Source organism: Sphingobium sp., assembly GCF_041987595.1.
Lineage (GTDB): Bacteria > Pseudomonadota > Alphaproteobacteria > Sphingomonadales > Sphingomonadaceae > Sphingobium.
Map to the genome: position 1 here is coordinate 1 of NZ_JBHIWJ010000025.1, position 50,685 is coordinate 50,685.

Annotated in this window: 34 protein-coding genes; 24 read left to right on the top strand and 10 right to left on the bottom strand. The window is 62.1% G+C overall.

Annotated features, from left to right (window positions below; genetic code table 11):
* Together ACFC3J_RS08845 and ACFC3J_RS08850 are read right to left on the bottom strand one after the other, a co-directional pair.
* Positions 1-915: carboxylesterase/lipase family protein (locus tag ACFC3J_RS08845; protein ID WP_375195812.1), on the bottom strand; the 915-nt coding region annotated here is incomplete at its 3' end.
* 171 nt (positions 916-1,086) lie between these two features.
* Positions 1,087-4,062, bottom strand: coding sequence for a TonB-dependent receptor domain-containing protein (locus tag ACFC3J_RS08850; protein ID WP_375195813.1), 2,976 nt, complete (start codon positions 4,060-4,062; stop codon positions 1,087-1,089).
* Positions 4,063-4,320: 258 nt separating this feature from the next.
* On the opposite strand from ACFC3J_RS08850, the gene ACFC3J_RS08855 reads away from it, so the two are divergent.
* The 6 genes from ACFC3J_RS08855 to ACFC3J_RS08880 all read left to right on the top strand — a co-directional run bounded on the left by ACFC3J_RS08855 (position 4,321) and on the right by ACFC3J_RS08880 (position 11,113).
* Positions 4,321-6,531 carry a TonB-dependent receptor gene (locus ACFC3J_RS08855; RefSeq protein ID WP_375195814.1) on the top strand — a complete coding sequence of 737 codons (2,211 nt, stop codon included), beginning with the start codon at positions 4,321-4,323 and terminating at the stop codon, positions 6,529-6,531.
* Entirely contained in the window at positions 6,528-7,613 is a 1,086-nt protein-coding gene (locus ACFC3J_RS08860; protein WP_375195815.1) for a PepSY-associated TM helix domain-containing protein, read from the top strand. Before ACFC3J_RS08855 ends, ACFC3J_RS08860 begins: the two co-directional genes overlap by 4 nt.
* A gap of 536 nt (positions 7,614-8,149) precedes the next feature.
* Positions 8,150-8,725, top strand: a complete 576-nt coding sequence (locus ACFC3J_RS08865; protein WP_375195816.1) for a TetR/AcrR family transcriptional regulator — start codon at positions 8,150-8,152, stop codon at positions 8,723-8,725.
* 64 nt (positions 8,726-8,789) lie between these two features.
* Entirely contained in the window at positions 8,790-9,749 is a 960-nt protein-coding gene (locus tag ACFC3J_RS08870; protein WP_375195817.1) for a quinone oxidoreductase, read from the top strand.
* Positions 9,750-10,012: 263 nt separating this feature from the next.
* Positions 10,013-10,738: an SDR family NAD(P)-dependent oxidoreductase gene (locus ACFC3J_RS08875; RefSeq protein ID WP_375195818.1), complete on the top strand. Its 726-nt coding sequence runs from the start codon at positions 10,013-10,015 to the stop codon at positions 10,736-10,738.
* 204 nt (positions 10,739-10,942) lie between these two features.
* Positions 10,943-11,113: a hypothetical protein gene (locus ACFC3J_RS08880; protein WP_375195843.1), complete on the top strand. Its 171-nt coding sequence runs from the start codon at positions 10,943-10,945 to the stop codon at positions 11,111-11,113.
* A 31-nt stretch (positions 11,114-11,144) separates the two neighbouring features.
* On the opposite strand, the gene ACFC3J_RS08885 is transcribed toward ACFC3J_RS08880, so the two are convergent.
* From ACFC3J_RS08885 to ACFC3J_RS08895, 3 genes are read right to left on the bottom strand one after another with little or no spacing between them, the layout of a single operon-like run.
* Positions 11,145-12,974 (bottom strand): response regulator, encoded by a 1,830-nt coding sequence (locus ACFC3J_RS08885; RefSeq protein ID WP_375195819.1) that lies wholly within the window; start codon positions 12,972-12,974, stop codon positions 11,145-11,147.
* Positions 12,964-13,839, bottom strand: coding sequence for a CheR family methyltransferase (locus tag ACFC3J_RS08890; protein ID WP_375195820.1), 876 nt, complete (start codon positions 13,837-13,839; stop codon positions 12,964-12,966). The genes ACFC3J_RS08885 and ACFC3J_RS08890 overlap by 11 nt, the downstream gene beginning before the upstream one ends.
* On the bottom strand, positions 13,824-16,925 hold the full coding sequence (locus ACFC3J_RS08895) for a response regulator (protein WP_375195821.1): 3,102 nt from the start codon (positions 16,923-16,925) through the stop codon (positions 13,824-13,826). Before ACFC3J_RS08895 ends, ACFC3J_RS08890 begins: the two co-directional genes overlap by 16 nt.
* A 226-nt stretch (positions 16,926-17,151) precedes the next feature.
* Here ACFC3J_RS08895 and ACFC3J_RS08900 point away from each other — a divergent pair, with 226 nt between their 5' ends.
* Positions 17,152-17,736 (top strand): TetR/AcrR family transcriptional regulator, encoded by a 585-nt coding sequence (locus tag ACFC3J_RS08900; protein WP_375195822.1) that lies wholly within the window; start codon positions 17,152-17,154, stop codon positions 17,734-17,736.
* A gap of 301 nt (positions 17,737-18,037) precedes the next feature.
* Positions 18,038-19,216: an acetyl-CoA C-acyltransferase family protein gene (locus ACFC3J_RS08905; protein WP_375195823.1), complete on the top strand. Its 1,179-nt coding sequence runs from the start codon at positions 18,038-18,040 to the stop codon at positions 19,214-19,216.
* Positions 19,217-19,271: 55 nt separating this feature from the next.
* Here ACFC3J_RS08905 and ACFC3J_RS08910 read toward each other — a convergent pair whose 3' ends face one another.
* Together ACFC3J_RS08910 and ACFC3J_RS08915 are read right to left on the bottom strand one after the other, a co-directional pair.
* Positions 19,272-20,318 (bottom strand): LacI family DNA-binding transcriptional regulator, encoded by a 1,047-nt coding sequence (locus ACFC3J_RS08910; protein ID WP_375195824.1) that lies wholly within the window; start codon positions 20,316-20,318, stop codon positions 19,272-19,274.
* Between the two features lie 52 nt (positions 20,319-20,370).
* Positions 20,371-22,512 carry an alpha-glucuronidase family glycosyl hydrolase gene (locus tag ACFC3J_RS08915; protein ID WP_375195825.1) on the bottom strand — a complete coding sequence of 714 codons (2,142 nt, stop codon included), beginning with the start codon at positions 22,510-22,512 and terminating at the stop codon, positions 20,371-20,373.
* 136 nt (positions 22,513-22,648) lie between these two features.
* Here ACFC3J_RS08915 and ACFC3J_RS08920 point away from each other — a divergent pair, with 136 nt between their 5' ends.
* The 9 genes from ACFC3J_RS08920 to ACFC3J_RS08960 all read left to right on the top strand — a co-directional run bounded on the left by ACFC3J_RS08920 (position 22,649) and on the right by ACFC3J_RS08960 (position 38,747).
* Positions 22,649-25,024, top strand: coding sequence for a glycoside hydrolase family 3 N-terminal domain-containing protein (locus ACFC3J_RS08920; RefSeq protein WP_375195826.1), 2,376 nt, complete (start codon positions 22,649-22,651; stop codon positions 25,022-25,024).
* A complete protein-coding gene (locus tag ACFC3J_RS08925; protein ID WP_375195827.1) occupies positions 25,021-27,393 on the top strand; it encodes a glycoside hydrolase family 3 N-terminal domain-containing protein in 2,373 nt (790 codons plus the stop codon). The genes ACFC3J_RS08920 and ACFC3J_RS08925 overlap by 4 nt, the downstream gene beginning before the upstream one ends.
* A 13-nt stretch (positions 27,394-27,406) precedes the next feature.
* Positions 27,407-28,618: a D-mannonate dehydratase ManD gene (gene manD / locus ACFC3J_RS08930; RefSeq protein ID WP_375195828.1), complete on the top strand. Its 1,212-nt coding sequence runs from the start codon at positions 27,407-27,409 to the stop codon at positions 28,616-28,618.
* A 5-nt stretch (positions 28,619-28,623) separates the two neighbouring features.
* Complete coding sequence (locus ACFC3J_RS08935; RefSeq protein ID WP_375195844.1) at positions 28,624-29,907, top strand: MFS transporter; 1,284 nt, start codon at positions 28,624-28,626, stop codon at positions 29,905-29,907.
* On the top strand, positions 29,904-31,319 hold the full coding sequence (gene uxaC / locus ACFC3J_RS08940) for a glucuronate isomerase (RefSeq protein ID WP_375195829.1): 1,416 nt from the start codon (positions 29,904-29,906) through the stop codon (positions 31,317-31,319). The genes ACFC3J_RS08935 and uxaC overlap by 4 nt, the downstream gene beginning before the upstream one ends.
* Positions 31,316-32,788: a mannitol dehydrogenase family protein gene (locus ACFC3J_RS08945; protein WP_375195830.1), complete on the top strand. Its 1,473-nt coding sequence runs from the start codon at positions 31,316-31,318 to the stop codon at positions 32,786-32,788. Before uxaC ends, ACFC3J_RS08945 begins: the two co-directional genes overlap by 4 nt.
* Positions 32,788-34,428 (top strand): DUF5597 domain-containing protein, encoded by a 1,641-nt coding sequence (locus ACFC3J_RS08950; protein WP_375195831.1) that lies wholly within the window; start codon positions 32,788-32,790, stop codon positions 34,426-34,428. The genes ACFC3J_RS08945 and ACFC3J_RS08950 overlap by 1 nt, the downstream gene beginning before the upstream one ends.
* Positions 34,429-34,544: 116 nt before the next feature.
* Complete coding sequence (locus ACFC3J_RS08955; protein WP_375195832.1) at positions 34,545-37,442, top strand: TonB-dependent receptor; 2,898 nt, start codon at positions 34,545-34,547, stop codon at positions 37,440-37,442.
* 69 nt (positions 37,443-37,511) lie between these two features.
* Complete coding sequence (locus ACFC3J_RS08960) at positions 37,512-38,747, top strand: SGNH/GDSL hydrolase family protein (protein ID WP_375195845.1); 1,236 nt, start codon at positions 37,512-37,514, stop codon at positions 38,745-38,747.
* A 101-nt stretch (positions 38,748-38,848) separates the two neighbouring features.
* Here ACFC3J_RS08960 and ACFC3J_RS08965 read toward each other — a convergent pair whose 3' ends face one another.
* Positions 38,849-40,873, bottom strand: coding sequence for an elongation factor G (locus ACFC3J_RS08965; protein ID WP_375195833.1), 2,025 nt, complete (start codon positions 40,871-40,873; stop codon positions 38,849-38,851).
* Positions 40,874-41,335: 462 nt separating this feature from the next.
* Here ACFC3J_RS08965 and ACFC3J_RS08970 point away from each other — a divergent pair, with 462 nt between their 5' ends.
* The 4 genes from ACFC3J_RS08970 to ACFC3J_RS08985 all read left to right on the top strand — a co-directional run bounded on the left by ACFC3J_RS08970 (position 41,336) and on the right by ACFC3J_RS08985 (position 46,584).
* Entirely contained in the window at positions 41,336-41,971 is a 636-nt protein-coding gene (locus ACFC3J_RS08970) for a PilZ domain-containing protein (RefSeq protein ID WP_375195834.1), read from the top strand.
* 190 nt (positions 41,972-42,161) lie between these two features.
* On the top strand, positions 42,162-42,911 hold the full coding sequence (locus tag ACFC3J_RS08975; RefSeq protein ID WP_375195835.1) for a helix-turn-helix transcriptional regulator: 750 nt from the start codon (positions 42,162-42,164) through the stop codon (positions 42,909-42,911).
* 297 nt (positions 42,912-43,208) lie between these two features.
* Positions 43,209-45,674: a TonB-dependent receptor gene (locus tag ACFC3J_RS08980; RefSeq protein ID WP_375195836.1), complete on the top strand. Its 2,466-nt coding sequence runs from the start codon at positions 43,209-43,211 to the stop codon at positions 45,672-45,674.
* 22 nt (positions 45,675-45,696) lie between these two features.
* On the top strand, positions 45,697-46,584 hold the full coding sequence (locus tag ACFC3J_RS08985; protein WP_375195837.1) for a hypothetical protein: 888 nt from the start codon (positions 45,697-45,699) through the stop codon (positions 46,582-46,584).
* Between the two features lie 39 nt (positions 46,585-46,623).
* Here the strand turns inward: ACFC3J_RS08985 and ACFC3J_RS08990 are convergent, their stop codons facing one another.
* A complete protein-coding gene (locus ACFC3J_RS08990) occupies positions 46,624-47,151 on the bottom strand; it encodes a VOC family protein (RefSeq protein WP_375195838.1) in 528 nt (175 codons plus the stop codon).
* Between the two features lie 58 nt (positions 47,152-47,209).
* Entirely contained in the window at positions 47,210-48,958 is a 1,749-nt protein-coding gene (locus tag ACFC3J_RS08995) for an amidohydrolase family protein (protein WP_375195839.1), read from the bottom strand.
* Positions 48,959-49,248: 290 nt separating this feature from the next.
* Here ACFC3J_RS08995 and ACFC3J_RS09000 point away from each other — a divergent pair, with 290 nt between their 5' ends.
* The 3 genes from ACFC3J_RS09000 to ACFC3J_RS09010 form a co-directional block, all read left to right on the top strand.
* Positions 49,249-50,037: an SDR family NAD(P)-dependent oxidoreductase gene (locus ACFC3J_RS09000; protein ID WP_375195840.1), complete on the top strand. Its 789-nt coding sequence runs from the start codon at positions 49,249-49,251 to the stop codon at positions 50,035-50,037.
* Positions 50,034-50,465: a nuclear transport factor 2 family protein gene (locus ACFC3J_RS09005; protein WP_375195841.1), complete on the top strand. Its 432-nt coding sequence runs from the start codon at positions 50,034-50,036 to the stop codon at positions 50,463-50,465. The genes ACFC3J_RS09000 and ACFC3J_RS09005 overlap by 4 nt, the downstream gene beginning before the upstream one ends.
* On the top strand, positions 50,462-50,685 hold a 224-nt coding region (locus ACFC3J_RS09010), incomplete at its 3' end, for an SDR family NAD(P)-dependent oxidoreductase (RefSeq protein WP_375195842.1). The genes ACFC3J_RS09005 and ACFC3J_RS09010, both read left to right, overlap by 4 nt.

Below are 50,685 nucleotides of genomic sequence, written 5' to 3' on the forward strand. Positions count from 1 at the left end.
AGTGAAGCCCAGCAGTAGCGGCACGTCGTTCTGCGCGGATCGTGCGAAAACCTGCTTGACGCTCTGGGGGAAGAAATAGCCGTCCTGAACCGGACCGATCTTGGGACCATCGGTGATACGCGGCACCACGATCCGGTCTGCGGGCAAGGCGCGCAGCTCCGCGATCGACTTGGCGCGCAGATAGGTTTGAAGCTTGACGCCCTCCTTCTCCGCGTCCGGCAACGGCGCCATCGCGCTCGGGCCATCAAGGACCGCGCCGCTCATGCCGACGGCACGGTGGAACAGCCCGCGCGCCAAGGGAGAAGCCTGCAACGCACCCACCGACATGGAGCCGGCGGACTGGCCTGCGATCGTCACATTGTCCGGATCGCCGCCGAACCGGGCGATATTGCGCCGGACCCATTGCAGCGCCGCGATCTGGTCGAGAAAAGCGTAGTTACCCGATGACTTGTGCCCAGATTCCGCCGATAGTTCGGGGTGCGCGAGGAAACCCAGCGCGCCCAGGCGATAGTTGAAATTGACGAAGACCGCGCCTTCGCGGCTGACCGCTTCACCCCCATAGAGCGCCATGCTGGACGATCCGACATAGAAGCCGCCGCCATGGATGTAGACGATGACCGGCGCCTTCTTGCGTGCGGCCGCCGTCCAGACGTTGAGATAGAGGCAATCTTCGCTGGTGACTTCCGCGCCTGAATATTGGTTGGTCATTAACCCGCGCTGCGGCTGCATGCATTGCGGGGCATAATGGTCCGCATGATAGGTGCCGTTCCAGCGCGCGGCCGGTTGCGGGTCGCGCCAGCGCAGGTCACGCACCGGCGGCGCGGCGTAGGGAATGCCGAGATAAGCCTGTCCGCCCGACGACAGGGCTATCCCTTCGATCGTGCCCTGATCGAGGGTGACGTGCGGGTTCTGCATGACGGTCGGCGCGGCGCTGGCGGATGCAGCCAAACTGATGCCGATGGCTATCAAAGAGGTGAGAATGCGGATGATTTCCTCCTATCGACATTGACCCTGCAGAGCGCCGGACCCGACGGGTGCGACGCCCGGCTTCAGCGCCTGAAATGCTCCGACGCCGGGCGCGAACGTCTAGAATTTGAACCGCACGCCGCCCTTGTAGGTCCGGCCCATCAGATCATAGTAAGCGCTGCCGTTGGCGGGTAATGGCGGGTCTTTGTCGAACACATTGTCGATATTGAAATAGACCGTAAACTGCTCGTTCGCGCCGAAGCTGTACCGCGTCCCAAGGTCGAGATAGGCGACCGCAGGAATATTATTGTTGCTGATGCTGGTGGTCAGCGCCGGATTATATTCCGGTTCGTCCGGCCCGAACAACCCGTTATTCTGGCTCGAAGGCGACACATAGCGGACATTGGCGTTCAGGCCGAGCCGGCCCAGTTCATAATCCAGCGTCAGGTTGAACAGCCATTTCGGCAATCCCGCCGGGCCACCGAATTGCGCGCCGGTCTGACCGGCGCGGTCGATACCGTTGGGGAACAATGTCGACACGTCGATGGATGACTTGAACGACATGACGTGCGTGGCGAGCAGGTTGGTCGTCAGCATACCCGCCAGACCGATATCGTCCAGGTTCTGGCTATAGGTCGCCTGGAAATCCAGACCGCGCGTCTTGAATTGCGCGACGTTGGCCGTGATGCCGCGCACGCCGGTCAACTGGCCCGCGACAGGGTCGTTATTGGCGAAACTGATCAGCGAGCACCAGCTGTTGCCCGAATAGACGCCGCCGATGAAGCAGTTGTTGACGACACCCTGTGTGCCGGTGGAGGTGATCGCGTCCTTGATCTCGATATTATAATAATCGACCGACAGACGCAACGCCCGGAGGAAGGATGGCTGCAAGGTCACACCGACCGTCTGGGTGATCGATTTTTCCGGCTTCAAGTCGGCATTGCCGCCGACGATGAATCCCGCACTGTTGGTCGGCGGCGCGATGCCGGGGCGCGGATCGGCGGGCAGGGGCAGCGACTGGGTCTGCGGCGTGAACAGGTCAATCAGGTTGGGCGCCCGGATGTCGCGCGACCGCGTGGTGCGGAACATCAGCCCATCGATCACTTCCCAGGTCAGGCCGGCCTTCCAGGTGGTGACGCTGCCCGATGTGCTGTAGTCAGTCAGGCGTGCGGCACCATTAAACTCGATCTTGCGCGCGAAGGACAGATCCTGCGCCAGTGGAACGATGGTTTCGACATAGACTTCTTTGACGTTCTGGCTGACTTGCGGAAGAGTCAGCCCGGTGCCCGACAGCCAGCTGTTGGATCGCGACAAAGCGTCGGTGGTCAGTTCCACCGATTCCCGCCGATATTCCGCGCCGATGCCGACCGACACCGGCCCGGCCCAGGTGGAGAAAGGCTCCCCCTGGATGTTCGCGGCAAGATCATGCAACCTCGTCCGCCCTCTGCCCGTTGCGGTACCCATGATATAGGACCTGGCGGCGTCCGAAACATTGGGTGTGCCAAGAATGTTGATGGGCACGCACCCTGCGGCGCGCGCCGCAGCGTTGCGGCAAACGATCTGGCCGTTCACCGAAACGGCATCGAGCGCGTTGCGGAAATTGACGTTGTTGAAATTGTTGCTGATGCGGACATCGGACGTATTCTGACCGAAAAGATAGGATGCGTCCCATTTCCACGATCCGCCCAGGTCGCCCTTGACGCCGCTCTGGACCCGGATCACCTCATTTTCGATGCGGCGGACGTTGGGTCCGAAAGCCTGCCCCGAATAACCGATTGCCAGACCTGTCGTCGGCACCTGCGCCAGTTGATCCGCGGTCAGCGCCTGCGCGAGATAGGGGTTGTCCCTTGCGATGTTGAGCGCAGGGCCGGCGCCTGCACCGTCGCGACGCACCAGGATGATGCCCCTCGTGGTGACGTTGGAATAAAGCGGTTCGACATAGACGGTCAGGCTGTCATTGACGTCGAACGACACGCGGCCCATCGCGCTGTAGCGCGTCTGTTCGGGCCGAAGCTGCTGAGTGTTGAGGTGGTTGATGCCGGCGGCGGCATTCGCCGCGAGCGCCTGAGGCGTAAAGAAGTCGAGGCTGGCCGTCATATTGCTGAGGCCCCGGTTGAAGGTTGCCGTGGTGACCCCGCCATTCGCCGTCGGCACGAACGCCAGCCCGCGAAGCGCGCCGGCGGTCTGGATCACGCCACCGCTGCTCGCTGCACCATAATAGTTGCCGTTCGGGCCCAGGACCGTGTTGGGCGTGCCTGCAGGCCGGTTGGCGATGACCGCGCTGTTCCATGCCTGGCGGCCCCATCCCCGCGCCGTGTTGTAAGCGCTCGTTCCGCCATCATCATTATATTCGAAGCCCGCGACGATATGGCCGCGTCCGTCAGCGAAGCTGGTGCCGCCGGCCAGGGTGGCGAACTTGCTCTTCGCGTCCTTATAGCGGGTCTGGCTATACTGGACGGACCCTTTGATGCCTTCGAACTTGTCGTCGATCTGGAAGTTGATGACGCCTGCCACCGCATCGGACCCGTAAGCGGCCGACGCGCCCCCGGTCACGACGTCGGAATTGCGGATCAAGACTGTCGGAATGACGTTCAGGTCGGTCGATCCCGCCGTGGTGGTGACGCCCGGCACGATTGTCTGCGGCAAGCGCCCCCGGTCCAGCAGCACAAGCGTCCGGGTTGGTCCCAATCCGCGTAGATCCGCCAGGAACGCACCAGTATTCCCAAGGCCCCCGGCGTTGGGCGAAACCGCCGCGCGGAAGGCGGGAACCCGGTTGATCGCATCGCCGACATTGGTGATGGCACGCGATTCCAGGAATTCCTGACCGATGACGGTCGTGGGCGTGGGGGCCGTATAGCCGCTGCGCGACAGGCGCGACGCAGTGACGACGATGTCCTGTTGTGCGGCATCGTCGCTGCCTTCCATGCTGCTTTGCGGGGCAGGCGCCACCGTTCCGCTTTCGGCGGTCTGTTGAGCCGACGCCGTGCCGGCCATGAAAAGGAGCGAGGCTCCGCCCAGCAGCGCGGCGCGCAGCGGTGCGGCGCGGATGTCTTCAGAATGACTATGCGATTGGGCGACATCGTTACGATAGCGCATTTGGTATCCCCTCTAGACGACCGCTTCTGCAGACGGATTTGGTTTGTCCAATTTTCTAAGGCGGTCAGGCTAATTGATATAGTGATTTTTATCACTGCCAACCGATCAATGTAATTTGTGAATGGGCCGTATCGGTCTCCGGGGAAGACGCTCGTCGGTGCCCGCAATTGTCAGACAATATTCCGCGCATCAATTGCAACTGACTTGCATTAGTATATTTCATTCGCTAGCGAGCGTCGGCAAACAGGGGATCCGTTCATGCATTTCGTCTTTCCGACGCTGCTTTCCACGACAGCACTTTTCCTTGCTGCCACAGCCCACGCGCAACCCGCTCCAGATGACGCGGCGGCCGAAGGGCCGATCATCGTCACCGCCGCGCGCAGCACCCTCCCCGCCAACGCGTTGCCGTTGACGATCGACGTGGTCGACAAGGAAACGCTTGACCAGCAGATCGCCATTTCCGGCTCGGTCACCGATGCAATCGCGACGTTGACCCCTTCCTTTTCGCCCACCCGACAGAAGCTGTCGGGCGCGGGCGAGACGCTGCGCGGCCGCTCGCCGCTCTACGCAATCAACGGCATTCCTCAGTCGACCCCGCTCCGCGACGGCGCCCGCGACGGCTTCACCATTGACGGCTTCTTCGTCGACCGGGTCGAGTTGATCTACGGCTCCAACGCGTTGCAAGGCATCGGCGGCACCGGCGGCATCGTCAACCAGGTCACTGTCGGCGCCCCTAAGGAAGAAGGGTTCAGCGGCCGCGCGCTGCTCCAGGGCACGGCCGATAACAGTTTCCACTCCGATGGCCTTGGCTGGAAGAGCGGCGCGCTATTGCAATATAAGGCGGGCGATTTCGACGCGACGATCGGTGCCACCTACGAAAAGCGCGGCGTGTTCTACGACGGGCAGGACCGTCGTGTCGGCCTTAACCTGACACAGGGCGAAACCCAGGATTCGCGCACGACCAATTTCTTTGCGCGCCTTGGCTATGCCGTCTCCGGCACCGGCCGGCTCGACCTGATCGCCAGCCGTTTCGAACTGAAGGGTGAAGGCGACTTCATCGCCGTCGCGGGCAACCGCAACACCGGCCTGCCCACAAGTGCGGTCCATGGCAATCCTCCCGGTGACCCTGCTGCCAGCCGCACCGAAAGCGTGGCCCTGTCCTACACCGACAGCAACCTTTGGGGCGGCAATTTCATCAGCCAGATTTTCTTCAATCGGTCGCGCGACACCTTCGGCGGCGAGGTAGCGCCAATCGCGACCTTCCAGGACCCGGCAATCGCGACCGTGAACACGCTGTTCGACCAGTCGCAGAACCGCTCGCGCAAGGTCGGTGCCAAGGTCAGCTATGAGCGGGCGATGCCCGGCTTTGAGGCACTCACCGCCACGCTCGGCTTCGACGCAATGCTGGATAAGACCGAACAGCGGCTAATCGCCACCAATCGCGTCTGGGTGCCGCCGGCGGAGTTCCGCAGCCTCGCCCCTTTCGCACAAGCCAATCTCAAGCTGTTCGGCGGCCTTGTTCGGGTCGCTGGCGGGGCGCGCTGGGAAAATGTCCAGATCAAGATCGACGATTATCATACGTTAGCATCGACGACTTTTGTCGCATGCTCGGCCACCCTGCCGGTCAGCACGCCATGCGGCGTTTCGACCTATGGCGGCGTCGCCGTCGCGGGCGGCAAACCCAGATTCAACGATCTGCTGCTGAATGGCGGCATCATCGTCGAGCCTTGGAAAGGAATCCGCGCCTATGCCAGCTATGCCGAGGGCTATACCGCGCCCGACGTCGGCCGAATCGCCCGGTCGGTCAACCTGTCGGGCGTCGACATCGACACCTATCTCGCCATCGAACCCATCATCTCGAACAACCGCGAGATTGGCGTGGAAGTGAAGCGTGGACCGATCGACGCCTCGGCCACCTATTTCTGGTCGTCGAGCAACAAGGGCCAACTACTCGTGCCGGGCCTGGGGCGCAATTTCGACGTCCAACGCCAGCGCCTCGAGATTGAAGGCGTTGAAGTCAATCTGCGCACTGAAACGCCGATCGACGGACTGAAGCTGGCCATCGGCTATGCGCATCTCAACGGGCGTTACGACAATAATGCGGACGGAAAGGTCGACACCGATCTCGATGGCGTGAACATCTCGCCCGATCGCGTCAACCTGTCGGCCGCCTATAATCGCGGACCGGTTTCTGCGATCGTGCAAACACAATTTTTCCTCTCGCGGACCTTCCACGCCGAATCCGGCGTGACGCAGCCTGACCAGCGCAACAATTTCGGCGGCTACAATGTCACCGACGCCAGCATCCGTTACCAGACCGGCTTCGGCGGGATGAGGATAAGCGTGCAGAACCTGTTCGACAAATTCTACATCGACTATAGCAGCGACACGCGCCTGCCGAACGACCCTCTCGCCTATTTCGCGGGACGCGGCCGGACCTTCACGCTGAGCTGGGATTATAGTTTTTGAAGACGCTCGACCTCCTGCACCGCTGGATCGGCGGGCTGATCGGCCTCATCCTTGCGGTGCTGGGTTTTTCGGGCGCCTTGCTGGTGCATAAGGATATTTGGGTGCTGCTGCCCCACGCATCCGACGCTCAGCTGCAGGACACAGCCGCGGTTGCGGCGACCGTTGAAAGGATCATGGCCGATCCCGCTACGCGGCCCGATATGATCACGTTCGCTGGTCCGGATTTTGGTCTCAACCGTCTGAAGTTTCCAGACGGAAGCGGAGCCTATACCGATCAGGCGGGCAATCTGGTTACGCGCTGGAGCAGCCAGTGGGAGCGGCCGGAACTCTGGCTGTTCGACCTGCACCATCATCTGTTCGCGGGCGACACGGGTGAAACCGCGAACGGTATCGCCGCGATTGCGGGGCTGTTCTTGACCATCTCCGGCATCATCTTATGGGCGCGCACGCGCAAGACTTTCGAGTTCCGGCTGATCCCCAGACGGATCAGCCGGCCGGCGGTCCTGCGCCATCATCGCGATCTGGGCGTGGTTGCCGCGCCGTTCCTGATCCTGGCGCTGTTGACGGGCGGCATCTTGGTATTCCGGCCCATGGCCGCGCTGATCCTTGGACCGACCGCCCCAGCGCAAATCGACGCCAGCCTGAAGACGCCTGCCTATCCTTCCGTGCGGCTCGCGCAAAAGCACGACTGGCGCGCCATTGTCGAGAAGGCGCGGACGCGTTTTCGCGATGCCGAAATACGCAGCCTGTCGCTACCGCGGCAAGGCAGCGGGCTTATCACTGTGCGGATGAAAAGGCCGGACGAGTGGCTGCCGAACGGGCGCACGACCCTGTGGTTTGCGGCGGACGATGGGCGCTTGGTCAAGGCCCGCGATGCGGCGCACCTGCCTGAAGCCGTGAAGATCTACAATATGTTCTACCCTCTGCATGCCGCGAAGGTAGGAGGCCTGGGCTACCGGCTGGTAATGACTTTCACCGGCCTGGCATTGGGCCTGCTGGGGAGCTTGACCGCCTGGTCCTTCTGGTTCGCCAGGAAACGCATCCGCCGCCCGGCGCCTCGATTGGTCCAGGCGCAACGGTGAGAAGGGATGCAGGCACCGCGACGTCTTTCGCAATTTCCTTTCCGGCAAGCCGTCTGCCCTTATTTTGGGAAAATGCAGTTGCGTTCGCGATCACGACCACCGGCGGTCACAGTATCAACCAGCGACTCTGGCGAAATGCGGCGCAGCAAGAATGCTTGTCAATCCAAGTGCCACGCTCGATTTCTCTTGCGCGATGAGCCTTCACGAAAGGCAGGTCTAAGAACGGCACTTTGTCCAGTCAGTGACAGGGTTGGCACGGCGCAATGGATTGCGCCGTCGACCTGGAGCCTTTTTCAAGCAGGTGGAATCATCTGCTAGCTCGGGAAAGGCCGAAAACAAGGGCCTGGAGGAGCCGAACCGATGCAATCGGGTCGGAAGCCGCTCTAGTCCTTGCGCCTGCTGCGACCACCGACAAGCCTTAGCCGCAGCGGAGTTGAAGGCATGATGTCTGCGATCGACCAGATCGCACCGTTCAGAGAAAGCGGATCGATCAAAACATCAAAAAGTTTCTTGAACGATCATTCCATAACGTTTATATGATCGGCATGGCCCGACCTAAAGAATTTGATGCTGATCTCGCGCTTGAGGCTGCGGTCACCGTGTTCCGGGACCATGGGTTCGAAGGGACTTCGGCGCAGATGCTGGTCGATGCGATGGGCATCGGCCGTCAAAGTCTTTACGACACTTTCGGTGACAAGTGGCAGCTCTATCAAGCTGCAGTCCGGCGATACGCTCTCTCCGAAGTCAACGCCCATCGCGATGCGATGCAGAGCGGGGCACGGGCGATCGACGGCATCCGGTCGATGGTCGCGCGTGTGGTTGCGGAAGCGACGACGCCGTGTCTGGGGATCGGGTCGATCGCAGAATTTGGGTGCACACGCCCCGACCTCTCCGAAATCCGGGCCAAGGCAGATCGCGCATTGCGTGAGGGCGTTATCTCGCAAGTCAAGGCTGCACAGGCGGAGGGGGATGTCGGCTCCGATATAGATCCCGACACGGTCGCGACCTTCATGGTTGCCAGCTTTGCCGGCATCCGTATTGCCGCGAGGGGAGGAGCCGATCGGGCGCAACTCGATGCCCTGGGTGAGATGACGTTGCGAGCACTGCGCTGACCAGAGCCGTTTTTTTTGAGTAATTATGGAACGATCATTCAAGATGGAGGCGATAATGCAAGCAATGGCGATACACCGGAACGGGCGGCCCGAGGTGATCGAGGCAATCGAAGCACCCGCGCGATCCCCCGGCGAGGGCGAAGTGCTCGTCGAGGTCGCCGCAGCCGGGGTCAATTTCATGGACACCGGGGTACGCCGCGGGCAGTCCTGGACTGAGATGGCCTTTCCCAGGACATTGGGGGTCGAGGGAGCCGGCCGGGTCCTGGCGGTGGGAGAGAGCGTAGCCGACTTTCGCCCCGGAGACCGCGTGGCTTGGGTCTATGTGCCCGGCAGTTATGCCCAGCGCGTCGTCGCACCCGCGGATGCCCTGGTCCATCTTCCCGATGGGATCGAAGACCGCACAGCCGCCGCCGTCATGATGCAGGGTTTGACCGCGAGCCATTTCGCGACCGACTTCCATCATACTCAGGCGGGCGAGACCGCCTTGGTGCATGCCGCCGCCGGTGGTCTTGGGTTGCTGCTGACCCAGATCATCAAGCTGAAGGGAGGAACCGTCATCGGGCGGGTGTCGAGCGCGGACAAGATCGATGTCGCCCGCCGTGCCGGCGCGGATCATGTCGTCGTGGCAAAGGACGGCGACTTTTCCGACCAGGTGTTGGAACTCACCGGTGGCGAGGGTGTCGATGTTGTCTATGACGGGTCGGGTCCTGCGACCTTCGCCGGCTCGCTTGCCTCGCTCCGCCGGTCGGGGACCTTCTGCTGGTTCGGCCCGGTACTCGGACCGCCTGATCCGATCGAGATCATGTCACTGCCGCGCAGCATTAAGCTTGGTTATGCGGTTTTCTTCGACCATATTCCGACGCCGGCCTTACTCCGGGAGCGCAGTGCCCGCCTGTTCGACTGGATCGTCAGCGGCAAGATCAACGTTGAGATCGGCGCCACCTATCCTTTGTCCGATGCCGCCCAGGCGCATCGCGACATAGAGGGTCGCCGTACCGTCGGCAAGCTGCTGCTGATCCCCTGACATCAACCTACATAGCGGACCCGTTCCGCGCTCGATGATTTCATCCTCCACCGCAGCAGCCTGCTCAACCGTGTCTTCGCGACCGAGCGCGGCCGCTTCGTCGGAGGACGCCCCGTCGACCAGTCCGCGCATCGCAGTGCCTGCCTGCCGCGCGTGGCTTCGCAATCGCAGCCGGGTGTTCATCAACTGCGCCCCATGAATCTTGCCACCTGGGCAGCCCATTGCCCAATTCTGGAACAAACGATCAAGAAAGGACGATCGCCATGACCCAAATCAAGCATGCCATCATATTCGGCGGCTCGCGTGGAATCGGAGCCGCCATTGTTGCTCGGCTTGCCCGCGAAGGGCACAGGGTGAGCTTCACCTTCATCTCGAGCGAAGAAAAGGCCGCGGCCCTTGCCGACAAAATCGAGAGGCGGGGAGGGAGCGCCTTTCCGATCAATGCCGATAGCTCGGATGTTGCGCAGATCCGCCGCGCGGTCGAACAGGCGGTCGAGCGGCATGGTCCGATCGATATACTGGTGGTTAATGCCGGACTGTTCCGGATGGCGACGATCGATGCCGTCACCGTCGATGACCTCGATCAGATGCTTGCCGTCAATGTGCGTGGAGTCTTCCTCGCGATCCAGGCTGGAGCAGCGCAGCTCAGAGATGGCGGACGCGTCGTCACCATTGGCAGCAATGTCGCAATCCGCACCGGCATGGCTGGTGCCAGCGTCTATCAGTTCACCAAGGCGGCGGTCGCAGCGATGGTGAAAGGCCTCGCGCTCGATCTGGCGCCGCGGGGCATTACGGTGAACAACATCCAACCCGGACCTACCGACACCGATATTAATGCAGGGGCACTCGACGCCCTGGCAGGCATGAGTCCTCTCAAACGGGTAGCTAGTCCCGATGAGATTGCAGCGTTGGTCGCCTATATCACTGGCGCCGAGGCGGGCTACATGACGGGGAGCAGCGTTACAATCGATGGCGGCTTCACCCTCTAGCGGCGCTTCGTGCGCCTTCCAGCCCCAAAGCGGCCGGTCTCATCGGAGACCAGCTATCTCTCAGGTTGCGAAAGCCTGATTTGAAAGCGCGGCGTTCCCGACCGTCCTGTTGGACGGAGCCAATATCCTCAGCTAGACGGCCCTGATGCGGGGGCGGCCATAGGCCTTGCCGAAACGCTGTGGCTGAAGGGTAGGGAAGGCCGAATTTTCGACGCAGTCGTTACAGAAACCGACGAGCGCGCCGCCAAGGTTCAGATTTGCGATCAGCCCGTGCTTACCCGCCTGACCCGTCAGGGACTGACGCCAGGAAATCTCGTCAGGATTCGGTTGACCGGCATGGATGGGGAGCGCCCCACGCTTTCCTTTGATATCTGACGCAAAAGCCCGATCCGCCGGCATCAACCCTTCAACATGAAAGGACTTCGCGCGTCCCTTTAGTCCGGACAAAAAGTGCTGATACGCCGTCCAGCAAGCCATTCCGATCGAATGGCTTGCCGATCACCGCATGATTATCAAATCCAACCGGCAGATTTTCCCGGCCATATCCCGTCACGAAGGCGAAGGGCGTTTCCTCCGCAGCCAGCGCCGCCGCTATGCCATCGACCGACTCCCCTTGCAGATTGCCGTCCAGCAGAGCGGCATCGAACCCGCCCATGGCAATCATCGTCAGGGCTTCGTCTGTCGAGGCAGCCGTGGCCAGCACGGTGGCTCCCTCGTCTTCCAGCAATCCGGCGATCTCCATGGCGATCAGCGGTTCGTCCTCTATGATCAGAAAAATCTTGCCCGCGATGCCTGCTTGCCTGCTGCCCGTTTCGCCGCCGGACAGGTCGCGCTCGCATTCGGTGGGTGAGACCTTTCCGATCCGGGGGCTGGCGGGCAGGGTCAGCGTCCAGCGCACGCCTTCCGGCACATAGTCGGCCATGGCGCTGCCGCCCTCTGCGCGCAGGCTGCGTTCGATCAGTGCCGTTCCAAAGCCTTTGCGTGCCGGGGGATTTGCCGTTGGACCGCCCGTCTCGACCCAGCGCAGCGTCAGTTGCCCGTCCTCAATGGCCCAGGCCAGCGACACCCTGCCATCCGGAACGGACAGCGCGCCATATTTATGAGCGTTGGTGACGAGCTCGTGCAGGATCAGCGCCAGATGCAAAGCCAGTTCCGGCGCGAGTTCCAGTTCCGGCCCATCAATGTCGAGCTGGGTCAAATCGACAGCGCCGATGTCGATCTGGCCATTGATCAGCTCGCGCAGGGCTGCGCCCTGCCATGTCGAGCTGCTTAGCAGCGAATGGGCGCGGGCCAACGCATGGATGCGTCCAGTGAAGGTGGGCGCAAAATCTGATGGGCCGGAGGAGTGACGGAGCGTTTGCACCGCGATCGCCTGCACCGAAGCAAGCGTATTCTTGACGCGATGGTTCAGCTCTCCGATCAGCAGCCGCTGGGTTTCCTCCGCCCGCTTGCGTTCGGTCACGTCCAGAATCTGGATGTTGACGGAGACCAGCCGCCCCCGGCCATCGAGCAGGGCCGAACAATAGCATTCGCAGTTCAGCGTCACGCCTTCCGCCGTGCGCATCCGCAGCGGCTGCATATCCCGCAGACGCTCGCCCGCAATCATCTGGTCGATCAGCGTGCCGAATGTCCTGGCATCATCGGGGTCGAGCCAGTCCAGTTCCAGCGCCCGGAACCCTGCTACTTCCGGCGCTCGCCATCCGAACAGTCGTTCCGCCCCGTGGGACCAGAGGATGATATGCTGGCCTGCATCCAGTTCGACGATGGCGAGCGGCGAATTGTCGCCATGCGCCTGGAGGCGGGCAAGCGCGGCGGCGTGCCGGTCGCGTTCAAGCGCCAATTCCTGCCGCTGGCGGAACAGCTCCACGAAAATTTCCACCTTGTGGCGGAGTATGTGGGGATCGACGGGCTTGAACAGATAGTCGATCGCTCCGCTTTCATAGCCGCGGAAGCGGCGCTGCTCGTCCGTGCCCACGGCAGTCAGGAAAACGATCGGCACCCGCCGGGTCCGTTCCGTGCCGCGCATCAGTTCGGCCAGTTCAAATCCATCCATGCCGGGCATCTGCACGTCCAGCAGGGCCAGCGCGATGTCATGGACCAACAGCAGTTCAAGGGCCTGCACGCCGGATCGCGCCTTGATGATCTCGACCCTTTCGGTCTTAAGCAGGGCTTCCAGAGCCGTCAGATTTTCCTCGACATCATCGACAGCCAGGATGCGGGCCGGTTCAAGCTGCATGGTCGACCACCTTCATGTCGCGCAGGTTGCGGCGGTAGATTTTCTCATGCTCGTCAAAATCGTCGAACCCCTCCGAATGGCGGGAGAATCGCAGCGTTTCCTTCGATCCCAAACCCAGAAAACCGCCCCGGACAAGCGAGTCACCAAAAAGGCCCAGCGCCCGATCCTGAAGGGCGCGGTCGAAATAGATGAGCACATTGCGGCTGGAAACGAGCTGCGCTTCGGCAAACACCTGATCGCTGGCCAGATTATGTTCGGCAAATACCGCGCGGCGGCGAAGGCTCTTGTCGAACACCGCTGCGCCATAGGCGGCAGTATAATAATCGGAAAGCGAGGTCTTGCCGCCCGCCAGGCGATGATTTTCCGTAAATTGCCGGATGCGGTCGAGGTCGTAGATGCCTGCCTCCGCCTTTTTGAGCGCGGCGGGGCTGATGTCGGTGCAGTAGAAGATGGTCCGGTCCTCCAGCCCCTCTTCCCGGAACAGGATGGCCAGCGAATAAAATTCCTCGCCATTGGCGCAGCCCGCGATCCAGACCTTCAGTGAGGGATAGGTGCGCAGATGCGGGACCACCTGTTCTCGCAGCGCCCGGAAATAGGCCGGATCACGAAACATCTCGCTCACCTGGATGGTGAGGAAGCCCATGAGGTCGGCAAAGACCGCTGGATCGCGCAGCAGCAGATGCTGCAGCTGCGACAGGCTGGCGCAGCCGTGCCGCTGCTGGGCACGGGACAGGCGGCGTTGCAGCGAGCCGCGCGAATAGCCGCGAAAGTCATAATGATGATGCCGGAAAATCGCTTCCAGCAGCAGGTCGAGTTCCAGTTCCTCATGGGGAGCGAACATCTCCTCGCTCATCGCGGCATCCATACGCGGGCGAGGCTCAGCAGCTTGTCGACGTCGAGCGGCTTGGCAAGATAATCGTTGGCGCCCGCGTCGAGGCAATCCTGCTGGTCGCGCGCCATCGCCTTGGCGGTCAGGGTGATGATGGGCAACTGCTTGCCCCACGGCTTCAACCGTATCTCCCGCGTGGCGGTAAGCCCGTCCATTTCCGGCATCATAACGTCCATCAGCACCAGATCGACCGGCGCGGCGAGGCCACGCGCCGCTTCGTCCAGTGCATGAAGCGCTTCCCTGCCGTTGCGCGCGATGCGGACATTGGTGCCGTGCGGCTCGAAGATGCTCGTCAGCGCGTAGACATTGCGAATGTCATCCTCGACCACCAGGATGTTGCGTCCGTCGAGGGTCGCGTCGCGGCCGAGCGACTTGGCGATCAGCGCCTGTTGCGGTTCGGGAAGGTCCGAAACGACCTGATGCAGGAACAAGGTCACTTCATCGAGCAGTCGCTCGGGTGACTTGGCGCCTTTGACGATGATCGACTTGGAATAGCGCCGCAGGCGCATTTCCTCATCCTGCGCCAGATCGCGGCCGGTATAGACGATGACCGGAGGGAAGCCGACGGCCTCGTCCGCACCAAGGCGATCGAGCAGGTCGAGGCCGGACGCATCGGGCAGGTTGATGTCCAGCACCATGCAGTCGAACGTTTCCCGCCCCAGCAGCTCGAAACATTGCGCCGCCGAATGGGCCGTGACCGTCTCCACATCGCGCGATCCAAGCAGCAGCTTCACGCTGTCGGCCTGCTGGGCGTCATCCTCCACCACCAGCACGCGGCGCATGCGTTGGGACATGCGCGCCTCCAGCCCCTCCAGCATGCCGATCAGCGCTTCCCGCTTGACGGGTTTGAACAGATAGCCGATGGCGCCGCTGGACAACGCAGCCTGACTGTCATCATCCACCGACACGACATGAACCGGGATATGGCGGGTGCGTACATCGCGCTTGATCCGGTCAAGCACGGACAGGCCGGTATGATCGGGCAGGTTCATGTCCAGAATGACGGCATTGGGCACATATTGCCGCGCCATCAGCGCACCCTCATCGGCGGTACTCGCGATCAGGCACTGAAAATTCAACTCATGCGCGATGTCGCACAGGATACGCGCAAAGACCGGATCGTCTTCCACGATCAGGATGACCCGAGCGTCGCCGGAGAGATGTTCGCGGTCGTCCTGCGCCGCGGGTGCGGTGCGCGGGCGGACCGGGGTGGCGGGCTGGGTGCGCACGGGCGCCGGACTGACCGCCGTGATCGTCGCGGCGATCAGCGCGGGATCGTGCCGTTCGGGCAGAATTAGAGTGAAAGCGCTGCCTTCACCCGGCTGGCTCGCCACTTCGACCTCTCCCCCCAGCAGGCGGGCCAGTTCGCGGGATATGGAAAGACCAAGACCGGTTCCGCCATATTTGCGGCTGATGGTCCCATCGGCCTGGCGGAAGGCTTCGAAAATCAGCTGCTGCTGGTCAGGCGCGATGCCGACGCCAGTGTCGCGCACGGTAAAGGCGATGTGCCCGTCGCCGCGATGTCCAACTTCCAGCGACACGCTGCCTCGTTCAGTGAACTTGATGGCGTTGGACAGGAAGTTCTTGAGTATCTGTTCAATGCGCTGCTGGTCGCTCTCCATTTCTCCGGGCGCGCCGGGTTGCAACTTTGTCTCAAGGACCAGTCCTTTCGCCTTGGCAGAAGGGCCGAATATGGCCGTGAGCTTGTCCAGCAACGCCCCGATCCGGATGCGTCGGGGCTGCAACTCCAGCTTGCCTGCCTCGATCTTCGATATGTCCAGAATGTCGTTGATCAGGTTCAGCAGGTCGTTGCCGGACGTTTCGATCGTTTCGGCATGGCGCACCTGTTCGGCACTGAGGTTGCCGCCGCGATTTTCGGCCAGCAGGCGGGCCATGATGAGCAGCGAGTTGAGCGGCGTGCGCAATTCATGACTCATATTGGCCAGGAATTCGGACTTATAGCGGCTCGCCTGCTCCAACTCGCCCGCCTGATTTTGGAGCGATGCTTGCGCGCGCGTCAGATCATCGCGCTGGATTTCCAGCTGGCGGGTCTGTTCCTCCAACTGCGCGTTGCTCTGCTCCAGTTCGCTCTGCTGGGCTTCCAGCCGAACGGCGGATTCCTGCAGCTGGCGGCTTTGCTGTTCCAGTTCCTCATTGTTCGCGCGCAGTTCTTCGCTCTGCGCCTGAAGCTCTTCGGCCTGTTGCTGCGTCTCTTCCAGCAACTCGCGCAGGCGGGCGCGATACTTGCCAGACCGGATTGCGACGCCAAGCTGATCCCTGGTGCGGTCAAGCAGGGCAAGCGCGTCTTCACCGTGACCTTTGGCAAGGCCGAACTCCATCACCGCATTTATCACGCCGTCTGCCTGGGTTGGTGCGATGATCAGCATGTCCGGGGCGGCAGCGCCCAATGCCGATCCGTAGGAAATATAACCATCTGGTACTGGATCCAGCACAAAGGTTCGCTGATCTGCAACGGCCTGTCCCAATAGTCCGTCGCCTGCATGGAAACGTTCGGGCAGGTCGGCATTTGCGGGCACCGCATAGGTCGCATAACGGCGAAACCCCTCGCCGTTGGCGATGTAGATGGCCCCGGCCTGCACATTCAGATATTCTGAGAGAAAGGTGAGGGCGCTCTTGGCCAGATCGTCCAGCGCCTGCTCTCCGCTGACCGCCTTGGCGAGTCCGACCTGGCCCCCTTGCAACCATTCCGCGCGGGCAATCGCCAGCCTGTTCCTGATGAAGAAGAGGCCAATGATCGCCAATATCCAGCAGAGACTGATGGCAAGCGCGCGATTGGTCATGGCGATTCCGGGATCGACACCGGCCGGTGCCAGAAAGAAACCGACCACAGTCAGCCCGGATGCGGAAGCGGCGACCAGCAGGGGCGTGTGCACGCTGCGTGTCAGATAGGAAAGGACGATGGGCAGCAGGTAGGCGACCCAGACGGCCGTTCCCAATGGGAAGACAAGGTCTGCCGCAAAGGGCACGGCAAGCAAAATCAGCAGTCCTGCATAGAGCCATAATTGAAGCGAGGAGGACTTGCCGGCGTGAATATCTTTCATAGCTTCTGGATCTGGATATGCTCGCTGGCGCCAGCATATTCCCTGATCTATTTCCCCCTTCGACACGCCGACCCCAAACGGCCGCCGCGCACGAACGAACGGATCGGGAAAGAGTTCCAAGGGCACCCTGCCATGCATTGAACCGCGCAGGATGCCGGGGAACAACAACGGTTTCGGCGAGATAAATGGGTGATCTTCCGATCGATGATATGCTACCGCGATGCTGATGAAAAATGATTTTGCATCGACCGGTTCGAGTGATGAAGGGTCGAGCCGCCGGCGTCAGATACTGGAAATTGCAGCGCAGTTATTTGCGCGCAAAGGCTATCGCGGCACCTCCATGCGCGACATTGGCGAGCAGGCGGGAGTGCTGGGCGGATCGCTGTATCACCATATACGGTCCAAGGATGCGCTGTTCGTTGAACTGCATGATGCGGCGCTGGATGCGGCGGAGGAGCGCATCGCCAATGCCGTTTACGCGCAGGATGGGCCTTGGGCGAAACTGGAGGCGGCGTGCGCGGCAATGCTGGATATTCAGCTCGCGCCGGATTCGCTGACTACTCCCATGATGAACGATTTTCGGGAGGTGCCCGATAAGGTTCGGGAGCAGTTGATTGCGCGCAGAGACAGGTTTGAAGACCTGTTTCGGACGCTTGTGGAATCGCTCCCTCTGCCGCCGCAGATCGACCGGTCGATTTACCGCAACCTGCTTCTGTCGCAGCTTAATTCCACGGCTGACTGGTATCGCCCCGGCAGGCTGACGCCCGCTGAAATAGCGGGGCAGATGGTCGCCATTTTTCGGCAACAATAAGCGCTTCGCATCTTTCCGGACGGACAAGGCCGGATAGTTGAAGCGCTGCAGGATATTTGTGTCAGTTCTCTTCGGGCAGGCTTTGAGAGATTCCGGCGGAAGCTTGTCCGTTGACTGTAACACATGTTTGGTATAGCGGCGGCGATGCGCAGAAGGGCTGAACGCCCGGCACCACCTGACGGGTTTGTCAGTATTGTCCGGCCGGGTTCGTGCCTATGACGACGATGCAGCGGTCTGGGCAGACACCCTGACCCGGCCGGTCGGAGCAAGCCGGTCTGAATAGGAATGATAGGAACAGGTCATGACGGATATTTTTCTGGTGTCGGCGGCGCGGACCGCTATCGGCAGCTTTGGCGGGTCGCTCAAGGACCAGAAACCGGGTGAACTGGCGGCCCATGTGGCAAAGGCGGCGATCGAGCGGGCAGGCGTAGATGCCGCGCTCATCGGCAATGTGGTTCTGGGCAATGTGATCCCTTGCGAACCGCGGGATGCCTATGCCGCCCGCATCGCGGCGATCGGCGCAGGCGTGCCGCAGGAGAGTCCGGCGCATACGGTGAACCGGCTTTGCGGTTCGGGCTTGCAGGCGATCATTACGGCCGCTCAGTCGATCATGCTGGGCGACTGCGATATCGCGCTCGGCGCAGGCGTGGAGATTATGAGCCGCGCGCCTTATTATCTGCCAGCTGCCCGCTGGGGCCAGAAAATGGGCGATGGGCAAATTCAGGATGGCTTGACCGGAACGCTGACCGATCCGTTCCAGGCGACCCATATGGGGGTCACTGCGGAGAATGTCGCGGCGCGTTATGGCATTTCGCGGGAAGATCAGGATGCGCTCGCCTATGAAAGCCAGAGGCGGGCGGGCCATGCAATCGCGCAGGGTTATTTCAGGGATCAGATCGTGCCGGTCGACGTCATGGTGCGGCGCAAGCCCGTGCCGTTCGACACCGACGAGTTCGTCCGCGCCGACGCGGCGGCCGAGGATTTCGGCAGGCTGAAGCCGGTTTTCCAGAAGGACGGGACGGTGACGGCGGGCAACGCGTCCGGCATCAATGACGGTGCGGCGGCTGCGGTGCTGGCAGGCGAAGGCGCCGTGAAGGCACATGGTCTCAAGCCCCTGATGCGGCTGGTTTCCTATGGACATGCCGGGGTCGACCCGGCCTATATGGGCATCGGTCCGGTTCCCGCTACACGCAGGGCGCTGGAACGGGCCGGGCTGACTGTCGCAGATCTCGATGTGATCGAGTCCAACGAGGCTTTTGCTGCACAGGCCTGTGCCGTTTCGCGGGAGCTGGGCTTCGATCCGGCCAAGGTTAACCCCAATGGCAGCGGCATCTCGCTGGGCCATCCAGTGGGCGCGACCGGCGCGATCATCACCACCAAGCTTGCTTATGAACTGCAACGCACCGGCGGGCGCTATGGTCTGGTGACGATGTGCATCGGCGGCGGTCAGGGCATTGCGGCCATCTGGGAACGGGTGTGACATAATGGACGATTGATCCGCCCTCCCCAAGGCAGGGCGGACAATTGTCCCGCCGTCACCGGCGCTGGTGCAGCGGCGGCACGGCGTCGGATTGGCGCCGGATGAGGCGGCAGTCCAGCTTTGCGAGCCGGGGTTCTTCCGGCGCTTCATCACTCTGGCTACGTATCGTGCCAGCCAGCAGGGTCATGGCGGCGCGGCTCATGTCGCGGATCGGCTGTCTTATGGTGGTCAGGGTGGGCCAGATCGCGGCCGCCAGCGGCGTGTCGTCAAAACCGCAGACCGTCAACTCTGCCGGAACGTTGATCTGCCGTTGATGGGCGATGGTGATGGCTGCGGCGGCCATGTCGTCGTTGCAGGCGAAAATGGCGGTAGGCGGAGCCGGCAGCGCCAGCAGCCTGTCCGCCGCCTCCAGCCCGGAACGATAACTGAAATCGCCCTCGACGATATGATCGTCGTCCACAGGCAGCCCATGCGCGGCCATCGCCTGACGATAGCCCTCCAGACGGCGGGCGCTGGACCGGTGCTGCGGATTGCCCTGAATGAAGCCGATGCGGCGATGGCCCAGTTCAATCAGATGGCCGGTCATGTCGCTGGCCGCCTGACGGTCATCAATAGCCACGACCGACAGGCCAGCCCGGCCCTGATCGGGAGCGATTGCTACGGCGGGGATGCCCTGACGGGTAAGCTCCTCGATCAGTTCGTCCCAGTCGCACAGCGGCGGAGGCATGATGACACCCGATACGCGGGCTTGCGCGATCTGGGCCATCACCTCCTCGACCGAAGCGCCCATCTCGCATTGTTCGACCACCAGATGAAGATGATGCCGGGCCGCTTCATCCAGACCGCCAAGCAGCAATTCACCCAGATAGGCCGATGTCGTGCTGCTGCGGTAGAGCAGCGCCACGCGCCGGTCGTCTCCTCCGGCCAGAGCGCGGGCCGTGGCGTTGGGGGCGTAGTTGAGTTCCTCGATCGCCTTTTCCACCTTGGCGCGGGTGGCCGGGCTGACCCAGCTCTGTTTGTTGACGACGCGGGACACGGTCATCACGGACACGCCTGCGCGGGCGGCTACATCCCGAATTGTCGGCAGTTTCTGGTTACTCATGGCTGTTTCCGCCCTAGCGCCCGATCCGGTGGAATGTCATGCGGAAAATCGGTCATGGATGGCCCGGCGCATAGGGGAAGCTCTGGGCCTTGTACCAATTGAGGTCATGTTCCGGCGGGAGCGAACCTGACGGCAGAGGACGGTTCGCGATCGACTGGAAATAGGCGAGGCTGGCGTCGCGCCACCATTTTGCCTCTCGATACTGGATGCCGAGGAAAGCCTTCGTCTGGTTGAAACGTTCCGCATCGACAGCAGGGCGCAAGCCTTCCCAGGTCCTTTGCATGTTCGCGACATAGGCAACGCCTGCATCATAATGGCGGACGAGACTGTTCCATAGCGTTTCGCCCGATTTCAGCTTCGCATCCCAGCCGACATGATGGAACCAGAGCAGGTCCCGTTCGGGCGTGGTTTTCGGATCGGCAAGCATTTTCGCAACCGGCGGGGCATATTGGGCAACGGCATTGCTGCCCGTTTTCGTGCGATCAAAGCCGATGCCCCGCACGTCGGCCCTGTGATAATAGACCGGGTTCCATTCGGGGCGGGCGAGGTCGGCTATCCAGGGCGCGGGGCCATAATGATGGCCGGTGCCCATGACATGCGCCAGTCCCAGCGGGGTCATGTAGTTCACCGCGGCCTCCCGCGATCCCATCATCATGGCGACGACCGGCTCCGTGACCTTGGGATCGGGCGAGAAGGTCTGTGCGGCCCATTCGCGGGCGATGTCATCTGCCGACAGGTCGGGATTCCAGGCGAGGCGGCCAAAGGCATACCAGTCCGCCTGATTGAAGATCGACCCGCTCCAGTCGCGATCCACGCCGATATTGGCAACGCCCGCGATGCCGGTCAGTCTATGCCCTTCCAGTGATCCGTCGACCACTTTGGCGACGGTCGATCCTTTGCCGTGGGCGAATGTGTCGCTTTTCAGAGTTTCTTCGAACAAGGGACCGAGATAGGTGAGGTGGGTCGACTGACCAAGATATTCCTTGGTGATCTGAAATTCCATCATCAGCGGGGTTTTGGGCATGGCGCCGAACAGGGGATGGAAAGGCTCGCGCGGCTGGAAGTCGATCGCGCCATTTTTCACCTGCACGAGCACATTGTCGGCGAACTGGCCGTCCAGCGGCTTGAAGTCGCTATAGGCCTGTTTGGCGCGGTCCTCAGGATTGTCATGCGCATAGACGAAGGCGCGCCACATCACGATGCCGCCATGGGGCTTCACCGCCGCCGCCAGCATGTTCGCGCCGTCGGCATGGCTGCGCCTGTAATCCTGTGGACCGGGTTGGCCCTCGCTGTTGGCCTTGACCAGGAAACCGCCGAAATCGGGGATCGCCCTGTAGATTTCGTCCGCCTTCGCCTTCCACCAGGCAGCGACCTGCGGGTCGAGCGGATCGGCGGTTTTCAAGCCGGAAAGCTCCATCGGGGCCGTCCATTTGACCGATAGATAGACTTTGATGCCATAGGGACGGAAGACGTCGGCCAGCGCTGCCGCCTTGGCGATGTAGGGCGCGGTCAGGCTGTCGGACTTGGCGTTCACATTGTTCAGAACCGTGCCATTGATGCCGATCGAGGCATTGGCGCGGGCATAGTCGGTATAGCGCGGCCCCTTCCAGTCGGGCAGGCGCCACCAGTCCCAGATCGATTGCCCGGCATAGCCGCGCTCCACCGTGCCATCCAGATTGTCCCAATGGTTGAGCAGCCGCAGTTTCACGCGAGGCGCGCTGCGGATGTCGAGCCGGTCCAGCGAGGCGCCGGTCTCCGCCAGCCGCAACCAGGCATAGGTGCCGTAGAGCAGGCCGATATCGCTGTTGGCGGCGATCAGGGTCACGGCCCTGCCATCCCGCGTCAGCGAGCGGATGACATAGCCTTCCTGCCCCAATCCATCGAGTTTGACCGGAAGGCCCGCCGCTGAAGCCGGAGTCGCCAGCCATATCGCCCCGTCTTGCGGAGCGTCGGTCAGGGCGGGGGCGACGCCGCCGATCTTCGTCAGGCTGCGAACCAGTTCATCGCGGGCGGCAAGGGCAGTCGCGCTGCCGCCGGGCGCCATGATCGCCGTCGCATGGCGGGCAATCATTTGGGCCATGCTGCCTTCCGCTTTCGCGTGGCGCAGCCACAAATCATAGCCGTCCTCCGCCATGGCGGGCGATGCCGCCGCCATGGCGGAGGCGATGGTCCAGCAAAACAGGCGCGCGAACATGGGTCCCTTTCCTCTCCTTCCCGTCACGGCTCGAAGGGCATTGACAGGTTGCTATTGTCTGAGCAATGTTAACGCTATCAGTTGCGGCGCGGCAAGCGAAAAGTCAGCGCGTCGAAAAATGGGGAGAGGCGTTTTCGTGATCCGGTCCTGCAAGCTGTTGTGCGCGGTTTCCGCCCTGACTTTGATCGTGGCTGCGCCGGCTGCGCCGCTTATGGCCGCGCCCAAAAGCGCTGCCGCGAAGCCGCTTTACAAGGATGCGAGCGCGCCGATCGAATTGCGCGTCGATGACCTGCTGTCGCGCATGACGCTGGACGAGAAAATCGCCCAGATCACTGCCGTCTGGACTGATAAAGTCAAGATTTTCGACGCCAAACTGAATCTCGACCCTTCGAAACTGGGTCAGGTCTATCCGAACGGCATCGGCCAGTTCACCCGCCCTTCCGACGCCAAGGGGGCCTTTTCTCCCCGCGAAGTTCCCGGCCGCAACCCGCGCCAGACGGTTGCGCTGGTCAATGCGCTGCAACGCTGGGCGACCACCCAGACGCGCCTCGGCATCCCTATCCTGTTCCATGAGGAAGGGCTGCACGGCTATGCGGCTGTTGGCGCTACCAGCTTTCCCCAGTCGATCGCCATGGCCTCCTCCTGGGATCCGGACATGCTGCGCGACGTGAACGCGGTGATCGCCCGCGAGATCCGCTCGCGGGGTGTCAGTCTGGTGCTCTCGCCGGTGGTCGACATTGCGCGCGATCCGCGCTGGGGCCGGATCGAGGAAACCTATGGCGAAGATCCTTATCTGGTCGGGGAAATGGGTGTCGCGGCGGTGGAAGGCTTGCAGGGCAAAGGTCGTTCGCGCCTGCTGCCGCCGGGCAAGGTCTTTGCGACGCTCAAGCATCTGACCGGCCACGGCCAGCCTGAAAGCGGCACCAATGTCGGCCCGGCGCCCGTTTCGGAACGCGAACTGCGCGAGAATTTCTTTCCGCCCTTCGAGCAGGTGGTGAAGCGCACCGGCATCGAGGCGGTCATGGCCAGTTATAATGAGATCGACGGCGTGCCGTCTCACGCCAATCGCTGGCTGCTGCAAGATGTGCTGCGCGGCGAATGGGGCTTCAAAGGCGCGGTTGTCAGCGACTATTCTGCGGTCGACCAGCTGATGAGCATCCATCATATCGCCGGCAATCTGGAGCAGGCGGCGGGCCGCGCGCTGGATGCAGGCGTGGATGCGGACCTGCCCGATGGCCTGTCCTATGCAACGCTTGCCAGGCAGGTTCGCGAGGGCAGGATCAGCGAGGCGCAGGTCGATCAGGCCGTGCGGCATATGCTGGAGCTGAAGTTTCGCGCCGGGCTGTTCGAAAATCCCTATGCCGACGCGCCGGCCTCGGAAAAGATCACCAACAATGCCGACGCTCGCGCGCTGGCGCTGAAAGCGGCGCAGCGCTCGATCACCCTGCTCAAGAATGACGGCATGTTGCCGCTGAAGCCCGAAGGCAGCATCGCCGTAATCGGTCCCAGCGCCGCCGTAGCGCGACTCGGCGGCTATTATGGTCAGCCGCCGCACACGGTATCGATCCTTGATGGCATCAGGACGAAGGTCGGCGGCAAGGCGAAGATCATTTTCGCGCAGGGCGTGAAGATCACCGAAAATGACGACTGGTGGGAAGACAAGGTCACAAAGTCCGACCCCGCCGAAAACCGCAGGTTGATAGCCCAGGCGGTGGAGGCTGCGCGCAATGTCGACCGGATCGTTCTGACGCTGGGCGACACGGAACAGTCGAGCCGCGAAGGTTGGGCCGACAATCATCTGGGCGACCGGCCCAGCCTTGACCTTGTGGGCGAGCAACAGCAACTGTTCGACGCGCTCAAGGCGCTGGGCAAGCCGATCACCGTGGTCCTGATCAATGGCCGTCCCGCCTCGACGGTCAAGGTGTCGGAGCAGGCCAACGCCATCCTCGAAGGATGGTATCTGGGCGAGCAGGGCGGCAATGCCGTGGCCGATGTGCTGTTCGGCGACGTCAATCCGGGCGGCAAGCTGCCGGTAACGGTCCCCCGTTCGGTCGGGCAACTGCCGATGTTCTACAATGCCAAGCCCAGCGCGCGGCGGGGCTATCTGTTCGACACCACCGATCCGCTTTATCCCTTCGGTTTTGGCCTCAGTTACACCAGCTTCGACCTGTCGGCGCCGCGCCTGTCGGCAACGAGGATCGGCATCGGAGGGACCGCCAGCGTATCGGTTGATGTGCGAAACAGCGGTCAGCGCGAAGGCGACGAGGTGGTTCAGCTCTACGTCCGCGACAAGGTCAGCTCCGTCACTCGTCCGGTCAAGGAATTGAAGGGCTTCCAACGCGTAACTCTCAAGCCTGGTGAAGTGCGGACTGTCTCCTTCACCGTCGGTCCGGAAGCGCTGCAAATGTGGAACGACCATATGGACCGCGTGGTCGAGCCGGGCGATTTCGAGATCATGACGGGCAACAGCTCGGTCAATTTGAAGACCGCCACGCTGACGGTGATACCATGAGCCGCTTCGCACGCCGTCAGGCGCTGGGGCTGCTCGCGTCGACCTCGCTTGTCGTGGGCGCACCAGCCTTGGCCAAGGGGAAGGGCGGGCCGCTCTACAAGGATGCCACGGCGCCCATCGATCTGCGCGTCAAGGATTTGCTCTCGCGCATGACGCTGGAAGAAAAAGTCGGCCAGATCATCGCGCTCTGGGCAAGCAAGGCCGATATCATGGACGACCTCACCTTCTCGCCCGCCAAGGCAGGCAAGGCCTATCCGAACAGCTTCGGCCAGATCACCCGCCCCTCCGACCGGCGCGGCGCGCCCAATGGATCGACCCAGGCCGGTGGCGTCGGGGCGCGCTGGCGCACGTCTGCCGATACGGTCGCCTTCATTACTGCCGTTCAGAAATGGGCGCTGGAGGAAACGCGGCTCGGCATCCCCGTGCTGTTCCATGAGGAATCGCTGCATGGCTATATGGCGACCGACGCGACAATGTTCCCCATGGCGATCGGCCTTGCGGGCAGTTTCGACCGCCAGTTGATGCAGGACGTCCAGTCCGTCATCGCCCGCGAAGTCCGGGCGCGGGGCGTGCATCTGGCGCTCTCGCCTGTGGTCGACATTGCCCGTGATCCGCGGTGGGGGCGGATCGAGGAGACCTTTGGCGAAGATCCTTATCTTTGCGGCGAGATGGGCGTTGCCGCCGTGCGTGGCCTGCAGGGCGAGAGCAAGCAGATCGGCCCGGACAAGGTCATGGCGACGCTCAAGCACATGACCGGCCACGGTCAGCCCCAGAGCGGCGAGAATATCGCGCCCGCGCCGATCTCTGAACGTGAACTGCGCGAGAATTTCTTCCCGCCCTTTCGCGAGGTGGTGAAGCGCACCGGCATCGCTGCCGTCATGCCCTCCTATAATGAAATTGACGGCGTCCCCTCGCACCAGAATCGCTGGCTCCTGAACGATATCCTGCGCGGCGAGTGGCATTTCGACGGTGCGGTGGTCAGCGACTATGGCGCAGTGCATGAACTGGATACCATTCACCATGTCCAGCCCGACCCGGAGGCAGCCGCACGCGCTGCGCTGCGGGCGGGCGTTGATTGCGAGCTGCCCGATGGTGAGACCTATCGGTCGCTCGTCGAACAGGTCCGCGCTGGAAAAGTGCCTCTTGAAGCCGTCGATCTGGCCTGCACCCGGATGCTGACGCTCAAGTTCCGCGCGGGCCTGTTCGAAAATCCCTGGCCGCGCGAGGATTATGATCGGCTGACCGGCAATGCGGAGGCGCGCGCGCTGGCGCTGAAGGCCGCGCATCGGTCTATTGCGCTAATCAAGAATGACGGCCTGCTGCCGCTCACCCCCGGCGCGCATAAGCAGGTGGCGGTCATCGGTCCCAACGCAGCCGTCGTCCGGCTTGGCGGGTATAGCAGCATACCGCGCCAGGCCGTTTCCCTGCTGGAAGGCGTGCGGGCGAAGATCAAGGGCAAGGCCAAGGTCGTTCATGCGCAGGGCGTTTTCATCACCCGGAGCGAGGATCGCTCGGCCGATGAAGTGCTGCTCGCCGACCCGGCGAAAAATCGCGAGCTGATCGCGCAGGCAGTCGAGGTGGCGAAGGGTGCCGACGTCATCCTGCTCGCTCTGGGCGACACCGAGCAGACCAGCCGGGAGGGCTTCGCGAAGAACCATCTCGGCGATCGCACCAGCCTGGATCTTGTGGGCGAACAGAATGAGCTGTTTGCGGCTTGTCTGGCGACCGGCAAGCCCGTCATTGTCTGTGCAATCAATGGCCGTCCGCCCAGCTATCAGGCGATAGCCGATGGCGCTAATGCGTTGCTGGAGTGCTGGTATCCGGGACAGGAGGGCGGCACTGCCATGGCCGATATCCTTTTTGGGGACGTCAATCCCGGCGCCAAGCTGCCAGTCACCGTGGCGCGCGATGCAGGGCAGATTCCGGTCTTCTACAACCGCAAGCCATCGGCCAGGCGCGGTTATGTGTTCGAGGATGTTCGCCCGCTTTTCCCCTTCGGTTTCGGCCTCAGCTACACGAGGTTCGAGTTCGGGCCGCCCCGCCTGTCCGCGTCGCGCATCGGAGTGGGCGGGGATGTGACGGTGGAAGTCGAGGTCCGCAACGTTGGCCAAAGGGCGGGCGACGAAGTCGTCCAGCTCTATGTTCATGATCAGACCGCCAGCGTCACCCGCCCGATCAAGGAACTGAAGGGTTTTGAACGCGTGACGCTTCAGCCCGGAGAGAGCCGGACCGTGCGCATGGTGCTGACGCCTGCTGCCTTCACGCTCTGGAATCTCGACATGCAGGAGGTGGTCGAACCCGGCCTCTTCGACATCATGACCGGGCCGGACAGCGAAAATCTCCAGAAAACAACGCTAGAAATCATCTGAACAGGATTATCCCATGCCCAAGATCATAGACGCCAAGGTCATCGTCACCTGTCCCGGCCGCAATTTCGTGACGCTCAAGATCATCACGGATGAGGGAATTTACGGCCTGGGCGATGCGACGCTCAATGGTCGCGAACTGTCGGTGGCGAGCTATCTGACCGATCATGTCATTCCGTGCCTGATCGGGCGGGACGCGCACCGGATCGAGGATATCTGGCAATATCTCTACAAGGGCGCCTATTGGCGGCGCGGTCCCGTGACCATGACCGCCATTGCCGCTGTCGACATGGCGCTGTGGGATATCAAGGGCAAGATTGCAGGTCTGCCCGTCTATCAGCTGCTCGGCGGCGCGAGCCGTGAGGGGGTGATGGTCTATGGGCACGCCAATGGCACGACGGTCGAAGATACGGTTAATGTCGCGCTGGAATATCAGGCGCAGGGCTATAAGGCGATCCGTCTGCAATGCGGTGTTCCCGGCATGGCGTCGACCTATGGCGTCAGCAAGGACAAATATTTCTACGAACCCGCGGACGCTGATCTGCCGACGGAGAATGTCTGGAATACCAGCAAATATCTTCGCGTCGTGCCCGAACTCTTCAAGGCAGCGCGCGAGGCCTTGGGCTGGGACGTGCATCTGCTGCACGACATCCATCACCGCCTGACCCCGATCGAGGCGGGACGGCTGGGCAAGGATCTGGAACCTTATCGTCCCTTCTGGCTGGAGGATGCGACGCCTGCGGAAAATCAGGAAGCATTCAGGCTGATCCGCCAGCACACGACCGCGCCGCTCGCGGTCGGCGAGATTTTCAATTCGATCTGGGACGCCAAGGACCTGATCCAGAACCAGCTGATCGACTATATCCGCGCTACCGTGGTGCATGCAGGCGGGATCACGCATCTGCGGCGGATCGCGGCGCTGGCCGATCTCTATCAGGTCCGCACCGGCTGTCATGGGGCGACCGATCTGTCGCCGGTCTGCATGGCGGCGGCGCTGCACTTCGACCTGTCGGTGCCGAATTTCGGCATACAGGAATATATGCGCCATACGGAGGAGACTGATGCGGTTTTCCCCCATGCCTACAGCTTCGCCGACGGCATGATGCATCCGGGCGAGGCGCCGGGCCTGGGTGTCGATATCGACGAGGAACTGGCCGCCAAATATGAATATAAGCGCGCCTTCCTGCCGGTGAACCGGCTCGAAGACGGCACGATGTTCAACTGGTGACCTTCGTGAGACAGGCGATTCCCAAGCCGTCAGGAAAGGTCCGCTGGATCGTCTGCGGCCTTCTCTTCGCGGCGGTCGTGTTGAGTTATATCGACCGACTGGTCCTGCCGACGCTCAAACCTGATCTGCAAGCGCGTTACGGCTGGAGCGAGAGCGGCTATGCCGACCTCGCCATCTGGTTTCAGGCGGGATACGGCATCGCCTATGTCTTCTTCGGGCGGCTGATCGACAGGATCGGCGCGCGGGCGGGCTATGCCCTGGCGGTGAGCCTGTGGACCGTCGGCCACGTGGCGCACATCTTTTTCACCTCGACGGCGGGCATGTTGCTGGCGCGTATTCCGCTGGCAATCGGCGAAGCAGGCACTTTCCCCGCCGCGATCGCGGCGACCAATGAGTGGTTCCCGAAGAAGGAGCGCGCATTCGCCATCGGCATCTTCAACGCCGGGTCCAATGTCGGCGCGATCCTGACGCCGCTGATCGTGCCGGTCATCGCCGTGACCATGGGATGGCGCTGGGCCTTCATATTGACGGGCCTCCTCACGATCGTCTGGCTTGCCGCCTGGCTGGGCTTTTATCGCCGACCGCGCGAAAAGAAGGGCCTTTCGCCGGAGGAACTTGCCTGGATCGAGACTGACCCGGTCGACACCCCGCGCCCGGTGCGCTGGGCGACCCTGTTCCGGCACCGCCAGACATGGGCCTATATGCTGGGCCGGTTCCTGATTGATCCGGTCTGGTGGACCTTCCTCTTCTGGTTGCCTGATTTCTTCAACAAGCAATATGGGGTGAAGATGCTCGACTTCGGGCCGCCGCTGATCGCCGTCTATCTGATGGCGGACATCGGTTCGGTGGCAGGCGGCTGGGCTTCCTCACGCTTCATGGGCCGCGGCTGGAGCGTCAATCGGGCGCGCAAAAGCGCGATGTTCCTTGCCGCGCTTTGCGCCGTGCCGATCGCGTTTGCAGCCCATGCGCCTTCCTTGTGGATCGCGGTGGGGCTGATCGGTCTGGCGTGTGCGGGCCATCAGGGCTTTTCAGCCAATCTCTACGCGCTGCCCGGTGACGTTTTTCCGCGCTGGATGGCGGGGTCGGTCGTGGGGCTGGGCGGTCTGGCCGGCGCCATCGGCGGTATGCTCATGGCCAAATTCGCTGGAGCCATATTGGAGAGCATCGGCAGCTACGGCCCGATCTTCGCCGTCGCGTCCTGCGCCTATCTGATCGCGCTCGCGGTCATCCATCTCATCCTGCCCCGCTATCAGGCGGTGGACAGCGCCGCTACCGAAAGCCTTTCATGACCAAACCTCTCCACCTCCATCCCGATCGCCTCTTTCCGGCCGAGCCGCGCAGCCGGGACATTGCACGCGCGCTTCATGCCACCGTCAGGGACCTGCCGATCATCAGCCCGCACGGTCATACCGACCCGCGCTGGTTCGCCTATGACGAGCCTTTCGCCAACCCGTCCGACCTGTTGATCGTGCCTGACCATTATGTGTTCCGGATGCTGATGAGTCAGGGCGTCCGGCTTGAGGAGCTGGGCGTGCCCACTGTCGACGGCAGCCCGACGGAAAGCGACCCCCGCGCCATCTGGCACCGCTTTGCCGCACATTATCACCTTTTCCGCGGCACGCCCTCTCGCTTGTGGCTGGACTGGGTCTTTGCCGAAGCCTTCGGCATCGACGTGCGGCTGGAGGCGGCGACGGCCGACCATTATTATGACGTGATCGACGCCGCGCTCAGCACGCCGGAATTCCGTCCCCGCGCCCTGTTCGAACGCCACAACATAGAGGTCATCGCAACCACCGAAGGGCCGCGGGATCCGCTGGACCATCATCGCGCCATCCGGGAGAGTGGATGGTCGGGACGGGTCATCACCGCCTATCGTCCCGACCCGGTGATGGACCCTGATGCGCCCCGTTTCGCCGACAATGTCCGCGCCTTCTGCGCGATGGCGGGCGAAGATTCGGGCAGCTTCGCGGGCTATCTGCGCGCCCATGAAAAGCGCCGGGCCGACTTTCGCGCAGCCGGCGCGACCTCGACCGACCATGGCCATCCAAGCGCCTTTACCGCCAACCTTCCCCGCGCCGAGATCGAGGCGCTCTATGCCAAGGTGATGTCCGGGCGGGTGACGGCCTGCGAGGCTGAACTGTTCCGCGGCCACATGCTGGTCGAAATGGCGCGCATGTCGATCGACGACGGCATGGTGATGCAGCTCCATCCCGGCGTGCATCGCAGCCATAACGCCGCCGTGCTGGCGCGCTTCGGCCGGGACAAGGGCGGCGACATTCCGGTCGCGGGCGAATTCGTGCAGGCGTTGAAGCCCCTGCTCGACCTTTATGGCAACGATCCGCGCCTGAGGCTGATACTCTTCACGCTGGATGAGGATGTCTATTCGCGGGAGCTGGCGCCGCTGGCGGGGCATTATCCCGCGCTGCGGCTGGGGCCGCCCTGGTGGTTCCACGACAGTCCGGAAGGGATGCGCCGCTTCCGCGAACGCACGACCGAAACGGCAGGCTTCTACAATATGGTCGGGTTCAATGACGACACCCGCGCCTTCCTGTCGATTCCTGCGCGGCATGATGTAGCCCGGCGTATGGATTGCGCCTTTCTCGCCACGCTCGTCGCCGAGCATCGGCTGGAGGAGGACGAGGCCTTCGAACTTGCGAAGGCATTGTCTTATGATCTCGCAAAAGCGGCTTACAAATTGTGACCCGTCTTTCGTCCGCTACTCTGAATATTTTGCCCGAATATGTGATCCGTCCTGCTTATGATCGGGCAGCAGTGCGCTGCGGCGTCGTGCATCTGGGCATAGGAGCCTTTCATCGGGCGCATCAGGCGGTGATCTTCGATGATGCGCTCAATGCCGGCGATCTGCGCTGGGGCATTGTCGGCGCCTCGCTGCGTTCCCCACAGGTCAGGGACCAGATGACGCCGCAGGATGGGCTTTACACCCTGTCGGTGCGCGACGGCGAGACGGTGCAGCGCCGGATTATCGGCGCGGTCGGCCGGGTCATCGTCGCGCCGGAAGGTCCGCGGGCACTGCTTGCCGCGCTGGCGTCGCCGGACACGCATATCGTCACGCTGACCGTCACGGAGAAGGGCTATAAGCTGGACCCGGTGACCGGCGCGCTGATCGAGGATGATCCGCAGCTTGCCGCCGATCTGATCTCGCTGGAAAGCCCGGAAACGGCGCCCGGATTTCTGGTCGCGGCGCTCGGCCAGCGTCGGGCACGGGGCCTGCCGCCCTTCACCGTGATTTCCTGCGACAATCTGCCGCATAACGGCAGGCGGCTCCGCCGCGCGGTGCTGGCGCTGGCAGCCCGGCACGACCCGGACCTGGCCCGCTGGATCGAGGCGGAGGGGGCTTTCCCTGAAACGATGGTGGACCGCATCGTTCCGGCGACCACGGCCGACGACATCGCTGCTCTGGCGGAGGAACTGGGGGTAGAGGATCAGGCGATGGTCAAGACCGAACCCTTCATCCAGTGGGTGATCGAGGACCATTTTTGCGGCCCCCGTCCCGACTTTGGTGCGGGGGTTCAGCTGACCGCTGCCGTTGCGCCCTGGGAGGAGGCGAAGCTGCGCCTGCTCAACGGCGCCCATAGCGCCATTGCCTATCTGGGCGGGCTGGCTGGCATCGGCCATGTCCATGAGGTGCTGGCCCGTTCCGAAGCAAGAGCATTTGTGGAAGCGCTGTGGGATGAGGCGCAGGCCACGCTGTCGCCACCGCCGGAACTTGATGTCGCAGCTTATCGCCGCGACTTGATGGCGCGGTTCGACAATCCCGCCCTGCGGCACAGCACACGCCAGATCGCGATGGATGGATCGCAGAAACTGCCCCAGCGGCTGTTGGCGACCATCGCGGCGCGGCTGGAGGCCGAACAGGGGATCAGGGCGCTGTCGCTGGCCGTGGCCGGTTGGATACGCTGGCAGGCAGGGCGCGACGATCTGGGCAACGCCTATCATGTCGATGATCCGCTCGCGGCAGCTATGGCGACCCGTCTTGCCAAGGCGGAAACGCCCGAGCAGCGGGTGCAGGCGATGCTCGGATTTGACGCCGTGATTCCTGCGCCGCTCGCCGCGGACGACAATTTCCGCGCCGAGCTCACCAACTGGCTCGCCATTCTCGAAACACAGGGCGCGCTGGCCGCGCTCGCCCATTTTCACGGGGAGAGATAGTGTCCATTGCACTTCGAACAGGCATTGCCCTCGCTTCTATCTTCATGCTTGCCGCCACGGCTCGGGCCGAGCCGCCCCGGCTGGTGAAGCAGGGCACCGCCACGCAACTGCACGTTCAGGGCAAGCCCATGCTGCTGATCGCCGGGGAACTGGGCAACAGCAGCGCATCGAGTGCGGCCTATATGGCACCGCACTGGAAGCGGCTGAAAGACATGCATCTCAACACGGTGCTGGCGCCCGTGTCCTGGGAACTGATCGAGCCGGTGGAAGGGAAGTTCGACTTTTCGTCGGTTGATGCCCTGATCCGCGACGCGCGGGCGAACAGGCTGAAGCTCGTCTTCCTCTGGTTCGGCGCGTGGAAGAACAGCATGTCCACCTATGTTCCCGCCTGGGTGAAGCGCGACCAGAACCGTTTTCCCCGCGCGCAACTGCCCAATGGTCAGGGCGTCGATATTCTCTCCTCCATGGCGCCCGCCACGCTGGAGGCGGATCAGAAGGCCTTCGCTGCCCTCATGACGCACATCAAGGCTGTCGACGACAGGCAGAATACCGTCGTCATGACGCAGGTGGAAAATGAGATCGGCATGCTGCCGGTTGCGCGGGATTATGGCCCGCTGGCCGACGCCGCGTTCAAGGGGCAGGTTCCGGCCGAACTGATGACCTATCTCCAGCAGCATCGCGACGCCCTGCGGCCGCAGCTGAAGCAGTGCTGGGAAGAACAGGGGGCCAAGACCAGCGGCACATGGGCGGAAGTCTTCGGTCCCGGCCATCCGGCCGAGGAAATCTTCACTGCCTGGACCTATGCGCGCTTTGCCAACGCGCTGACGGGGGCGGGCAAGGCTGCCTATGCCATGCCCATGTATGTGAATGTGGCGCTCAATCGGCCCGGCCGCCTGCCGGGCGAATATCCGAGCGGCGGGCCTTTGCCGCACCTGATCGACATATGGAAGGCGGGGGCGCCCGCGCTCGATTTCCTGGCGCCCGACATTTATTTCCCCAATTTCGTCGACATCGTGAATATCTACAAGCGGCCGGACAATCCGCTGTTCATTCCCGAAGCCAATAATGCCGATCATCCGCAGGTGCCGGGCAATGCCCTCTACGCGATCGGGAAACTCGATGCGATCGGCTTCGGCCCTTTCTCCATCGAGTCGGTGGACGAAAAGCCGGGTGCGCTGGGGCAGACCTATGACCTGCTGGAGCAACTGAGTCCCCACATACTTGCAGCGCAGGGACTGGGGCGCATGTCCGGCTTCCGGCCCAAGGCGCTTTATGATGAAACGCTGGTCTATGAACCCGTGACCGAGACGATCGGCGACTATCGCTTTACCGTCTCCTTTGCCGATATCCAGAGACCTGTCGCGACAACTGATACCGGTAACGCGGGAGGCATTATAATCCAGACCGGCCCGGAGGATTATCTGGTCGCGGGCCAGGGGATCACCGTCACGTTCGCGCCGGTGGGGCCGGGGCCGAGTCTCGCGGGAATCGACAGCGCATGGGAGGGGCGATTCGACGCGCAGGGCCGCTGGGTGCCGGGACGCCTCCTGAACGGTGACCAGACCCATCAGGGCCGCCACATCCGCCTTCAGGCGGGCGATTTCCAGATCCAGAAAATACGTTTGTACCGTTACCAATAAAGCACGCTCCTTATCTTGACAAACCTAACCAACCGGCTATTGATACGAAACTGATAGCGCTACCAATCATCGCCTACCGGATAGTCGGAGGCCGCGCTCAGGAGGGGATTTTTGAGATGTCTGATTCTCGCACGCAACATTTTCGCATGGCCCTTTATGCGGCCTCTGCCTTTGGCGCGCTTACGCTGGCGCAAGTGGCCGTTGCACAGGATGCGGCGCCGCAAGCCGTCGCCCAGCAGGAAGGCGACGTCGCCGACATTGTGGTTACCGGTATCCGCGGCAGCTTGCAGAGCGCGACCAACGCAAAGAAAAGCGCCGTCGCATTTGGCGACTCCATTTTTGCGGAAGATATCGGCAAGCTGCCCGCGACAAACCTCGCCGAAACGCTGAACCGCATGCCGGGCGTGCGCCTGAACCGCGACATCAGCGGCGAAGGTACGCAGGTTGCCATTCGTGGCCTTGGCCCCAGCTTCACCCGCGTTCTGCTGAATGGCTCACAGCTTCAGGTCGCCTCGGACGGCGGTACCAACGGCGGCAGCGCCAATCGCGAAGTCGACCTCGACTTCTTCCCGTCGGAACTGTTTACCCGGCTCGACTTGGCGAAAAGCCCTACTCCCTCCACCTTGGAAGGCGGGATTGCGGGCACCGTCAACCTGCGCAATGCGCGGCCGTTCGACAAGCCGGGCACTCATGTCACGGTCGTCGCGCAGGGGCAGTATACCGACAGCAACGACAAGATTTCGCCGCGTGGCGCGATTGTCGCCAGCCACACCACCGACACGTTCGGCATTCTGGTGGGCGTTGCGGGTGTGAAGACGAAGACCCGTGTGGATGGCTTCGAAACGCTCGGCTGGACCGACGGCAATCTGGGCGCAGGCGATCCCGGCGGCAACAATTTCTCCTACGCCTCGATCGTGCCGAACAACGCAGGCCACGGCCTCATTCCGGGTCAGCCGGTGGACGTCGTCGCAACCTCCGGCCTGACGCGCAGCCAGCTCAGCACCGCGCTGATCCCGCGCCTTGGCCGTCAGGCGCTGACCGAAGGCGATCGTTCGCGTATCTCAGCCCTTGCCTCGCTCGAATGGCGTCCCAGCGACGAGTTGCATTTCGCCCTTGACGGCATCTGGGCCAAGTCGAAGCGCAACTATGATCGCCTGATCATGAACTGGCAGGTGCGCAATTCGGGACCCGGCACCAGCGCGCAGTCGACCGGCGGCATGATCCCGATCGATCTGACCGTCGACAATAATGGCGTCGTGACCAGCGGCACCTTCGCCAATTCCTCCTTCTTCCTTGAAGCCAGCCAGTTCAAGCAGACCACCAAATTCTGGAACATCAACCCGAGTGTCAGCTGGAAGCCCAGCGACATGCTGAAGGTGGACCTGAGCGCCAACTGGTCGAAGAGCCGCTTCTTCCGCGAACAGCCGACCTGGGCGTTCCAGACTGCTCCGCAGTCCGGTGTGGACGTCTATTTCGACAATACGGGGCAGGGCGACTATCCGGCGATCACCACCAATGTCGATTTGAACGATCCCAACAACGGTCTATGGCAATGGTATCGCCAGAATGTCGCGCTGGTTCGCCGAACGACCGAAACGAAGGGCGCTCATCTGGACGTCACCTATGGTGACGACAGTTTCAACGTGAAGGTCGGCGCCGCCTATGACCGGGCACAGCGCACCATTCGCGCCTATGACAACAGCCCCGCCTACCAGCTGTCAGTGTGCGGAACGGGTTGCACGGGCAATAGCGGTTCGATCCCCACCAGTGCTATTGCGGGCTATCTAAGCCCTGGTTCGACCACCAATTTCGGTCATCTCGCCAGCGGGAACATCGGCTTCACCAACTATATCCGCCCGGACTTCGAAGCGATCAAGCAGGCGACCGACTATGCCAGCTATCGCGACAGTGCCCCGGAAACGCGGGGTGCGGTGACGGGCGGCGCGACCGGCGACATGGACGAACAGGTTTGGGGCGCCTATTTCGAGCTGAACGGCGTGACCACGATCGCAGGCCGTGACCTGCATATCAACACGGGCATGCGCTATGCCCGCACCCGTCAGGAAGTGATCGGTCCCAGCCAGATCGGGACGGCGATCGTCGATATCACGTCGCGTTCGACCTACGACAATTTCCTTCCGTCGATCAACCTGACCTATGATGTGATGGACAATGTGAAGCTGCGCGCCTCGGCATCGCGGACGATGACGCGGCCCGACGCCAGTCAGATCCTCCCGGGCGTTACCTTCTCCGATCCGTCGGCGCTGGTGGCCACTGCGGGTAATCCTGATCTGAAGCCTTATACTTCAGACAATTATGACCTTGGCGGCGAAGTCTATACCGGCGGTATTGGTTATGTTGGCCTGTCACTATTCATGAAGAACGTCCAGGGATTCACAGTCACCCAGTCGCAAAATGTCACCTTCGGATCGCTGAACATTCCGTTCAGCAGCCTGATTTCGACGCAGCAGAATGCGCTCAACGACCGGTCGCTCCAGACTGGGGTTCCGGTGAACGACCTGCCAATCACGGTGAACCGTCCGATCAACCTCAGGGATCTCAAGATCAAGGGCATCGAAGCGACCTGGGTCCAGCCGCTGGACTTTCTGGTCAGGGGCCTGGGTTTCTCGGCCAACGGCACCTATCTGAAGCAATCTTCGTCTTCGGGACTCGTTGCGACGGGAGTGTCCAAATGGTCGTACAATCTTCAGGGCTTCTATGAAAATAACGGCCTATCGGTCAGCCTGAACTATGTGTGGAACGACAAGGCGATTGCGCTCAACGGTCCGCAGAACGGTATCGCCAATGCCAATCTGCGCTCAGCCGCCCGCGGTCAGCTCGATATGTCGGCGGGTTATCAGCTGCCTTTCCTCAATAAAGCGTTCCGCCTGACGCTCGACGTTCTCAACATCACGAACGAGCCGCTCCGCACGAACTTCGAATATGATAACGCGCCCTATTCGGTCTATTATCCGGGCCGGACGGTAATGGCGGGCGTGCGGGCCAATTTCTGATCCTCCCCCAGGGACCTGAGGGCCGGCCGAAAGGCCGGCCCTCTTTCTTTCTGTCATGGATAGATGACCATGCTATTGCGATTGGCTCCCCTCCTTCTTCCTTTGACCGTCCTTGCGGCGCCACCCGCGCTTGCCTCAGCCTGCTCGCCGCAATGGGTCGCGGGATGGGCCTCGGCGCAGATGGTGCCGACAGGTGAAAACCGGCTTGCCCCCGACATGCTGGCCGGGAGTACCCTGCGGCAAATCATCCGTCCATCCATAGCGGGCAACCGGGTTCGCGTGCGCCTGTCGAACCTCGCGGGCACGAAGTTCCTGCAGATCGGCGGCGCCACCCTTTCGCGCGCGCTCGGCGCAAAGGGCGCGGGCGTGGATGCCGCGACGCTGATCCCGCTCCGCTTCAACGGGCGCGCTGATGTCACCATCCCGGCAGGCGCGGATTATCTGTCCGATCCAGTGACCCTGCCGGTACGGGCGTTCGATAATCTGGCGGTCAGCATCCGCTATCAGGAGGAACCGTCGGAGCAGACTTCCCACCCTGGATCGCGGGCGACGAGTTGGCTGCTCAAGGGCGATCATCTGGCCGATCCCGCCATGACCGGCGCGACGGCGGTGGAACATTGGTTTTCGTTAAGCGCGCTGGAAGTGGAGACCTGCAAACCGGCTGGGGTGATCGTCGCCCTTGGGGATTCGATCACGGACGGGCGCGGCTCCACGACCGACGGTAATGACCGATGGACCGACAATCTCGCCCGCAGGCTTCAGGCTGATCCGAAGAAGCGACATCTGGCGGTGGTCAATCAGGGCATAGGAGGTAATCGTCTTCTGGAAGACGGCCTTGGTCCCAACGCGCTGGCCCGCTTCGACCGCGATGTGCTGGCGCAGCCTGGGGTTGGCTATCTGATCCTGCTCGAAGGTATCAACGATATCGGTACGCTGACGCGGGAGGCGCCAGTCAGCGAAGCGGAGCATGCGCAACTGGTGGACCGCATGATAGGCGCGTATCGCCAGATCGTGGCGCGGGGACGGGCAAAAGGGATCAAGGTGATCGGCGCAACGATACTGCCCTTCATGGGCACGGCCTATTATCATCCTGATGCGCGCAATGAAGCGGACAGGCAGGCCGTGAACCGCTGGATCAGGGAACCGGGAAATTTCGACGCAGTGATCGATTTCGACCGGATCATGCGCGACCCGGCCCGTCCCGATCATCTCCTCTCGCGCTATGACATGGGCGACGCCCTGCATCCCTCGCCGGAGGGCTATCGGGCGATGGCGGAAGCTGTTTCACTCGACCTGTTTGAATGATCGCTAAAGCAGCTTCCGATCCGATCACATCGGTTCGGCGGCTCCAGGCCCCTATTGTCCGCCTTTTCCGAGCCAAGCAGGTCCACCTGTTGGAAAAGGCTCTAGGCATGCTCCCGAACGCCCTGAACGATGGTGTCCGCGAGCTTGCCTGTCACTTCGGACAGATGGTCGAAATGCGCCTCATAATGCGCCATGCCCTGACTCAACGATCGAAGCTCGGCCTCCAGCCCATGCAATGCCGCTTCGGGCAGCAACAGCTCGATCACATCCCATTGCGACCAGCCGTCCAGCGACGTCATGCGGAGCATCTGGCCTCTCCGGCTCGATACCGCGGATGTGATTCGAGAGGTGGCACTTCCCGGCGTCATGATCGTCACATGGGCGATAGGTTCCAGCAGATAGGGGGATGCGCCCGCCAACGCGTCGGCCATGGCGATACGCGCCGCTGTGCGGAACGCCAGTTCGGAACTGTCTACGCTGTGGAACGACCCATCGATCAGGGTCGCCATGACATCCACCACCGGAAAGCCCAGAGGCCCTTTTTCCAGTGCGTCCCTCATGCCCTTTTCGACAGCCGGAATCCATTGTTTGGGCACGGCGCCACCGGTGATCCTTTCCTCGAAGCGGACGCCTTCGCCCCGCTCCAGCGGCGCAACTTCGAGCACCACATCGCCATATTGGCCGTGCCCGCCGGACTGCTTCTTGTGCCGGCCGCGCTGCGTGATGGGCTTGCGGATGGTTTCCCTATAGCCGATCGTCGGCGGCCTGACTGCAATGGCAATGCCATAGCGGCGTTTCAGCCGGTTGATCGCTACGGCAAGATGCTCCTCGCTCATGCCGTGCAGCAGGGTCTCCCGCGAGGCGTCGTTCTGCTCCCAGCGCAGACCGGCATCCTCCTCGGTCAGCCGGTGCAGCGCAGCAGACAGCCTGACCTCGTCCTTATGATCCTTTGCAGCGATCGCCAGAGCGCAATTGGCCACGAACGCAGTCCCTCCGCGCTTTCCTGATGGGACCGATCCGGTCAGCCCGACCAGATCGCCGGCCTTGACCGTGTCGACCTTGGCGATGCCAATGATCGCGCCGGGTTCGGCCGCCGCGATCTTGGCCGTGCCGGCCCCCTGAACCGCGAACAGGCCGCCGGCACGGACTGGCTGGCCTGCGCTATCGGTCAGTTCCGCGCCGTCAGTGATCCGGCCGCCAAAGAGCCGGGCGAGCGCGAGCCTTCCCACCGTGGCAGCGTTGGAGATTTTGAAGATCTGCGCCGACTTTCCCTCTATGCCGATCCGCCCGGCCGTTTCCGTGGGCGTGGGCGTGTCATGGCGGAGCATCTTCAGCAGCCGGCGAATGCCGAAGCCGTTGGATGCCGAACCGAACAACACCGGCACGATCAATCCGCTGGCAGTTTCGCGCGCGAGATCAGCGAAGATCACGTCAAGGCTTGGCTGTTCGTCGGAAAGCAACTGTTCCAGCAATATATCGTCATGATCTGCAAGCTGTTCGAGCATATGGAAGCGGGCCGCGGTCTCGGCGCTCTGCAAGTCGGACGGCAGCGCCACAGGTTGCGACTGCCTGCCTGCCTCATAATGAAAGGCGCGTTCGAGCGCGAGGTCTACAAAGCCGTCGATCCGGTCGTCCGAACGGGTCGGAATCTGGCGGGCGACCAGCGCGGCCTTGCTCATCGGTGCCAGCGCGGCGAGCAGTTCCTCTATGCTGCCCCGCGCCTGATCGATCTTGTTGACGAACAGGGCATGGGGAATGGCGGCCTGTTCCAGCCTGCGCAACGCAGGTTCCACCAGGGGCGCCCGCGCCGGATCGGGATCGATAACGACGATGGCCAGATCCGCGACATGCAATGCCATGGCGGCATCGGTGGCGAAGCCCGGCGAACCGGGGGCGTCGATCAGAGCAAAGGAATCGCCCATCCATTCAAAATGAAATAGGTTGAGCTCCGTGGAGCTTCCCCGCTCCCGCGCTTCGGGGCTCGCGTCCCCAACCGTGTTGGCCGCCTGAACTGATCCCTGTCTCGGGATTGCGCCGGTGACGAACAATATCGCTTCGGCAAGGCTTGTCTTCCCTGCTCCTGCTGGGCCCACGAGCGCGATGGCCCGCACTTCACTGCCGCTCATCCCTGCTCTCCTCCAGCCTGTCCAACTTTCTTCTTGAAGATGGTCGTTTTGGAACGGCGATGTTCGTCCTAAATCGATCCGAACGCAAGACTGTCAAAGGAGTTGACCGGAAGAGCCGGGCAGATCGCCCGATCGGATGGCTCCGCCCTCATTTCTCTGCTGACGGCCCGTTTCGACATGCATTCAACTGGAATTATGAGCGAATTTGCCGTTTTCGGAGCAAGGATGACGTTCCTTATCTTTCCAGCCGGCCGCGTTTTGGTTATGCTCTTCTCAAAGGTGTGCCAGGGGTGTGCCGAGGGGAGAAGGGGAATCAGTGCGGGCGAAGCTGCCGTTTGCATATGATGGGCGTGCGGATGGTCAATGGCCGATTGGCTCCGGTTGTCCTCATTCCTTGCCGTGATGCCATGATCGCCCGAAGCGATGATCTTCCATCTTTGCCGAGCAGGAAAGGAGGCATGAATGCCTTTACCCGACCAGTCCGGAAATGAGCCTGAAACCGGCGAAACAGCCGGTCGCCCGCAGGCGTCCCGCGAGGCGCGCGTCACCACCATTCTACTGATCGGCAAATTGTTCAGTCGCCACGGGGAGGCCTTGTGCCGCATCCGCAATCTGTCGAGCGGAGGGCTGATGGCGGAGGTCCATGTGCCCTTGGGGGAAGATGATCCGGTCGAGATCGAACTCAAGGCAGGGGATCGTCTGTCGGGGCGGGTGCGCTGGACTCGCGAAGGGCGGATGGGCATTGCCTTCGATCAGCCGATCGAGGTGAACCAGACGCTGGCGCGAGCGACGGTGCGCACGGTCGAGCAGGGTTTGGTGCGGGCGCCGCGTTTTGCCGTCGATTGTCTGGTTGAACTGCGGCGGGACGGACGCCGTTTTGCCGGGCGCCTCATTAATGTCTCGCAAGGGGGCGCGCGGCTCGAGACGGATCTCGAACCTGAAAAGGACCAGGTGCTTGCGCTTCACATTCCGGGCTTGCCGGAACGGAGAGGCGGCGTGCGCTGGGTTGGTGGCGGGGCCGTAGGCCTCTCCTTTCTGGAGCCGCTGGCCTTTGACGAGCTGGGGATCTGGCTGGTCGAACGGCGCCGGGGGCTTTGATCCCGATGCAATATGGGGGATGTGTGGTCAGCACGGCCTGGAACAAGCTTCGGCTGCACAAATGGCGTGCAGCCGAAGAGTCGAGGGATGGATATCGATCCCGGAGAATTCCGCGATCAAACATCGCAGGCAGCAATGTAGCGTCGGGATGGCAAAACAGCATCTTCGCCGCAATGGAAGGGATCATCTGGTGAGCCCATCGCTTTCGCCCGGCGACCCTTTTGCCGGGGAACATGAGCAGTTGCTCGCCACCTTGAGGCGGCGCTTGCGGTCTGCCGGACTGACGCAGGCCGATCTCGCGAAAAAACTGGATGTCGGGACCGCGACGATCAAGAGATGGCTGCATGGTCGGGGGCTGAGTCTTCGCACCCTGTCGCAGCTTTGCGCGCTGGCCGATACCACCCTCACCGAACTGGCCGAAGAGAGCGCAATTCCCGATCGATCGTCCGATAAATTGACTCTGGCGCAGGAAAAGGCACTGACCGCCAGCCCGGAACTGTCGACCGTTTTCTTTATCATCATCACCGGTTGGCCGGTTTCGGAAGCCCAGGAAGGCTTTGGAATATCGCCCGAAAACATCCTTCAGCATGTCGATCGCCTGCAAAGGCTGGCGCTGGTGGACCAACTGCCGGGGGGGCGGCTGAGGGCGCGGCTGGACCCGGCCCATGTCTGGCAGCGAGAGCCTATGCGCCGTCATTTCGAACAGCATATGAAACATCTGTTCTTCGAACTGGATTACGGCGATCCGGAAACGATTTTTGGCGCGGAAACGCTGAAATTGTCGCCCGTCGGCGTAGCGCGCGTGGCGGAGCGGATCGAGCGGTTCCGCGGCGAATTGCGGGAAATTGCGCGGGAGGACCGCCGCAGCAGCGCCTTGCCGGGGGAATGGCACGCGGTACTGGCGGTGGCCTGTCCAGTTGCGCCGCTCAAGTCGCGCTAGGCTGCGCATCACGCTTGACGAATGGATCATTTCAAGTCACCTTGCGTATAAATAAGGTCGACTGGCCGACGCTATAAGAAATAGCGCGCCACACTGGCGTTGAGAGGATGCGGAATGGGGTGCCGGCGGCTGTGGGCCGCCGATCCAGCTGCATTACGAAGGGGATAATGGCGGCAAACCGCCAGACGTCCGTGCACGAGTGCCTGTTCGCATTCTGCATGGACGGGGATCAGAGCCTGAAAAGGGCCTGGCCCGTGTTGAGGGATGGCATCGCCCGACGAAAGGAAGGGGATTGCCATGCATTCATTGATTGCCGTTGTACTCGCGGGCATATCGTCGCTCGCCGCGACAACGGTTCTGGCGCAGACGGCGGATGCGCAACAGGCGTCGGCCGGCGGGCAACTGGCCGACATCATCGTGACCGCGCAGCGCCGGGAGGAAAGCCTTCAGAAAGTGCCTGTCGCCGTGACGGCCATCGGCGCGGAACAGCTTGACCAGTTGCGTGTCACCAACGTCCGCAATCTCGCCGGTATCGCGCCCAACCTTCAGATCAACAGTCAGGGGCTGCAATCAAACCCCACGATCATCATCCGGGGCGTGGCCTCCGGCACCTCCAACAATGCCGTCGATCCCAAGGTCGGCATTTATCTGGACGGCGTCTATATCGGCCGGACCGTGGGTTCGATCTTCGATCTGTCGGACATACAGCGGGTGGAGGTGTTGCGCGGGCCGCAGGGCACGCTGTTCGGACGCAACGCGACCAGCGGCGCGATCAGCCTCACTACCGCGGCGCCTTCAGGCGAGTTTGGCGTGCGAGGCTCCATCTCCTATGGCAATTATGATGCGAAAAGGGGAAAGATTTCGGTCGACCTGCCGGCCTTCGGTCCGTTGTCGCTCAAGATTTCCTATCTGCATGACGGGATTGAGGGCGATTATCGCAACTTGCTGGGGGGGCGGACGATTGACCTCACCCAGCGCGTATCGTCCTTCGGCGTGCAGAGAATTGCGAAACGATTGGGCGATCGCAATGTTGACGGCGTCGGCGTGGCCGCGCGGCTCGATCTGGGTGATCTGGTGACGGATTATCGTTTCGACTATACCGATGCGCGCTCTACGGGCAGGCCGATGCAAAGCTTCGGGGTCATTCCCGATGCTTCAGGTCAGCTTCTGTCGCCAATCATTGCGTTTCAGCCCTTGTTCGGCGGCGTCACCAATATTTCTGCCGAACGGCTGACCTCAGTTGCCAATGCCACGAGCGCCGAACATGTGGTGACCCAAGGGCACAGCCTGACGCTGACCTATCCTTTGAGCGACGCGATTACGTTCAAAAGCATTTCTGCCTATCGCAAGTTCCGGCAGGACCCCAATATCTATGATCTTGCCGCATCGGGCGGTCTGCGCTTCTCCACGGCACAATTGCAGGCTCTGCTGGCGGGCAATGTGGGCGGTGTGCTGGACCCGACCAATGCGCCAGGTCCGAATGACTCCTTCTTTTCGCTGCTGACCTCGCGCTCGACCCGCCAGAAGCAGTTCAGTCAGGAATTTCAGGTTCAGCTGACATCAGGCAGCGTCGATCTTACCGCAGGACTATTCTATTTCCATGAAAACACGCCTGCGACCGATATACTGGGCATATTCCAGCCCGTCGCCAACGGCGTGGTCGTCAACACGTCCACAGTGGGCGTCATCGCCGGTCTGCCTGTGGGCCAGCTGCCGTTCGACCTGAATGGCGATGGCGTCGTCAATGCAGCAGACTTCAACCCGTCGCTCGACAGCGTCTTTGGCAGCGGCGTGACGCGGACGCGGGCGATCAACGACAGCTATGCCGCTTATGGTCAGCTCACCTATCATCTAACGGAGACGATCGATGTAACCGGCGGCCTGCGCTACACGATCGACAAGCGCGAGAACCGGATTTACGAGATTTCCGGCGGACAGGGCGGTCAACTGGGCGTGGGCGACTATCAGGTCGACTATAAGAAGGCGACATGGGCCGCGATCCTCACCTGGAGGCCCAGCAATCGCGTGACGGCTTATGGCAAGGTTTCGACCGGCTATGTCGCGGGCGGAATATTGAGCGGCATTCCCTACAAGCCCGAGACGCTGACCGCCTATGAATTGGGTCTAAAAGCGCAGAGTTGGGGCAATCGGCTTCGAACCAATATCGCTCTTTTCTATAGTGACTACAGGGACCTTCAAACCCAGAATTTCATCAACGGTCGTCAGTTCTTCAACAATGCAGGAAAGGCTGACATTAAGGGATTCGAGATAGAGGCCGATCTGGTGCCGCTGCGCGGCCTGACATTGAGCGGAAACCTCAGCTATACCGATTTCAACTATAAAAGCTTTATCCTGAACGGTGCTGAAGTCGCGGATATTGCGCGCACGACCTTCGCCTCCAAATGGCAGGGGCGGGCTTCGGCGCAATATGATGCGCCGGAAATGGCGATGGGCGGTTATGTGTCCGGGCGGGTGGACGCCCGTTACCGCAGCCGCGCACCCCTTGTTTCGACGCCCTTCTACGATCTGTCAGGCAATCTGGCTGATCTGGAGCGCTATGCCTATACCAAGGCTTATTGGCTGGTCGATGGCCGGATCGGCTGGATGGACATGCCGTTGGGCGGGGCGAAGGCTTCCCTGTCGCTGTTCGGGCAAAATCTGTTCAACAAACGCTACAACCCCTTCGGGTCGCCCGTGCTGCAACTGGTGACCAGTTACGAACGCGGCCGGACCTATGGCGTCGAACTGGGCATGTCATTTTGAATGAAGAGTGAGGAGAGAGACGATGGACAATGATATTGCATCCCGCGTCAGCGATGCGGATTTCGCTTATTATAATGGTTCGGGGCCAGCCTTTAAGACGGAAAGCTCGGTTCTGATCAGTTCTTCACCTTATCTCAATCATCCGCAACTGCGCGCCCTGATCGCGCAGGAAATGCTGCGGCGGAACGGCGCCGAACTGCCCAACACCGCCTTTATCCCCGATGTCGTGAAGATTTTGATGGAACTGGAGGACTGGCCACGAATCTTCCAGCTGTTCGAGGAGGAAAAAGCCCGCTTGCCCGAATTCAGGAGCTGGCTGGACGGCAGGAAAGTGTCTCTGTTCAAGACAGAGGAACTGGCGGGAGCGGAACCGGGAACGCTGCGCGCCGTGATCCATGATTTTGTCGTCAACAGCGGCTATAATATGGATCATTTCTTCCAGGGCTTGGAGATCAAGACCGACTTCGATTTCTATATGAAGGAGCGGACCCATGCCCATGACATTGAACATATGATCACCGGCTTTGAAACCAATCATGCCGGAGAGATCGCGCTTCTCGCCGCAAACATGCGGGCGCTCTACCAATATTTCGTTCCTGAACTGGCGTCGTTCTTCAACCGGGTCGGCGCCTATCTTCGCGCCAAGACCATCATGAAAAGCGGGCTATTTTATCCCGAGGCCGTCAAGATCGAGCTGGATGCGGAAGATATTGGGGCGGCTCAGGGAAGGAGCTGGAAACATCCGCTGTTCCTTATCCCCTATCGCGACTATATGGACTGGCAGGTGACGGATATTCGCGAGGAATTCGGCATAACCAATCCTCCCAGGCCGGGCGAGTGGACATGGACCAACGCGGTAAGCGAGGACCCCCGACCTGCCCATGCGACGCATTCAATGGCCGCCGAATGAGCAAGGGATTTGATCCGGCGCTGGCCGCTCGGCGCCGGATCAAATCCGGGCGGCGAGATCGATCACGGTGACGGCATCGGAACCGTCCCAGATGCGCGCTGCGGCGATCCCCGCGGTTGCCATGGCGCGCATGTCCGGACCGCAGATGAATTCGAACAGCAGGTTCGGCTCGTCGGGCACGTTCAGATAGGCGACGCGCGTTGCCGGATTCTGCGCCGTGAAGGCGATTTCCATACCGCCTTCGATGGCTGTCGCTACGGCAGCGTCCAGATCATCGACAATCCGGGCGATATGGTGCAGACCCAGCAATGGCGCGCCCGCTTCGTTCCGATAGGGTGAGGGTGCCTCATTCGTGACCTGAATAAGTTCGATCTGCATGTCGTCCTGATAGGAAAGACCGACATTCATCGTCACATGGGTCGGCACGCTCCGATAAAAGCCGTCAAGGGCGACATTGCGAAAAACCGTCCACGGTCCGACACCGGAATGGCCGATCCAGCGGGCAATGCTCGCGTCCAGATCCTCTACCAGAAAACCAATCTGATCGACTGGACCGAATTTCCGCACTGCACATCCCCTCCCGACATGAGAAGCGGGCGGAGCGATCCGCCCGCTGCTTCTGTCCTTATTCCGCAGCTTCCAACGCTGCTGCGTCATTGGCCGCGGCGGTCGGAACCAGATATTCGCCCGGCCGCGCGCCAGTATAGGCCCGGCCGTCGAATGTTGTCACGCCATTCACCAGCGTCAGCCGCATGGGAGCGGGCGGCCGGGTGAAGCGCCAGGTGGTGCCGCCGTCCCCATCAGGCACGTCGAAGCGCTTTTCCATATTGCGATAGGCGATGTCCTTGAGGTCGAAGACGACAATATCGGCCCGGCGCCCCACCTTGATCTCGCCGGTATCATGCAGGCCAAAGAAATGCGCGAGCTTGCCGGTCTTCACATGGATGGCCTGCTCCAGCGTCAGCAAGCCCTGGGCCACATATTGGGTGAACAGCAGGATATTCTCGCCCCCCCCGCAAAGCATCTGAAGATGCGCGCCCGCGTCGGAGATATTCCCGACCGTTTTGGGATCAAGCATCAGTTCGACGGTAAGGGCCTCATCCTTGGGGAACGGTGCCATATGGACGGTCGATTTGGTGCCATTCTCCAATATCCACTGCGCCATGGCGTCCGAGCGGTGCAGTCGGCGGGCATCGGCGAACTCCTTGAGCGTGCCGCCGACCGGCCCAACCCCATTTTCGCTGTCGAGCAGATAAAGGTCTTGGGGATTGTTCATCGGCGAATGGGGCCACGCCTTGGTGTCCCAGCTTTCCCGCGCCCGCGCCCGCCAGTCGGGATCGGCCAGCAGCCGCGCCTTTTCTTCGTGGGTCTCAGCCAGCACCACCTCATGCCAGACATAGTCGTTCGACTGCGCGAAGATCAGCGACTTGACGAGGCTCAACGTGCTGGTCGGCGACACATGGGCATAGCCCGGCCAGATATCCACGCCCTCTTGCCGGAGCCGGGCCATGGTTTCCTGCAATCTGGGCAGGATGTCCTTCTGGAACTCCAGCGTGGGGATGCCGCCCGCCACCTGTATGCGGATCGCGCTTCCTTTCAGAAGCCGGCCGAGACGCTCCAGACTTTCCGGTCCGGTCTTGCGCATGAACGTGTCGATGATGACCTGATAGGTGGTGCCGGGATAGCGCTCCATCACCGCGAACAGCGCCTCGAATTCCGCATCGTCGGCCAGCAGCGTGGGGATGGCGCGATCGTCGCCGTCATGGTCGTGCAGATTGTCCGACATGCCGAGCGCGCCAGCCGCCAGCGCATCGTCAAGCAATTCAGCCATGCGCGCGATTTCCTGCGGGGTCGCGGCCCGATCCCACGCCTCGACTCCCATGGCCGCCAGTCGCAGCGCGATATGGCCGACAAAGGCGGAATAATTGGCGGGCAGGCTGATGTTGCGCGCCATCGAAGCCTTATATTCCGACCATTTCTCCCAGTCCCAGGGGACGTTCTGCAGAAAGGGCTTCAGGGGAATATCCTCGAAGAAGGAGAAGATCTTGATCATCTCCATCTGAGCCGCCTTTTCCTTCGACAGCGGCGCTGCGGAAAAGCCGCAATTGCCGAGGATCACGGTGGTCGCGCCATTGCCCGGCAGCGGGTCCAGATCCGGCTGCCACCACATGGTGGCGTCATAATGGGTGTGGCTTTCGATGAAGCCGGGCGTCACATAGCAACCGCTGGCATCGATCACCTCTTCTCCGGCGGCCGCGTTCAGTCCCACTCCGATTTCGGTGATCCGTCCACCGGCTATGCGCACGTCGGCGGCATAGCCCTTTGCGCCCGTTCCATCGATCACCGTGCCGCCACGGATCAGCATGTCCGTCATCTCTCTCTCCTCTAGAGGTTCATTTTCCCTCGAAGCCAAAAGCCCTTGCATCTGTTTCGCGCCGAATGGCTGGCGACCGTGCCGAAAGGAGGCTAACGCGCCGCCTTTTTGCCCCGCAAGCGGATGGGACGGGGTGGGGTAAAGATGGATCGCCTGTTGATCCTTTGCTGGCCTTTTTGTTGATCCCCCGCCTGCGGAGGCGATTATCCGGGCCTTAATCCAAATGGATGATGCGCGAGGTCAGATCCGGGGGATGATGACCCTATCGAAAATAGGGAGAGGAGAGGGCGGTGGCGGTTGCGTCCCCCGGACTTTTTGACGGCAGGACCGTTTTGGTGACGGGCGGCGGCTCGGGCATTGGCCGTGCCGCGAGTCAGCGGCTGGCGCTGGAAGGCGCGCGGGTCGTGGTCGCGGACATCGATCTCAAGGCTGCGGAACGCACGGTAGAACTGATCGCGGCAAGCGATGGCCGCGCCGTGGCGATCAAGGCGGATATCGCCAGCCAAGACGACAATCGCGCCATGTTCGATCTGGCGGAACGGCATTATGGCGGGATCGACGGCGCCTTTCTGAATGCAGGCATCCTTCAGCCCTATCTGCCTCTGGCAGAGGTCACGACGGAGATGTTCGATCGTGTGATCGGCATCAATCTGCGCGGGACATTTCTGGGCGTGCAACAGGCTTTGGCGCGGCTGAGGCCGGGCGGCGCCTGCGTGGTGACGGCGTCGCTGGCGGCCGTGACCGGCTTTGCCGAGGCCGCCTCCTACTCGATCTCGAAACATGGTCTGGTGGGGCTGGTCAGGTCCGGCGCGGCCTCTTTTGCGGCGCGGGGGCTGCGGATCAACGCCATTTGTCCCGGCATGGTGATGACCGCGATGAACGGCATGACCGGCGAGGATGCGATCCTCCCGCTCGATGGGCTGCCCGATCCGGCCTATCGCGGCGGCCTGTCCGCTCAGCAGGTGGCCGAGGTCGCGCTGTTCCTGCTTGGCCGGGGTGCCGCGGGGATCAACGGGCAGGTCCAGAATGTCGACGCCGCGCTGCTGTCCGCCTTCCCCCCCATTTCGGAGCTGCAATGATGGAGCAGGAACAACGGGATCAGCTACTGATCCGCCGCGCGGCTGAACTCTATGCGGCGGGTGCCGACCGCCGCGACAAGGCTTTGTGGACGCAGGTGCTGGCCGAAAATATCGTGATCGAAGGGCCGGGTTTTTCGATCGAGGGCCGCGAGGCGAATCTTCGCTCGATCGATGCGCTGGAGCAGATGTTCCGCGCAACGGTTCATCGCGTGCATCAGGTGGTGGCGACGATCAAGGGCGACCGGGCGACGGGCGAAACCTATTCGACCGCCGATCATCTGCTGAAGGACAGCGACGAACTGCTGGTCTGGTCGATCCGCTATCAGGATGAGTGGCGGCGCGCTGGGGCGGCATGGCAATTTACGCGGCGCAGGCTGATCGTGGATTGGGAAGAGAGGCGCCCGGTCATCCGCGTGGGTGCCGCATGAGCGCGCTTAACGGCCGGACGGCCTTCATTACGGGCGCATCCGGGGCGATTGCGACGGCAGCGGCGGTGGAACTGGCTCGCGACGGGGCGCGTCTCGCGCTGATGGCTCGGCGCGAGGAGGGACTGGCGCGCAGCAAGGACACGATCCGCGCCGCCGTTCCCGATGCGGATATCCTGACCATCACCGGCGATTGCATGGACGAGGCGGCGGTGAAAAGCGC

Bases quoted from the DNA above. Each gene is read 5' to 3' on its own strand.
- ACFC3J_RS08875 (WP_375195818.1), top strand. From the start codon at position 10,013: ATGACCCAAATCAAGCATGCCATCATATTCGGCGGCTCGCGTGGAATC.
- ACFC3J_RS08870 (WP_375195817.1), top strand. From the start codon at position 8,790: ATGGCGATACACCGGAACGGGCGGCCCGAGGTGATCGAGGCAATCGAA.
- ACFC3J_RS08855 (WP_375195814.1), top strand. From the start codon at position 4,321: ATGCATTTCGTCTTTCCGACGCTGCTTTCCACGACAGCACTTTTCCTT.
- ACFC3J_RS09005 (WP_375195841.1), top strand. From the start codon at position 50,034: ATGATGGAGCAGGAACAACGGGATCAGCTACTGATCCGCCGCGCGGCT.
- ACFC3J_RS08895 (WP_375195821.1), bottom strand. From the start codon at position 16,925: ATGAAAGATATTCACGCCGGCAAGTCCTCCTCGCTTCAATTATGGCTC.
- ACFC3J_RS08910 (WP_375195824.1), bottom strand. From the start codon at position 20,318: ATGAGTAACCAGAAACTGCCGACAATTCGGGATGTAGCCGCCCGCGCA.
- uxaC (WP_375195829.1), top strand. From the start codon at position 29,904: ATGACCAAACCTCTCCACCTCCATCCCGATCGCCTCTTTCCGGCCGAG.
- ACFC3J_RS08890 (WP_375195820.1), bottom strand. From the start codon at position 13,839: ATGGATGCCGCGATGAGCGAGGAGATGTTCGCTCCCCATGAGGAACTG.
- ACFC3J_RS08960 (WP_375195845.1), top strand. From the start codon at position 37,512: ATGCTATTGCGATTGGCTCCCCTCCTTCTTCCTTTGACCGTCCTTGCG.
- ACFC3J_RS08865 (WP_375195816.1), top strand. From the start codon at position 8,150: ATGATCGGCATGGCCCGACCTAAAGAATTTGATGCTGATCTCGCGCTT.
- ACFC3J_RS08915 (WP_375195825.1), bottom strand. From the start codon at position 22,512: ATGTTCGCGCGCCTGTTTTGCTGGACCATCGCCTCCGCCATGGCGGCG.
- manD (WP_375195828.1), top strand. From the start codon at position 27,407: ATGCCCAAGATCATAGACGCCAAGGTCATCGTCACCTGTCCCGGCCGC.
- ACFC3J_RS08980 (WP_375195836.1), top strand. From the start codon at position 43,209: ATGCATTCATTGATTGCCGTTGTACTCGCGGGCATATCGTCGCTCGCC.
- ACFC3J_RS08850 (WP_375195813.1), bottom strand. From the start codon at position 4,062: ATGCGCTATCGTAACGATGTCGCCCAATCGCATAGTCATTCTGAAGAC.
- ACFC3J_RS08970 (WP_375195834.1), top strand. From the start codon at position 41,336: ATGCCTTTACCCGACCAGTCCGGAAATGAGCCTGAAACCGGCGAAACA.
- ACFC3J_RS08885 (WP_375195819.1), bottom strand. From the start codon at position 12,974: ATGCAGCTTGAACCGGCCCGCATCCTGGCTGTCGATGATGTCGAGGAA.
- ACFC3J_RS08900 (WP_375195822.1), top strand. From the start codon at position 17,152: ATGAAAAATGATTTTGCATCGACCGGTTCGAGTGATGAAGGGTCGAGC.
- ACFC3J_RS08905 (WP_375195823.1), top strand. From the start codon at position 18,038: ATGACGGATATTTTTCTGGTGTCGGCGGCGCGGACCGCTATCGGCAGC.
- ACFC3J_RS08925 (WP_375195827.1), top strand. From the start codon at position 25,021: ATGAGCCGCTTCGCACGCCGTCAGGCGCTGGGGCTGCTCGCGTCGACC.
- ACFC3J_RS08995 (WP_375195839.1), bottom strand. From the start codon at position 48,958: ATGACGGACATGCTGATCCGTGGCGGCACGGTGATCGATGGAACGGGC.
- ACFC3J_RS08965 (WP_375195833.1), bottom strand. From the start codon at position 40,873: ATGAGCGGCAGTGAAGTGCGGGCCATCGCGCTCGTGGGCCCAGCAGGA.
- ACFC3J_RS08985 (WP_375195837.1), top strand. From the start codon at position 45,697: ATGGACAATGATATTGCATCCCGCGTCAGCGATGCGGATTTCGCTTAT.
- ACFC3J_RS08955 (WP_375195832.1), top strand. From the start codon at position 34,545: ATGTCTGATTCTCGCACGCAACATTTTCGCATGGCCCTTTATGCGGCC.